Origin of the sequence: Paenarthrobacter sp. NPDC092416 (assembly GCF_044755025.1) — a bacterium.
GTDB lineage: Bacteria > Actinomycetota > Actinomycetes > Actinomycetales > Micrococcaceae > Arthrobacter.
Window position 1 is genome coordinate 1 of record NZ_JBIVQG010000015.1, and the last position, 56189, is coordinate 56189.

The 56189-nt window shown below is 63.0% G+C and carries 54 protein-coding genes and 1 riboswitch (1 of these 55 running past the window's edge); of the genes, 14 read left to right on the forward strand and 40 right to left on the reverse strand.

Translation table 11 applies throughout. The features are described from left to right. From ACIQC5_RS20810 to ACIQC5_RS20830, 5 genes are all read right to left on the reverse strand, one after another. Positions 1-587: serine dehydratase beta chain (locus tag ACIQC5_RS20810; RefSeq protein ID WP_400286846.1), on the reverse strand; the 587-nt coding region annotated here is incomplete at its 3' end. A 383-nt stretch (positions 588-970) separates the two neighbouring features. Continuing rightward, positions 971-1357, reverse strand: a complete 387-nt coding sequence (gene gcvH / locus ACIQC5_RS20815; protein ID WP_400286849.1) for a glycine cleavage system protein GcvH — start codon at positions 1355-1357, stop codon at positions 971-973. Positions 1358-1590: 233 nt separating this feature from the next. Beyond that, on the reverse strand, positions 1591-2724 hold the full coding sequence (gene gcvT / locus ACIQC5_RS20820) for a glycine cleavage system aminomethyltransferase GcvT (RefSeq protein WP_400286851.1): 1134 nt from the start codon (positions 2722-2724) through the stop codon (positions 1591-1593). 13 nt (positions 2725-2737) lie between these two features. Next, entirely contained in the window at positions 2738-5596 is a 2859-nt protein-coding gene (gene gcvP, locus ACIQC5_RS20825; protein WP_400286854.1) for an aminomethyl-transferring glycine dehydrogenase, read from the reverse strand. A gap of 189 nt (positions 5597-5785) precedes the next feature. Beyond that, positions 5786-5883, reverse strand: a riboswitch (glycine riboswitch). Positions 5884-5974: 91 nt separating this feature from the next. Further along, positions 5975-6526, reverse strand: a complete 552-nt coding sequence (locus ACIQC5_RS20830) for a TetR/AcrR family transcriptional regulator (RefSeq protein ID WP_400286857.1) — start codon at positions 6524-6526, stop codon at positions 5975-5977. A gap of 72 nt (positions 6527-6598) precedes the next feature. Between ACIQC5_RS20830 and ACIQC5_RS20835 the strand changes: the two genes are divergently transcribed. Both ACIQC5_RS20835 and ACIQC5_RS20840 read left to right on the forward strand, forming a co-directional pair. Then, positions 6599-8230 carry an MFS transporter gene (locus ACIQC5_RS20835; RefSeq protein ID WP_400286860.1) on the forward strand — a complete coding sequence of 544 codons (1632 nt, stop codon included), beginning with the start codon at positions 6599-6601 and terminating at the stop codon, positions 8228-8230. 103 nt (positions 8231-8333) lie between these two features. Continuing rightward, on the forward strand, positions 8334-9557 hold the full coding sequence (locus ACIQC5_RS20840) for an amidohydrolase (RefSeq protein WP_400286863.1): 1224 nt from the start codon (positions 8334-8336) through the stop codon (positions 9555-9557). Positions 9558-9645: 88 nt separating this feature from the next. On the opposite strand, the gene ACIQC5_RS20845 is transcribed toward ACIQC5_RS20840, so the two are convergent. Beyond that, entirely contained in the window at positions 9646-10653 is a 1008-nt protein-coding gene (locus ACIQC5_RS20845; RefSeq protein ID WP_400286866.1) for a sugar phosphate isomerase/epimerase family protein, read from the reverse strand. Then, positions 10650-11837 (reverse strand): Gfo/Idh/MocA family protein, encoded by a 1188-nt coding sequence (locus ACIQC5_RS20850; protein ID WP_400286869.1) that lies wholly within the window; start codon positions 11835-11837, stop codon positions 10650-10652. The genes ACIQC5_RS20845 and ACIQC5_RS20850 overlap by 4 nt, the downstream gene beginning before the upstream one ends. Before the next feature lie 158 nt (positions 11838-11995). On the opposite strand from ACIQC5_RS20850, the gene ACIQC5_RS20855 reads away from it, so the two are divergent. After that, entirely contained in the window at positions 11996-12997 is a 1002-nt protein-coding gene (locus ACIQC5_RS20855; protein WP_400286871.1) for a LacI family DNA-binding transcriptional regulator, read from the forward strand. A 68-nt stretch (positions 12998-13065) separates the two neighbouring features. Here ACIQC5_RS20855 and ACIQC5_RS20860 read toward each other — a convergent pair whose 3' ends face one another. The 4 genes from ACIQC5_RS20860 to ACIQC5_RS20875 all read right to left on the reverse strand — a co-directional run bounded on the left by ACIQC5_RS20860 (position 13066) and on the right by ACIQC5_RS20875 (position 15003). After that, complete coding sequence (locus ACIQC5_RS20860; protein WP_400286874.1) at positions 13066-13272, reverse strand: hypothetical protein; 207 nt, start codon at positions 13270-13272, stop codon at positions 13066-13068. Positions 13273-13345: 73 nt separating this feature from the next. Beyond that, entirely contained in the window at positions 13346-13666 is a 321-nt protein-coding gene (locus ACIQC5_RS20865; protein WP_400286877.1) for a carboxymuconolactone decarboxylase family protein, read from the reverse strand. 43 nt (positions 13667-13709) lie between these two features. Continuing rightward, positions 13710-14567: an aldo/keto reductase gene (locus ACIQC5_RS20870; protein WP_400286880.1), complete on the reverse strand. Its 858-nt coding sequence runs from the start codon at positions 14565-14567 to the stop codon at positions 13710-13712. 25 nt (positions 14568-14592) lie between these two features. After that, positions 14593-15003 carry a cupin domain-containing protein gene (locus tag ACIQC5_RS20875; RefSeq protein WP_400286883.1) on the reverse strand — a complete coding sequence of 137 codons (411 nt, stop codon included), beginning with the start codon at positions 15001-15003 and terminating at the stop codon, positions 14593-14595. 101 nt (positions 15004-15104) lie between these two features. On the opposite strand from ACIQC5_RS20875, the gene ACIQC5_RS20880 reads away from it, so the two are divergent. Further along, entirely contained in the window at positions 15105-16004 is a 900-nt protein-coding gene (locus ACIQC5_RS20880) for a helix-turn-helix transcriptional regulator (protein ID WP_400286886.1), read from the forward strand. On the opposite strand, the gene ACIQC5_RS20885 is transcribed toward ACIQC5_RS20880, so the two are convergent. Next, positions 16001-16975: an NAD(P)/FAD-dependent oxidoreductase gene (locus ACIQC5_RS20885; RefSeq protein WP_400287039.1), complete on the reverse strand. Its 975-nt coding sequence runs from the start codon at positions 16973-16975 to the stop codon at positions 16001-16003. The two genes, ACIQC5_RS20880 and ACIQC5_RS20885, sit on opposite strands and share 4 nt — an antisense overlap. A 116-nt stretch (positions 16976-17091) precedes the next feature. Between ACIQC5_RS20885 and ACIQC5_RS20890 the strand changes: the two genes are divergently transcribed. Together ACIQC5_RS20890 and ACIQC5_RS20895 are read left to right on the forward strand one after the other, a co-directional pair. After that, positions 17092-17673: a helix-turn-helix domain-containing protein gene (locus tag ACIQC5_RS20890; RefSeq protein WP_400286889.1), complete on the forward strand. Its 582-nt coding sequence runs from the start codon at positions 17092-17094 to the stop codon at positions 17671-17673. Positions 17674-17847: 174 nt separating this feature from the next. Continuing rightward, positions 17848-19386, forward strand: a complete 1539-nt coding sequence (locus tag ACIQC5_RS20895; protein ID WP_400286891.1) for an APC family permease — start codon at positions 17848-17850, stop codon at positions 19384-19386. A 120-nt stretch (positions 19387-19506) separates the two neighbouring features. Here ACIQC5_RS20895 and ACIQC5_RS20900 read toward each other — a convergent pair whose 3' ends face one another. The 11 genes from ACIQC5_RS20900 to ACIQC5_RS20950 form a co-directional block, all read right to left on the reverse strand. Further along, positions 19507-20052, reverse strand: a complete 546-nt coding sequence (locus ACIQC5_RS20900) for a hypothetical protein (protein WP_400286894.1) — start codon at positions 20050-20052, stop codon at positions 19507-19509. A gap of 294 nt (positions 20053-20346) precedes the next feature. Next, positions 20347-20649 (reverse strand): DUF4193 domain-containing protein, encoded by a 303-nt coding sequence (locus ACIQC5_RS20905; RefSeq protein WP_400286897.1) that lies wholly within the window; start codon positions 20647-20649, stop codon positions 20347-20349. A gap of 124 nt (positions 20650-20773) precedes the next feature. Beyond that, a complete protein-coding gene (locus tag ACIQC5_RS20910; RefSeq protein WP_400286900.1) occupies positions 20774-20968 on the reverse strand; it encodes a hypothetical protein in 195 nt (64 codons plus the stop codon). A 92-nt stretch (positions 20969-21060) separates the two neighbouring features. Continuing rightward, complete coding sequence (lhgO, locus tag ACIQC5_RS20915; RefSeq protein ID WP_400286902.1) at positions 21061-22263, reverse strand: L-2-hydroxyglutarate oxidase; 1203 nt, start codon at positions 22261-22263, stop codon at positions 21061-21063. Between the two features lie 124 nt (positions 22264-22387). Next, on the reverse strand, positions 22388-22870 hold the full coding sequence (locus tag ACIQC5_RS20920; protein WP_400286905.1) for a DUF805 domain-containing protein: 483 nt from the start codon (positions 22868-22870) through the stop codon (positions 22388-22390). Between the two features lie 395 nt (positions 22871-23265). Next, positions 23266-24816, reverse strand: coding sequence for an o-succinylbenzoate--CoA ligase (gene menE / locus ACIQC5_RS20925; protein WP_400286908.1), 1551 nt, complete (start codon positions 24814-24816; stop codon positions 23266-23268). 12 nt (positions 24817-24828) lie between these two features. Further along, positions 24829-26154: an MFS transporter gene (locus ACIQC5_RS20930; protein WP_400286910.1), complete on the reverse strand. Its 1326-nt coding sequence runs from the start codon at positions 26152-26154 to the stop codon at positions 24829-24831. A 69-nt stretch (positions 26155-26223) separates the two neighbouring features. Further along, on the reverse strand, positions 26224-26679 hold the full coding sequence (locus ACIQC5_RS20935; protein ID WP_400286913.1) for a MaoC family dehydratase: 456 nt from the start codon (positions 26677-26679) through the stop codon (positions 26224-26226). A 25-nt stretch (positions 26680-26704) separates the two neighbouring features. Then, complete coding sequence (locus tag ACIQC5_RS20940; protein ID WP_400286916.1) at positions 26705-27919, reverse strand: acyl-CoA dehydrogenase family protein; 1215 nt, start codon at positions 27917-27919, stop codon at positions 26705-26707. 1 nt (position 27920) lies between these two features. Beyond that, positions 27921-28811, reverse strand: a complete 891-nt coding sequence (locus ACIQC5_RS20945; RefSeq protein WP_400286919.1) for an amidohydrolase family protein — start codon at positions 28809-28811, stop codon at positions 27921-27923. 2 nt (positions 28812-28813) lie between these two features. Continuing rightward, a complete protein-coding gene (locus ACIQC5_RS20950; RefSeq protein ID WP_400286922.1) occupies positions 28814-29764 on the reverse strand; it encodes an SDR family NAD(P)-dependent oxidoreductase in 951 nt (316 codons plus the stop codon). A gap of 139 nt (positions 29765-29903) precedes the next feature. Between ACIQC5_RS20950 and ACIQC5_RS20955 the strand changes: the two genes are divergently transcribed. Next, entirely contained in the window at positions 29904-30362 is a 459-nt protein-coding gene (locus tag ACIQC5_RS20955; protein ID WP_400286924.1) for a MarR family winged helix-turn-helix transcriptional regulator, read from the forward strand. Positions 30363-30448: 86 nt separating this feature from the next. Here ACIQC5_RS20955 and ACIQC5_RS20960 read toward each other — a convergent pair whose 3' ends face one another. The 4 genes from ACIQC5_RS20960 to ACIQC5_RS20975 form a co-directional block, all read right to left on the reverse strand. After that, complete coding sequence (locus tag ACIQC5_RS20960; RefSeq protein ID WP_400286927.1) at positions 30449-33046, reverse strand: family 78 glycoside hydrolase catalytic domain; 2598 nt, start codon at positions 33044-33046, stop codon at positions 30449-30451. Between the two features lie 62 nt (positions 33047-33108). Beyond that, positions 33109-33939: a carbohydrate ABC transporter permease gene (locus tag ACIQC5_RS20965; RefSeq protein ID WP_400286929.1), complete on the reverse strand. Its 831-nt coding sequence runs from the start codon at positions 33937-33939 to the stop codon at positions 33109-33111. Beyond that, positions 33936-34865: a carbohydrate ABC transporter permease gene (locus ACIQC5_RS20970; protein ID WP_400286932.1), complete on the reverse strand. Its 930-nt coding sequence runs from the start codon at positions 34863-34865 to the stop codon at positions 33936-33938. Before ACIQC5_RS20970 ends, ACIQC5_RS20965 begins: the two co-directional genes overlap by 4 nt. 63 nt (positions 34866-34928) lie before the next feature. Further along, entirely contained in the window at positions 34929-36245 is a 1317-nt protein-coding gene (locus ACIQC5_RS20975) for an ABC transporter substrate-binding protein (RefSeq protein ID WP_400286935.1), read from the reverse strand. 200 nt (positions 36246-36445) lie between these two features. On the opposite strand from ACIQC5_RS20975, the gene ACIQC5_RS20980 reads away from it, so the two are divergent. The 3 genes from ACIQC5_RS20980 (at position 36446) to ACIQC5_RS20990 (ending at position 39332) form a co-directional block, all read left to right on the forward strand. After that, positions 36446-37477 carry a LacI family DNA-binding transcriptional regulator gene (locus ACIQC5_RS20980; RefSeq protein WP_400286938.1) on the forward strand — a complete coding sequence of 344 codons (1032 nt, stop codon included), beginning with the start codon at positions 36446-36448 and terminating at the stop codon, positions 37475-37477. 144 nt (positions 37478-37621) lie between these two features. Continuing rightward, the gene (locus tag ACIQC5_RS20985) at positions 37622-37864 is read left to right on the forward strand and encodes a hypothetical protein (RefSeq protein WP_400286941.1); all 243 of its coding nucleotides are present in this window, start codon (positions 37622-37624) and stop codon (positions 37862-37864) included. Positions 37865-38063: 199 nt separating this feature from the next. After that, on the forward strand, positions 38064-39332 hold the full coding sequence (locus ACIQC5_RS20990) for a MinD/ParA family protein (protein WP_400286944.1): 1269 nt from the start codon (positions 38064-38066) through the stop codon (positions 39330-39332). A gap of 13 nt (positions 39333-39345) precedes the next feature. On the opposite strand, the gene map is transcribed toward ACIQC5_RS20990, so the two are convergent. Then, complete coding sequence (gene map, locus ACIQC5_RS20995; RefSeq protein ID WP_400286947.1) at positions 39346-40119, reverse strand: type I methionyl aminopeptidase; 774 nt, start codon at positions 40117-40119, stop codon at positions 39346-39348. 67 nt (positions 40120-40186) lie between these two features. On the opposite strand from map, the gene ACIQC5_RS21000 reads away from it, so the two are divergent. Next, a complete protein-coding gene (locus tag ACIQC5_RS21000) occupies positions 40187-40489 on the forward strand; it encodes a helix-turn-helix domain-containing protein (protein WP_400286950.1) in 303 nt (100 codons plus the stop codon). A 27-nt stretch (positions 40490-40516) separates the two neighbouring features. On the opposite strand, the gene ACIQC5_RS21005 is transcribed toward ACIQC5_RS21000, so the two are convergent. From ACIQC5_RS21005 to ACIQC5_RS21040, 8 genes are all read right to left on the reverse strand, one after another. Further along, positions 40517-41422, reverse strand: coding sequence for a DUF6177 family protein (locus tag ACIQC5_RS21005; protein ID WP_400286953.1), 906 nt, complete (start codon positions 41420-41422; stop codon positions 40517-40519). Next, the gene (locus tag ACIQC5_RS21010) at positions 41419-41799 is read right to left on the reverse strand and encodes a hypothetical protein (RefSeq protein WP_400286956.1); all 381 of its coding nucleotides are present in this window, start codon (positions 41797-41799) and stop codon (positions 41419-41421) included. The genes ACIQC5_RS21005 and ACIQC5_RS21010 overlap by 4 nt, the downstream gene beginning before the upstream one ends. Then, the gene (eccCa, locus tag ACIQC5_RS21015) at positions 41789-45742 is read right to left on the reverse strand and encodes a type VII secretion protein EccCa (protein WP_400286959.1); all 3954 of its coding nucleotides are present in this window, start codon (positions 45740-45742) and stop codon (positions 41789-41791) included. The genes ACIQC5_RS21010 and eccCa overlap by 11 nt, the downstream gene beginning before the upstream one ends. A gap of 3 nt (positions 45743-45745) precedes the next feature. Beyond that, entirely contained in the window at positions 45746-46909 is a 1164-nt protein-coding gene (locus tag ACIQC5_RS21020; RefSeq protein ID WP_400286962.1) for a MinD/ParA family protein, read from the reverse strand. Further along, on the reverse strand, positions 46902-48260 hold the full coding sequence (locus tag ACIQC5_RS21025; protein WP_400286965.1) for an EsaB/YukD family protein: 1359 nt from the start codon (positions 48258-48260) through the stop codon (positions 46902-46904). The genes ACIQC5_RS21020 and ACIQC5_RS21025 overlap by 8 nt, the downstream gene beginning before the upstream one ends. Then, complete coding sequence (locus ACIQC5_RS21030; RefSeq protein WP_400286967.1) at positions 48257-48523, reverse strand: hypothetical protein; 267 nt, start codon at positions 48521-48523, stop codon at positions 48257-48259. Before ACIQC5_RS21030 ends, ACIQC5_RS21025 begins: the two co-directional genes overlap by 4 nt. 317 nt (positions 48524-48840) lie before the next feature. Next, positions 48841-49302 (reverse strand): GatB/YqeY domain-containing protein, encoded by a 462-nt coding sequence (locus ACIQC5_RS21035; protein WP_400286969.1) that lies wholly within the window; start codon positions 49300-49302, stop codon positions 48841-48843. Positions 49303-49429: 127 nt separating this feature from the next. After that, entirely contained in the window at positions 49430-49762 is a 333-nt protein-coding gene (locus ACIQC5_RS21040) for a metalloregulator ArsR/SmtB family transcription factor (protein WP_400286972.1), read from the reverse strand. A gap of 67 nt (positions 49763-49829) precedes the next feature. Here ACIQC5_RS21040 and ACIQC5_RS21045 point away from each other — a divergent pair, with 67 nt between their 5' ends. Continuing rightward, complete coding sequence (locus tag ACIQC5_RS21045; RefSeq protein WP_400286975.1) at positions 49830-50735, forward strand: NAD(P)H-binding protein; 906 nt, start codon at positions 49830-49832, stop codon at positions 50733-50735. 121 nt (positions 50736-50856) lie between these two features. On the opposite strand, the gene ACIQC5_RS21050 is transcribed toward ACIQC5_RS21045, so the two are convergent. From ACIQC5_RS21050 to ACIQC5_RS21060, 3 genes are all read right to left on the reverse strand, one after another. Next, on the reverse strand, positions 50857-51594 hold the full coding sequence (locus ACIQC5_RS21050; protein ID WP_400286978.1) for a VOC family protein: 738 nt from the start codon (positions 51592-51594) through the stop codon (positions 50857-50859). A 150-nt stretch (positions 51595-51744) separates the two neighbouring features. Continuing rightward, positions 51745-52737, reverse strand: a complete 993-nt coding sequence (locus tag ACIQC5_RS21055; RefSeq protein WP_400286981.1) for an NYN domain-containing protein — start codon at positions 52735-52737, stop codon at positions 51745-51747. 60 nt (positions 52738-52797) lie between these two features. Further along, positions 52798-53421, reverse strand: a complete 624-nt coding sequence (locus tag ACIQC5_RS21060) for a hypothetical protein (RefSeq protein WP_400286984.1) — start codon at positions 53419-53421, stop codon at positions 52798-52800. Positions 53422-53543: 122 nt separating this feature from the next. On the opposite strand from ACIQC5_RS21060, the gene ACIQC5_RS21065 reads away from it, so the two are divergent. Further along, entirely contained in the window at positions 53544-53702 is a 159-nt protein-coding gene (locus tag ACIQC5_RS21065) for a rifampin ADP-ribosyl transferase (protein ID WP_400286987.1), read from the forward strand. Positions 53703-54190: 488 nt separating this feature from the next. On the opposite strand, the gene ACIQC5_RS21070 is transcribed toward ACIQC5_RS21065, so the two are convergent. Then, positions 54191-54502, reverse strand: a complete 312-nt coding sequence (locus ACIQC5_RS21070) for a pyrimidine/purine nucleoside phosphorylase (protein ID WP_014921602.1) — start codon at positions 54500-54502, stop codon at positions 54191-54193. A 167-nt stretch (positions 54503-54669) separates the two neighbouring features. Here ACIQC5_RS21070 and ACIQC5_RS21075 point away from each other — a divergent pair, with 167 nt between their 5' ends. Beyond that, positions 54670-56189, forward strand: partial view of a helix-turn-helix domain-containing protein gene (locus tag ACIQC5_RS21075; protein ID WP_400286990.1) — the 5' portion only. The gene runs 46 nt beyond the window's last position; the window shows 1520 of its 1566 coding nt (coding positions 1-1520); its start codon is at positions 54670-54672; the stop codon falls past the right edge of the window.

Below are 56189 nucleotides of genomic sequence, written 5' to 3' on the forward strand. Positions count from 1 at the left end.
CCCTTCGAGGAACACCGACCCATCAACTCAGCAGCCGTCCGGAACGGCAACGGCAACTCCGCCTTCGTCTCCTCCAACTCCGCCCGCGCCGCGTCCTCCTCACCCTCCCGGACAATGAACCCCCCACCCACAGAGAAAAACGTCGCCTCCCGCAACATGGTGCCCTCAGCATCAGAGACGGCGAACTTCATCCCGTTCGTATGCCGCGGCAACACCGTCAACGGATGCAGGACCATATCCTCCACCGCATACGCCAACTGAACCCCGGCACCAGCACCGCCAGCACCAGCCAAATTCAGCTTCCCGGTCTCCGCGATCGCAGCCAACCGCTCCTCCACCTCATCGGGCAAGATCAACTCCGGGTGGTAACCCTCAAGACCCAACAAAGTCGCAGTCATGGTCCCGTGGCCCCGACCCGTCGCAGCCAACGAACCATACAAATCAACCCGCAACGACGCCACCCGATCCAGCACACCGGACTCACGCAACTCACCAGCGAACACCGCAGCAGCCCGCATCGGCCCCACAGTATGCGAACTCGACGGGCCAATACCCACAGTGAACAGATCGAAAACACCAACAGCCATAGTCGGGATCCCTTAATACAGCTTGAAACGGTCCGGCAGATGGTCCTGCCGGATGGCCTCCCCGCTTGTGGCGGCAGACAGCCGAAGCACAACGCCGGATGGCCCCCAAAGGCGGCAACCCGGCGTCGCAAATTATTCAGTTTGTTTATCCCACGCTACGCCCAAGTGGCCGCGGTGTGGGCCCGATGGGACGGCATCCTCCGCGGGCTCGGTCGCTTGAGCGCCCGCTGAGCGGACGCGAAGCTCCCTTAGACGCCCGCTTCCGGACGCCGGCCCAAGGGGCAGGCGTTTCGGTGCCGGACCGGGGTATCACTGCGCAACATGCCGTGCGGACGGCATATCCAGCAGCGAACCCCCGAAATGGCCAGCCAAGGCACCAGGAGCTACGAGAGGTCTCCGCCGTTCTTGGAGGCGTACTCCTCGGCCGAAAGCAGCGGACCGTCGGACTCAGCCGCAACCTTGAAGAGCCAGCCGGCGCCGTAAGGATCGTTGTTGATCAGGGCAGGATCGCCCACTACGGCATCGTTGATCTCCGTGACCTCACCAGTCACCGGCGAGTACAGGTCCGAAACAGACTTGGTGGACTCAACCTCACCACAGGTCTCGCCTGCGGTCACCGTGGAACCAACCTCGGGCAGATCGACGTACACGATGTCGCCCAGCGCGTCAGTGGCAACCTCGGAAATCCCGACGGATACAAGGTTCCCTTCTTCGCGGGAGACCCACTCGTGCTCGTCGGAGTACTGAAGTTCGGGCGCTACTTTGGGCATTCTGTTTCCTTACTGTGGTTGATCAAAAACTATGGCTGGGTGGGGGTACGGCGCACCGGATCACCCCCGGCAGGTTGCCACTCCTCCAGCATTAAGCGGTTCACGAATCGCCGGTGGGCAATCGGATTCGAGCCTGGCGACCGGCAGCATGCGTCTAAGGGAGCATCGCGTCCGCTCAGCGGGCGCACATGCGACCGAGCATGCAGAGGTCGCCAGGTTCGAAGACTCCCGGCCTACTTTTGGCGCTTATAGAACGGCAATGCAACGACTTCGAATGGCTCGCTCTTACCGCGCAGATCGATGTCCAAAGCAGTGCCAAGCTCGCTGTGCTCGACGTCCACGTAGGCAAGCGCTACCGGGTAGCCGAGCGTCGGGCTGGGCTGGCCGGAGGTGACCTCGCCAACCACGGCACCGTCCTTGAGGACCGGGTAGTGGCTACGACCAGCGCGGCGGCCCAGGCCTTTGAGGCCTACGAGCTTGCGCCCGCTGGTGGAGCCGGCGCCGTCGGCCTTGAGCGCAGCGAGTCCCTCCTTGCCGACGAAGTCGCCTTCCTTGGAAAGTGCGACCACGGGACCGAGTCCTGCAGCGAAGGGGTTGCCTTCGCGGGAGAGTTCGTTGCCGTAGAGCGGCATGCCGGCTTCGAGCCGCAGCGAATCACGGGAAGCCAGACCGGCCGGGGTGAGTTCGCCTTCTTCGGCGGCGTCGGCGACTGCCTGCCACAGCGCTGCTGCGGATTCGTTGGCCACGAAGATCTCGAAGCCGTCTTCGCCGGTGTATCCGGTGCGGGCCAGCAGCAGATCCTGGGTGCCGCCGTCGAACGTGAACGGGACCTCAACAGCGGCGTAGTACTTCAGTTCGGTGACCAGCGCGTGCTGCTCTGCGGGCACAAGGCGCAGGAGGATGGCTTCGGCCCGCGGACCTTGGACAGCAATCAGCGAGGTCTCGGCGGAAGCGTCCTCAACAACCACGTCGAAACCAGCGGCGCGCTCCAGCAGCGCAGCAGCCACTACCTTGGCGTTGCCGGCGTTCGGCACCACGAGGAACTTGTCCTCGCCACGACGGTACGTGATGAGGTCATCGATGATGCCGCCGTCTTCCTGGCAGATCAGCGAGTACTTGGCCTTGCCGATGGCCATGGCAGAGATCTTGCCTACCAGGGCGTAGTCGAGGAATGCAGCGGCTTCCGGTCCGGTGACCCAGACTTCGCCCATGTGGGAGAGGTCGAACAGGCCGGCAGACTTGCGCACTGCGTGGTGTTCGGCCAACTCGGAGGAGTACTTGAGCGGCATCTGCCAGCCACCGAAATCGGTGAAGGACGCGCCCAGCTTCTTGTGCTCTTCGTAGAGAGCTGTGTAATTCTCAGTCATTGCGGGACCGTCCTTAGTTCTCGAAGTCTTCGATCGGCGGGCAAGAGCACACGAGGTTGCGGTCACCGGCCGCGCCGTCAATGCGGCCAACAGGCGGGAAGTACTTGTCCTGCTTGAGGTGGTGGACCGGGAAGGCGGCCTGCTCGCGCGGGTACGCGCGGTCCCAATCAGAACTTACGACGGCGGCCGCTGTGTGGGGTGCCTTGCGCAGCGGCGAGTTCTCTACCGTGAAGTCGCCGTGGGCAACTTGGTCGATTTCCTTGCGGATGGTGATCATGGCTTCGATGAAGCGGTCGATCTCCACGAGGTCTTCGGACTCGGTGGGTTCCACCATGAGCGTTCCCGCAACGGGGAACGCCAGCGTGGGTGCGTGGAAGCCGAAGTCGATGAGGCGCTTGGCAACGTCCTCAGCGGTGACGCCGGTCTTGGCCGTGAGTTCGCGCAGGTCCAGGATGCACTCGTGGGCCACGAGTCCGCCTTCGCCCGTGTAGAGAACCGGGAAGTGGTCGTTGAGGCGGGAAGCGATGTAGTTCGCAGCGAGCAGCGCAGACTTGGTTGCTTCGGTGAGGCCCTGACCTCCCATGAGCTTTACGTAGGCCCAGGAGATCGGCAGCACGCCGGCCGAGCCAAAACGGGATGCGGAAATCGGGACGTCGTTGCCTTCGGTCCAGGATGTTGCGTCGCCCGGCATGAACGGCGCGAGGTGTGCCTTGGCTGCGACCGGGCCAACGCCCGGTCCGCCACCGCCGTGCGGGATGCAGAAGGTCTTGTGCAGGTTCAAGTGTGAAACGTCGCCGCCGAACTTGCCCGGCTGGGCCAAACCAACGAGTGCGTTGAGGTTGGCGCCGTCGATGTACACCTGGCCGCCGGCCTCATGGATGGCGTCGCAGACCTCGCGAACGTCGGCATCGTAGACACCGTGCGTGGACGGGTAGGTGATCATGATGGCCGAGAGGACGTCCCTGTTGGCCTCGATCTTGGCCTTGAGGTCGGCGTGGTCGATGGTGCCGTCAGCGGCGGTAGCCACAACAACAACCTTCATGCCTGCGAGCACCGCAGAGGCCGCGTTGGTGCCGTGCGCGGAAGCCGGAATGAGGCAGACGTTGCGCTGCTCATCGCCACGGGAGTGGTGGTAGCCGCGGATCGCAAGAAGGCCCGCGAGCTCGCCCTGGGAACCGGCATTCGGCTGGATGGAGACTTGGTCGTAGCCAGTGATTTCGGTCAGCTGGGATTCGAGGTCGGCGATGAGTTCACGCCAGCCTTCGGTCTGGGAGTCCGGAGCGAACGGGTGGATGGAGGCGAACTCGGGCCAGGAAATGGCTTCCATCTCGGCCGTGGCGTTGAGCTTCATGGTGCAGGAACCCAACGGGATCATGGTGCGATCCAGTGCGAGGTCGCGGTCCGAGAGCTTGCGGATGTAGCGCAGCAACTGGGTCTCGGAACGGTGGGTGTTGAACACCGGGTGCTGCAGGTAATCGCTCGAGCGCTCAACGGATGCCTCCAGCGCAAAGCCTTCAGCGGTTTCGGTGACCGAAGCGCCAAAGACGGCTGCGACGTCGGCGACAACCGCCGTCGTGGTCGTCTCGTCAACGGAGATGCCGACGGTGTCGGCGTCGATGCCGCGCAGGTTGATTCCCTTTGCCTCGGCGGCGGCGACGATTTCGGCAGCCTTACCGGGAACGCTGACGGTGATCGTGTCGAAGAAGGAACCGTGAAGGACCTCGACGCCGGCAGCCTTCAGGGAAGCGGCGAGGGTCCGGGCGTGGCCGTGGGCGGTCTCAGCAATCGCCTTCAGGCCTTCGGGACCGTGGTAAACGGCGTACATCGACGCCACGATGGCGAGCAGCGCCTGGGCAGTGCAGATGTTGGACGTGGCCTTCTCGCGGCGGATGTGCTGCTCGCGGGTCTGCAGCGCCAAGCGGTAGGCAGGGACACCGGCGTCGTCCTTGGAAACGCCCACCAGACGGCCGGGCATGGAACGCTCGAGCCCCTTCTGGACGGCCATGTACGCAGCGTGCGGGCCGCCGAAGAACAGCGGAACGCCCAAGCGCTGGGCCGAACCGACGGCGATATCGGCGCCCTGCTCGCCCGGAGGCGTGATGAGCGTCAGGGAGAGCAGGTCTGCTGCGACCGTCACCAGGGCACCGCGTTCCTTGGCGTCGGCAATGACGCCGGAGTGGTCGAACACGCGGCCGGAAGCGCCCGGCTGCTGGAGGACGACGCCGTTGATGGCGCCTTCCGGGAGCCCGAGCGAGAGGTCAGCGACCTCAACCTCGAACCCGAGTGCCTCGGCGCGGCCTTTCACGATCGCGATGGTCTGCGGCAGGCAATCGGCGTCAAGGACGGTCTTGCCGTCCCTGGCGGCTGCGTTTTGTCCGGTGGACTTATTGGCCCGGCGCATCATAAGGACTGCCTCGGCCACTGCCGTTGCTTCGTCCAGCAGGGAGGCGTTGGCGATCGGCAGGCCCACAAGGTCCTGGACCATGGTCTGGAAGTTCAGGAGTGCTTCGAGGCGGCCCTGCGAGATTTCAGGCTGGTACGGGGTGTACGCGGTGTACCAGGCCGGCGCTTCGAGGATGTTGCGGCGGATCACCGGAGGCGTCACGGTGTCGTAGTAACCTTGGCCGATCATCTGAACGGCCGTCTTGTTCTTCGAGGCCAGCTTGCGCAGCTCGGCAAGAACCTCGACCTCGCTCAGGGCGTTCTGCAGAGTCAGCGCAACATCCTGGCGGATGTCGTTGGGAACTGCGGTATCTACCAGCGAGTCCACGGTGTCGTAACCGACGGACTTCAGCATGGTGTCAATGTCGGCCTGGCGGCGGGCGCCAATATGCCGATCGACGAAGGTGGTGGAGGCAGAACTAACCGTCACGAAGGAACTCCAATACTTGGGCGGCGTTTGGGTACGCCACAGCGGCTCGGGTTCCTCCCCGCTCTGTATTGGACCTGAGAGTTTCCACGCTGCCACGCTTTCGCATGGCACATCGCTTGCACCGTCGGTGAGCACAGCATCTTTGGCGCCAGTGGCGCGGACTGATTGCCTGCTGCTTTCCAGAGTTGCCTCGCCGCGGCGGTGCATGGGCCTGAGAGATTCCTGGGGAGGGTTTGCTCCTACGGCGCCCGCATCACTTGCTTGCAGGACTCTCCCGCCGCAGATCAAAGGCGTATTCAGTTGTTGCGACCAATTTATGGACAGGCCACAAGGGTTAATTGTCCTACGCGGCGGGCCCCGCCGCAAATGGATGACTGGTTACTTCCGCAGGCGGTCCAGGACCCGGAGCAGGATTTCGACGTCGGCCTCCCGACCGGCGTTGCCGCCCTCCTGTCCGCCTTCTTGGCCGCCTTCGAACATCGCGTTGAAATACAGCCCGTCGCCCATGTAGCTCACGGCTTTGGCAACCTCAGGCCCCACGTCTTCGGCCAGGACATCGAGCCACTGCTGTTGAATGCCCGCGAACCGGCGTCGGGTCTCTTCGTGGGCCACTTCAGCCAGTCGGGTCGCTGCGACGAAGGCCCGGTCCATGGGTGTTCCGGCCCAGAGCGATGACCGAATGAAGTACACGGCAGAGCCGTCGGGCGCAGCCTTCATTTGCTCGATATCCTCCTGAGCCAGCTGATCCAAGCGCTCAAGCAAGGCGCTGATCAGGGATTCCTTGCTCGGGAAGTGATACAGCAACCCGCCTTTGGAGACCCCTGCCCGCTTGGCGACGGCGTCGAGCGTGGCAGCACGCTCCCCCACCTCAATCAGAAGGGCTTCGTAGGCATCCAGGACAGCGTCCCGGGCAACAGGTTTTCGTGGCATGAGTACATCATTCCCTAAAGGTGCATCGTTCGACATTTGTAACTGTACCGTCTGGACGGTACAGTTAGGGGCATGTTCACTTTGTCCTCTACCCCCAGCCCCCGTACCACCGAACAAGAGACCGTCGAGCGCGGGACCGTCGAGCGCGGGACCGCCGTGCGCAGGCCCGTCGCGATTGAGAGCCCCGCCCAGGCGTCCGCCGCGCGCCAGCCGGCACCGTGGCGCGACTGGACCGCCCTGGCACTCTTGATGTTCCCGGTACTGCTGGTAGCAGTGGACAACACCGCCCTCACCTTCGCCCTGCCGGAAATTGCCCGCACCCTGGACGTGGGTGGCGTGCAGCTGCTCTGGATCGTGGACGCATACCCGCTGGTCCTGGCTGCACTGCTGGTCTCCATGGGCAACCTCGGCGACAGGATCGGTCGGCGTCGGCTGCTCCTGATCGGCAGCACCGGCTTCGCTGCAGTCTCGGCGGCCACGGCGTTTGCACCATCGGCGGAATGGCTCATTGCCGGCCGGGCCGCGTTGGGTGTGTTTGGCGCGATGCTGATGCCATCCACGCTGTCGCTGATCAGGAACATCTTTGTGGACCCCAACCGCCGGCGGCTCGCGATCGCAGTTTGGGCGGCCGGCTTTTCCGGCGGCGCCGCACTTGGGCCGATCTTTGGCGGCTGGCTCGTGGAGCATTTCTGGTGGGGCGCCGTGTTCCTGGTGGCTACCTTCCTGCTCCTGCCGCTCCTGGCCTTCGGAACCACCTTCATCCCGGAATCCAAAGATGCCAATCCCGGTCGGGTCGACGTGCCCAGCATTGCCCTGTCCGTCCTGACCATGGCCCCGTTCGTCTACGGCATCAAAGAATTCGCCGTGCATGGATTCGGCGCCTCCGCAGTGGCCTTCATGGGCTTCGGCCTCATCATGGGCATTCTCTTTGTCCGGCGCCAACGGCACCTTGCGGCCCCGATGCTCGATGTCCGCTTGTTCAAGAACAAGGTGTTCAGCACCGCGATCGTGGCGAACGTGCTCTCCTTGTTCTCCATGACGGGCTTCATCTACTTCTTTGCCCAGCACCTGCAGCTCGTTGAGGGCCAGTCCCCCATGGAAGCCGGGATCGCCATGATTCCCGCACTCCTGGCAACAGTGGCCGCCGGCCTGCTGGTGGTGCCCCTGGTCAAGCGTGTGCGGCCAGGTTTCGTTGTGGCAGGCGGCCTGACCCTCAGCGCCGTCGGATACCTCGTAGTAGCTGTAGGTGACCACGGAACCGGGCCTGTATTCCTGCTGTCGGCCTTGACCGTACTGGCTATAGGCGCGGGTGCCGCGGAGACGATCTCCAACGACCTCATCCTTGGTGCCGTGCCGGCAGCCAAGGCCGGCGCTGCATCAGCGATCTCTGAGACAGGGTACGAGCTCGGTTCGCTGCTGGGAACTGCGGTCCTCGGCTCGATCCTCACGGCTTCCTACCAGCACAACCTCATCCTGCCTGATGGTCTCTCCGCCAATTCTGCAGGGAATTCCGGGGAGACACTGGCCGGCGCCGTGGACGCCGCCGCTGCACTACCCGCTCCCCTGTCGGACGCACTGACAGCCGCCGCCCGGACAGCTTTCGAATCCGGGGTCCACATCACTGCGGCGATTGGGCTGGTACTGATGGCCGGCGCGGCGGTGCTTGCCGCCGTCGTACTCCGCAGCGTTCCGAAGGCGAAGTAGGTTCTTTCGAACCGGGAATGCCGGGCCACCGATGCGGCCCGGCATTCCTGTATCTCGATACACTGGCCAAACCTGCGGAGTCGAACGGTAAGGGTAATCCCTCATGACAATCGATCTTGAAGAACTCTACAAAGACCTCCACGCGAATCCGGAGCTCTCGTTCCAGGAAGTACGAACGGCCGAAATCGTCGGCAGGCACCTGGATGAGCTGGGGTTCGTGGTGCACCGCTATGTAGGCAAAACCGGCGTAGTGGGCGTCCTCGAAAACGGTCCCGGCCCGGTTGTCATGCTCCGCGCCGATATGGATGGGCTGCCCGTCAAGGAAGCCACCGGGCTGGACTACGCAAGCTCGGCAGTCGGCGTCGACCATGACGGAAAAGACGTGCCGGTGATGCATGCGTGCGGGCACGACGTCCACGTGAGCTGCCTTATCGGAGCGGTGGAAATGCTCGCCGGCCAGAAGCACGAATGGCAAGGAACCCTGATCGCGGTGTTCCAGCCGGCCGAGGAATGGGGCGGCGGAGCGCAGGCGATGGTCGCGGACGGTCTCTATGACTTGGTGCCCAAGCCCGATGTTGTACTGGGCCAGCATGTGGCGCCGTTCCCGGCCGGGTGGTTCGGTGTCCGGCCCGGCGTCACCATGGCCTCGGCCGATTCCCTCAATGTGACACTTCACGGACGTGGTGGTCACGGCTCGCGGCCCGAAACAACCATCGATCCCGTGCTCATGGCCGCCGCTGCAACCATGCGTTTGCAAGGGATCGTCGCCAGGGAACTCGCCGCCAGTGATTCCGCCGTGGTGACAGTGGGACAGATCCACTCGGGAACCAAGAACAACATCATTCCCGAGACAGCCACCTTGGGCCTGAGCATCCGAACCTTCAGCGACCCCACCAGGGAAAGGATCCTGGGTTCGATCGAGCGCATCGTCCGCAGCGAATCGACGGCATCAGGCTCTCCCAAGGAGCCTGAATTCCACTACGAAGAGCGCTTCCCGTTGACAGTCAATGACCAATCGGCCGCCGGCCGGGTGACGGCAGCATTCCGGGCAAAGTTTGGCGACACCAAGGTCATTGATCCGGGACCCGTGTCAGGCAGTGAAGACGTTGGCGAGCTCTCAACAGCTGCGGGGGCTCCCCTGGTTTTCTGGTTCCTGGGTGGCATGGATGCATCATTTTTCAAGGACTGGGCCACAACGGGCCGCCTGCCGGAGGACGTTCCCTCCAACCACTCGCCGTACTTTGCGCCCATCATCCAGCCGACCTTGACGGCCGGCACCGAGGCACTCGTCACGGCCGCGCGCGAATTCTTGAGCGCTCCCAAGTAGCAGCTTGTGGGCCAAAGGAACCCCGCCCAACGGACAATTCACCACCGGGTGACAGGGTGAAATGTCCGTTGAACGGGGTCGACTTTCTTTAGGCAGGTACGTTCAGCGCAGCGTCGGCATCCCGCAGCACCTTGGCCGCAACCTGAAGGCCCTCGATCCGGCCCAGGGAAACGTCTTCGTGCTCGATGTTGACCAGCATGTTCGGGTCAACCTCATGGAGCGCGCGGAGGAACTCGGTCCAGTAGGCCGTGTCATGTCCGCGACCCAGTGCCACGAAGTCCCAGGCGGAGTTCTTGGGCCACTCGTTGGCCCACTCGTCGCCGCCCAGGTTGGTGCGGTTCTCGTCCGGGGAGAGCCGGCGGAAGCTGTTGTCCAGCACGCCGTAGAGCGCAGCGTTTTCCTTGTTGACGCGGACGTCCTTGGCAGCGGCCTGGAACACGAGAGGCCCGAGTTCGCGGACCACGGCCACCGGGTCCATCTGCTGCCAGAACAGGTGTGAAGCGTCCAGTTCCACGCCCACGTGCGTGGCGCCGGTGAGCTCGATCAGCTTGTAGACGTCGGCCGTGTTGAAGACGATGTTCTGCGGGTGCAGTTCCAAGGCCACCTTGACGTCGTGGTCGGCGGCAAGGCGGTCGGTTTCCTTCCAGAACTCCGCAGCAACACCCCACTGGTAGTCGAGCACGTCGAGAGCGGCGGAGTTCCAGGCGTTGACCACCCAGTTAACGGTGGTAGCTCCGGGTTCTCCGCCTGGCAGGCCGGACATGGTGACCACGCGGTTTTGGCCGAGGCGGTGGGCCAACCGAATGGAGCGGCGGATGTCTTCCGCGTGCTTTTCGCCGATCTCGCGCTTGGGGTGCAGCGGGTTGCCGTTGCAGTTCAGGCCGGCGATGGAAACGCCGGTGCCTTCGAAGATCGCGAGGTAGTCGTCGCGGGCCGCGTCGCTTTCCAGGATCTGGTCAAAGGTTGGCACGTGCACGGCGGGCAGGAACCCACCGGTGTTGATCTCGATGCCCGTGAGGCCAAGATCGGCAATGACCTTCAGGGCCTCGGGAAGCGGGCGGTCGTGCAGGATCGCGTTGTAGACGCCGAGCTTCATAGCGTGATCTTCTTTCCGTTGTTGAGTGCGGACTCGGTGACTGCCCCGAGCAGTTCCATGTTGCGGACACCTTCGTCGAAGGTGGCGCAGCGGGGCAGGGATGCTTCTTCGCTGAGACCTGCAACTTCTTCGAGGAACGCGCGGGCTTGGTAGCCGAAGGCGTCGTTCTGGCCGAAGCCAACCTCGGGGGCATCCATGGCAAGGCCGCCGGCGATGTAGGGGTGGTCCGGGCCGAGGATGACCTGGCGGTAGCCGTTCTCTTTGCCGGAACCGTCGTTGAGGAACAGCTGGATTTCGGACGGGCGGCGCTGGTCGAACTTGGCGGCGCCGTTCTCGCAGAAGACCTCGAACTGGAGGCTGTTGGCGTGTCCGGCCGCGACGCGGGAAACTTCGAAGCTGCCGGCACCGTTGGCGAACTCTGCATTGAAGGCCGCGTAGTCGTCGTTCTCGACGGCCTCGAACGTGTCGCTGACGGCAACGTGGTCGTGGCCCATGACGGCCGCGAGAGGCAAGGGCCGCTTGTCGATCGCCGTCGTGAGGCGACCGCCGCTGATGGACTTAATGTCGCCACAAAGGAACTCGGAAACGTACGTCAGGTGACTTCCGACGTCGGCAAGCGCACCGGAGCCGGGGCCGCCCTTGTAGCGCCAGCTCATGGGAGCGGATGGGCTGAAACCGTAGTCGGTCCAGTAGCGGCCGCTGAAGTGCAGGACATTGCCCAGGACGCCGTTCCGGATGAGGTCGCGGATATAGGCGATGCCCGGCGTGCGGCGGAACGTAAAGCCAATGCGGGCCAGGTTCCCACGGGCTTCAGCAGCGCGGGCAGCGTCAGCCATGGCGCGGGCGTCCTCCAAGGTGTCACTGAGGGGCTTTTCGCAGAGAACGTGCTTGCCGGCAGCGAGCAGGCCTTCCACCACTTCGCGGTGCAGCGAGTTGGCGATCACGACGCTGACCACGTCAATGTCGTCAGCTTCTGCGATGGCCTGCCAGGACGTGTCGTTGCGCTCGTAGCCAAAACGACGGGCAGCCAAGGAACCGAATTCCGCATTGACATCCCCGATCGAGACCAGTCGCACCTGGGGAAGTACGGGGCTGTAGAGGGCAGATGCCGTGCGGTATGCAGCAGCGTGGGCCTTGCCGGCCATGCCTGCACCGATGACGGCGACGCCGAGGCTTTCAGCCATTGATTTCTCCTTCGAAATTTCGCCGCCGCGTGGGGCGCTGTACGGCATTTTGTAGCGCTACAATTTTTACGCTGGATATGATCGTAACTATGTCTATATGTCCTGTCAATCATTAACCGACTATCCTCAAGGACAGACACGAAAGGCACCCGATTCCGTTGAACAGCGCCCAGTCCCGACGCCCCACCCTTTACGACGTCGCCACCCACGCCGGCGTCTCGCCGTCGTTGGTTTCCCTCTTCCTGAAGGACCCCGAGCGGGTCAGTGCGAAGCGGCGTGACGCTGTCCACAACGCCATCTCCGAACTCGGCTACCGGCCCAGCCGCGCGGCCACCACCCTCGCGAGCAGCCGCACCAAGAGCATCGGGCTGGTCATCGACGACTACCGGAACCTCTGGTTCGTTGACCTCCTCCGCGGCATGGAGTCAGTCCTCTCAGACCTCGGTTACCAGGTCATGCTGGCCGACTCCCGGCCCGGCGAGAACCGCATCAAGGAAGCCACGGACGGCCTGCTGGCCATGCACGTGGACGCCCTGGTCATTGCCGCCGAACCGAGCGAGTCCATGCTCGCCCGGACCTGGGTCCCCACCGTGGTAGCCGGCTGGCGGAAGGGCGTCCCAGCAGGAGCGGACCTGATAACGAACGACGACGACGGCGGAGGCAGCATGGCAGCCAACCACCTGCTTGGTCTGGGCCATACGCGAATCGGCCACCTGTCAGGGTCCGACGGCGCGTCAGCACATCGGCGCGCCGGTTTCCGACGCGCCGTGGCGAGTGCCGGCGTCGAACTTCTCATCGGCGAGTCGGAGGGGACGTCGGAGGAAGACGGCTACGGCGCCGCCTGCTGGCTCTTGGACCACCACCCGGGCACCACGGCGATTTTCGCCGCCAACGACACTATGGCGCTGGGCGCCTTCGCCGCGATCAAGGCCCGGGGACTCTCTGTGCCGTCGGACATCTCGGTGATTGGCTACGACAACTCCCCTTTGGCCAAGTCGCGGTACCTTGACCTCACATCGGTCGACAACCGAAGCGACATTGTGGGCGTCGACGCAGCGCACAGGCTCCTGGCACGGATCGAGGACCCGACACTTGAACCGGAGCGGAAGCTGATCGAACCCACACTGGTGCTGCGAAGTACAACGGCTGCCGTCAGGTAGGCCCACAGGAACACGAAAGGCGCCGCGAGAGCAGCGCCTTTCTTCGGACGATGGGGCAAGCCCAATGGCTAGACCTTCTCGCGGATGCGGTCGATTGTCGGTTCGGAAACCTCGAATTCCCTGCGACGGCGTGCCAGGAAGGTCCACCGCGTTCCTTCCGTCCGTGGACGGTTCTCGGCAGGGGCCTCAGGCGCCGGATCCTTGTGCATTTCAGGCTTACGCACGGAGTCCTTCTTCGTGCGCCGCTCGAAGTCCTCATAGTACGAGTAGCACATCTCCAACCTCCTAACGTGGTTGTCCCTTAATCGTCCTCGCACCCGCGCCACAAGTCGACTGTTTTCTGGGGGCTCAGTCGGTGAAGACTTCCTTGGCCACGGCCAGCGCGGACAATGCCTTGGGCCAGCCGGCATAGAAGGCCAGATGGATAATGACTTCCTTCAGTTCGGTCTCGGTGAGCCCGTTGGTCTTGGCCAAGGCGAAATGGCCGCGGAGTTGCTCCGTGTTCCCGCCCGAAATGAGGCTGGCGACTGTCACGAGACTCCGGTCCCGCGGGGAAAGCTCCTCCCGCTTCCAGATGTCGCCGAAGAGCAACCCGTCCGTGAGGTCGACGAGCTTCGGGGCGAAATCGCCGATGAGCTGCTGGGCACGGGTCTGAGTGGATTCTGTCACTGCTGGTGTCCTTTCGTCAGGTTTCTTTCGGTTTCAGGCAGGATCAGTTGTAACGGCGTCCACCCAGCCAGCTGACCATGGCGTGATCGCGGTGATCGAAGAAGAGGCTGTCGCCGGCGTCCAGTGTTGCGATCCGGCTCATTTGCTCATCCGTCAAGGTGAAGTCAAAGACATCGAGGTTCTGGGCCATCCGTTCAGGCCGGACCGACTTGGGGATCACCACGACGTCACGCTGGATGAGCCAGCGGAGCACCACCTGGGCCACGGATTTGCCGTGCGCCTCGCCGATGTTGCTGAGGACCGGATCAGTGAACAAGTTGTTGCGCCCCTCGGCGAACGGCCCCCAGGACTCGATCTGCACGCCACGTTCCCGCATCAGGGCCTGGTCGGCTTCGCGCTGGTGGAAGGGGTGGGTCTCAATCTGGTTAACCGCAGGGACAATCTCGTTGTGGTCAATGAGGTCCACCAACCGGTCCGGGTGGAAGTTGGACACGCCAATCGCGCGGGCAACGCCTTTCTTGTTGAGCTCCTGCATGGCCCGCCACTCGCTGTAGTAGTCACCGAGGGGCTGGTGGATCAGGTAGAGGTCGAGATAATCCAGCCCGAGCCTCTGGAGCGAGTTCTCAAAAGCCCGCTTCGTGTCCTGTTCAACGCTCCCGGTGGGCGCGTGTTGGATCCAGAGCTTGGTGGTGACAAAGAGTTCGTCACGCGCGATTCCGCTCGCCTTGATCGCCGCGCCGACGGCGGCCTCGTTGCCGTAGGACGCAGCCGTATCCAAGTGACGGTAGCCCGCGGCGAGCGCAGCTTCGACGGCAACCTGGGTTTCCTCGTCGGGGATCTGAAAGACGCCAAAGCCCAGGATCGGCATTTCGACGCCGTTGTTAAGGGTCACAGTTTTCATGGTTTTCCTTTGCGGGGGTGCTTGGTTATCGGGTGGTTGAGGTGTGGGCGGTCCGGTAGTCGAGTTCGCTGACCGGCTCGTGCCATGTGGCACTCTCGCCGTCCAGATGCTCCACCAGCGCCAGGTGGCAGAAGATACTGTCCGACGCTGCGCCGTGCCAGTGCTCCTCACCTGGCGGGGTGTGGACCGTGTCTCCCGGCCGCATGACGATGACTGCTCCATCGCGGGTTCCCACGAGTCCGTTTCCCTCCGTGCAGTGGAGGGTCTGGCCCAGAACGTGGGAGTGCCAGTTGGTGCGGGCCCCGGGGGTGAAGTGGACCAACGCAGCCACCAGCCTCGAGGGCGGCGGCCCGGAATGGAGCGGCGTCAGGTAGACATCTCCAACGAACCTCTCGGCCGGAGCCTTCGACGTGGTGGCGGCGGGTACATGTTCCATATGTTCAAGAGAACCAGTCCCTCCCCGCGTGGAGGAGTGCCTGTTGTGAGGTGTACTGGCAGTTCCTGTTAGACCTCTGCCGATCGTCGTAGCGTTGAGCCATGGACAACAACAAAGATGTCCGCGATTTCCTCATGACCCGGCGAGCGCGCATCACGCCCGCTCAAGCCGGTTTGACCGCGTTCAGCGGAACCCGGAGGGTCGCGGGGCTCAAGCGCGAGGAAGTGGCCTTGCTGACAGGAGTCAGCACGGAGTACTACGCCCGCCTTGAACGTGGCAACCTGCGGGGCGCGTCCGACTCCGTCCTGGACTCTCTGGCCCGCGCCCTGCAATTGGATGAGGCCGAACGCGCCCATTTGTTCGACCTCGCCAAGGCGGCGGCCCCCTCCGGTCCTTCGGGCGTCCGCCGGACAGGCGCCGAGGTTCGTCCGAGCATCGAACGGATCCTTGAAGGAATGACCGGCACGCCCGCGTATATCCGCAACACCCGGATGGACATTGTGGCCGCGAACAGCCTCTGTTTCGCGCTCTATACCGGCATTCTCAGCCCCACCGCACTACCCCTGAATCTCGCCCGCTTCATGTTCCTCGACCCCCGTTCGAAGGAATTCTTTCTCGACTGGGAGACCCTGGCCAACGATTTCGCGGCCGCACTCCGTGCCGAGTCCGGCCGCAACCCCCGTGACCGCTACCTGAACAGCCTCATCGGCGACCTAGCGGCCGGCAGCACAGAATTCTCCACACGGTGGGCCCGCCACAATGTCAGGTTCCACCGCACGGCCCGCAAATCGATGCGGAACCCCCTGGTTGGCGAAATCGAACTCACAGGCGACGCACTTGAGCTTCCCGGCGAAGGACTGACTTTGATCGCCTACTCCGCCGAACCTGGCAGCCAAGCACAGGAACAGCTCGCGTTCCTGGCCAGCTGGACGGCAGCCCAGGCCTCGCCCGCCGGATCAGAAACTGCGATGAAGACGAGCAAACCCAACCTCCGGGACTAGTGGGACGGCTGCATCCGGGCCGCCTCCACGGCCAGCCTCGTTTCCTCAGCAATCAGGTCCGCGTTGATGACCGCTCCTGCCATCACGCCGGCGGCAGCGGAGGCCATCACTTGTCCGGTGGGATCGGTGACGTTCCCAGCAGCCCACACGCCCGGTACCGACGTTGCGCCTTGGGGACCAACTTCAACATGGCGGCCAACACCCATGGGGTGTTCTACGGTCTGGACTCCCAAAGACTCCAGTACGGCCGAGCGCGCTTCCATCCGAGGGCCGACGACAACGGCTTCCACAGGAATCACGGTGCCGGATGCCAGGACAATGCCGCTCAGTGCGTCGTCGGTGACTTCCAAGGATCGTACTTTGCCTTCAACGACGCTGATGGAGCGGGCCGCCAACTGCTCCCATTCATCCTCAGTCGGCACAACGATGTCGTTGAGGAACAGGGTAATTTTGGGGCTCCATTGCCGGAACAGCAACGTCTGATGCAACGCCATCGGCACTGACCCCAGAATTCCAATCGCCTTGTTCCGCACCTCCCAACCGTGGCAATACGGGCAGTGCAGGACGTCCCTGCCCCAACGTTCCCGGAGCCCTCCGACCTCGGGCAGCACGTCGGTCAAGCCCGTTGCAACGAGCAAGCGGCGCGCTGCTACTCTCCGGCCGTCAGCCAAGTCCACATCAAAGCCGAGTTCCGAACCTGACCCGGCAACCGCCGTCGAACGGGCTGCCGCCGCGGCGCCGGAAACAAGGTGACCGCCGTACTGGAGCACTTCCTTTCGCCCGGCTTCCAACAATTCCCCAGGGCTGATTCCATCCCGGGACAGGAAACCGTGCACCCCTACGGCAGGAGCATTCCGGGGTTCTCCGGCGTCGACCACCAGGACGGACCGCAAGGCCCTGCCCAGCGTCACCGCGGCACTTAGCCCGGCCGCGCCACCTCCAATGATCACGGCGTCGTACTGGCTGTTCATTGATTCCTGGCTCACTGCGCCTCCATGTCTTCAAGCGGCCTTCGTGCCGCTTCTTCCATGGTTGGCAGGTGCGGCTGATTCAGCAAGAAAGTTTGCCAGTATGGCAAACTGAAGCCATGGCCACTGATTTCAGCAAGATGCTCGACGCCGTTGGTCCGCGCCTCCGCGCCCTGCGGACCCAACGCAACGTGACACTCGCGGAGGCCTCGGCAGCAACCGGAATCTCCGTCAGTACGCTCTCCCGGCTGGAATCCGGGCAGCGGAAGCCCACGCTGGAGCTTCTCCTGCCGATCGCCAGGCTTCACCGGATCCCCCTGGAAGAACTCATTGATGCCCCGGAGACCGGTGATCCGCGCATCCACCTCAAGCCCCACGTGCACGAGTGGGGCACGGCCTTGCCCCTGACTCGCAGGCCGGGAGGAATCCAGGCGTTCAAAATGGTCCTTCCAGGCGCCACCGGCAAAGAGATTCCCCATCCCCAGTCGCACGAAGGCTTCGACTGGATGTACATCCTCAACGGCAAGCTTCGGCTGGTGCTGGGCGAGAACGACTTTGTCCTGAAACCCGGCGAAGCGGCGGAGTTCGACACCCGCACGCCGCACTGGTTCGCCAGCGCCACCAAGGACCCCGTGGAGCTCCTCACGCTCTTCGGGCAGCAAGGTGAGCGCATGCACGTGCGGGCGCGGCCCAAGCGCTAGCCACCCCCGCGAACCATAAATGACGGCAATTTATTTTTTGCCGCTTGCGTCGGAGCGTGACTGCACTCATACTAAATGAATGCTATTCATATAGTGACAGCCGTCTCACCCGACTCCCACGACGCGTCACTTGCACCACAGCAACAGCCTTTGCCCATCTAGAAAGGGCCACTCATGAGCCAGACCATCAGCCACGGCGGCAGCGCAGCCGCAACGTCGCACGACATCAGCGGCAAGGGACTGAAGACGGGGCAGCTGGGGCTCCTCGCCGTCGTCGTTCTTGGCATTTCGACCATCGCCCCGGCGTATACGCTCACCAGCGCGCTCGGCCCAACCGTCAACGAAGCCGGACTGCAACTGCCGGTCATCTTCCTGATCGGGTTCATCCCGATGATCCTGGTGTCCCTCGCCTACCGCGAACTCAACGCCGATTCGCCGGACAGCGGCACCACATTCACCTGGGTCACCAAAGCGTTCGGCCCGTGGGTGGGCTGGATGGGCGGTTGGGGCCTGCTCGCAGCCAACATCATTGTCCTGTCCAATCTGGCGGGCGTCGCCGTGGACTTCTTCTACCTGTTCCTGGCACAGGCCACAGGCTCACCCGAGCTCGCCGACCTCGCCTCGAACAAGCTGCTCAACGTTGCCACGTGCTTCGTGTTCGTGGCACTTGCCGTCTGGGTCAGCTACCGGGGCCTGCACACCACCAAGATTGTGCAGTACGGCCTGGTGGGCTTCCAGTTGCTGGTCCTCGGCCTTTTCGTCGCCATGGCCTTCGCCAACTGGTCCACGTCCGAGACCGCTGTTCCGTTCAGCTGGGACTGGTTCGACGTCACCAAAATCGAAACGTTCGGCCAGATCGCTGCCGGCATCTCCCTGTCGATCTTCGTGTACTGGGGCTGGGACGTCTGCCTCACAGTCAACGAGGAAACCGCCAACGGCAAAAAGACCGCAGGCCTCGCAGGCACACTGACGGCAGTCATTGTCCTGGGCATCTACCTGCTGGTCACCATCGCCACCATGATGTTCGCCGGCGTCGGAGACACAGGCATCGGCCTGAACAACGCCGAGAACCACTCCAACGTCTTCACCGCACTCGCCTCACCGGTCATGGGTCCGTTCGCGATCCTGATGTCGCTCGCCGTGCTGTCCAGCTCGGCGGCGTCGCTGCAGTCCACGTTCACCTCGCCGTCGCGCAGCCTGCTCGCCATGGCGCACTACGGCGCCCTGCCTGAGCGTTTCAGCAGCATGAGTAGGAAGTTCTCGACGCCGGGCTTCGCCACGGTGGCGGCCGGCGTCCTGTCCGCGGGCTTCTACGCCGTGATGCACGTGATCAGCGAGAACGTCCTCAACGACACCATCCTGGCTTTGGGGCTGATGATCTGCTTCTACTACGGACTCACAGCCATCGCCTGCGTTTGGTACTTCCGCAACAGCGTCTTCTCCAGCCTCCGGAACTTCGTCCTGCGGCTCCTGTGCCCGCTGCTTGGTGGCGTCGGCCTGTTCGTGGTGTTCCTGCAGACCGCCGTTGACAGCTGGGCTCCGGAGTTCGGAAGCGGCTCGGAAATCTTCGGCGTGGGGCTCGTGTTCGTGCTCGGCGTGGGGATCCTGGCGATGGGTGCCGTGGTCATGGTGATCATGTCCCGCATCCGGCCCGGCTTCTTCCGGGGCGAGACCATCCGCAAGGACACCCCCGCGCTGGTGGTGCCCGAGTAGGCCTTTCGAGATCGCGGGAAAGCTGCGACAACACTCAAGAGCGGCCTGTTCGCCGGATAGCTCCGGCGAACGGGCCGCTCTCCCGCGTTCCCGACGCACTCCCGGGTTCGGGCGGGCCCCCTACCAGCGATGGGCGACGTCGACGACGAGCCGCGAACCGCCGTCGGGTCCGTCCAAGGTGAACACCCGGAACGGAAGGCGGGCACGGACGCCCAAGCCGATGCTCGTGTAGCCTTCAAAACTGCCCGCGAAGACCACCTGACGGAACGTCTGGTAGCCAGCTACGTTGGACAGTTCGGCTTTGGCCGCAGGAGTGTAGGTGGGCTGGCCGTTGTGGTTGTAGGACGGCGCCGTCACTACAACCTGCAGATCAGCATCACCCAGCATCGGGATTTCGAAGCCGGACCCATCCTGGACAACAACGGGAACATACCGCACCGAATAGCCAGCCACCTTGCCGGCCAGGTCGATCACCAGGCGGTCGTAGCACGGCTGCTGCCCCGTACGAACGTTGGTGACCTGGGCGGCACTCATGTCAGCGTCGGCCTTCGCCAACGAACCCCACATAATGCCGCAATAAGGTGAAGCCGAGGCTGGCCCCGGTGCCACCAAACCGAGTCCGGCTGCTACTAAAACCGCTGCCAAACCCGCACGAAACTTCCTCATTTTTGGGCCCCCTTCAGGAGTGATGGATACCTCAAGACTAGGAGCGTCGCGGGGGCTTTGGACGGTATGTGGCCGCTTCGGCGCACAACCGTTAAAGGGGCCTGCGAGTGGTCACAGGAGGGTGATCGACGCCTGGTTTTTCACCGGTTTAACGGCGAATTTGGGGGCGTTCGCGCACTCGTTCGTGATCGAAGATAACGACACCTCAGCGTGATCTTTGACGACGACGTACAAAAGCCCCGTCCGACCGATCCTGGTCTGACGGGGCTCCGTGCGTTTTGCGGTGCTTCGTGTCTAGCCTTCGCAATCCTTGCAGTACTTGAGGCCGTTCTTTTCCAGTGCAACCTGCGACCGGTGGCGGACCAGGAAGCAGGAAGAACACGTGAATTCGTCAGACTGTTCCGGGACCACAATAACGGTCAGTTCTTCACCGGAAAGATCGGCGCCGGGAAGGTCGATTCCTTCGGCAGTGTCGTTTTCGTCGACGTCGATGACTGCAGTCTGTGCACCGGATCCACGTGACGCCTGAAGGGCCTCAAGCGATTCAGCGGGAGACTCTTCTTCTGTCTTGCGGGGGGCATCGTAATCGGTAGCCATGGGGTTCGCTTTCGTTGCTGCATAATGCCATTTCAGGCACCTCAGTGAAGCAGTTTAGGGCATAGTACACGTGATGGACGAATACTGTGCTCAACGCAACATTCTGCAGCTTTCGAGTGACCCCTTAGGCGTCTATGCGGGCCTTTCCGGAATGGGACTGAATGGCCTGTGCACTGGCAACTGTTACCCCACTGAGCGCCGGCAACCAGGTCCAGTCCTGGCCCGCTTCGATCTCCGGATCGGCGCAGTCCAGCACATACGCGGCTTCAATCCACGAGGCGATTTTCGTGCCCAGTCCGGCCAATATCGATGCGATCATGCCGCAACGGTATCCAGCCCGGATGTGGAGTCCGTTTCCCGTGCGTCACGGGCTTGTTAACTCTCGCCGCCAGTGCCCACGGCCAGTTTCGATCAGTCCTGGAGCGCCTGCTGGACGATGTACTCGGCGATCGCCAGGGACGAAGTAGCCCCGGGAGACGGTGCGTTGCGTACCAAAACCGTGTCCCGCCGTCGTGCAATCACAAAGTCGTCCACCAGCGAGCCGTCGCCGTTCATTGCCTGGGCACGAACACCGCGCGTGCCAGGAAGAACCGTTGCCCCTTCCAGCGACGGCACAAAGCGCATCGCTTCCTTGATGAATTTCTTCTTGCTGACCACGGTTTGGAATTCGCGGACCGCCGATGGGACGTTCTGGCGGGCGAAGTTCCAAAAGCCGGGAAACAGCGTGTAATTCAGAACATCACGGACGTTGACGTTTCTCCAGGAATAGGATTCGCGGCCGAAGGAAATGAACGCGTTGGGGCCGAGCATCATTTCGCCGTCGATGCGCTTGGTCAGGTGCACGCCGAGGAAAGGATGTTTCGGGTCCGGAACGGGATAAATGAGCCCTTTGACTTTGGTTTTGGCGTCGCCGCCCAGAAGGAAATACTGTCCGAAAAACGGAACGATGCGCGGAGTGGCCGGCTCGCCGGTCGCTGCCGCCAAGCGGTCCGACTGCAGCCCGGCGCAGGCGACCACCAGGTCGTAATGCTCGCCGCCGTCCCTCGTGTGGACCACCACACCGCTCCCCTGCTGCGCCAGCGAGGTGACCTCCTGCCCCAGCCGGATGTGCCCGCCCGCGGCCCTGACGTCGTCGGCGAGTGCGTTGGTGATGGCCGCGTAATTGACGATCGCCGTTTCGGGCGAGTGCAAAGCAGAAAGTCCGACGGCGTTCGGCTCCACCTCGCCTATTTGGTCGCCACGCAACATCCGTACGCCGGGCACGCCGTTGGCCGTGGCGCGGGCGAAGATGCTCTCCAGCCGCTTTTTCTCTTGCCCGGTCTGGGCGATGACCACCTTGCCGCACGTTTCATACGGGAGGCCCTTGGTGGCGCAGAATTCCTTGAGCAGCTCCACGCCCCGGCGGCATAGTGTGGCTTTGAGACCGCCGGGTTCGTAGTAGAGGCCCGCGTGGACCACTCCGGAGTTGTGGCCGGTCTGGTGCGCGGCGAGCCGGTCCTCTTTCTCGTACACGGTGACTTGGACGCCGTCGAGCCTGTTGGCCAGCTCCCGCGCGACGGCGACGCCGATAATACCGCCGCCCACCACTGCGCAGTGTTTGAGTTTCCTGGGCATCCGACTCCTCAACGTTGGGGCTGGTCCGTGTCACTGACAGCATTTCACGGTGCGGTTCGCCGGGCACGCAAGAGGGGCGGCACGTAACGTGCCGCCCCTCGTGGATCTTGGTTACCGCGTGTGACTAGACGCTGCCCGGAACGTCGAAACGCTGGCCGGCTGGGTTGGACGGCAGAAGCGTGAGAACCAGCACAGCCAAGGCTCCAATGAACGGCACGAGTACCAGCAGCAGAAGCCAGCCGCTGAAATTCCCATCGTGGAGGCGCCGCACGGTCAGGGCAATCGAGGGAACAATCGTTGCAAGGCCCCAGATGCCGAGGAGGATGAATCCGATGACGGCGCCTGGGCCGTAAACAGGTAACCCGTCCCGGCTGACCGAAGTACCGACGGTGGCGATGAGGTTAAAGACCGTGCTAACGACGACTGAAACCAAAGTCCACCACCAGTATTCGCTGCGGCTCGCACGGCCCGTGAAGACGGTGTACTTCTTGAAGAAGCGCTTTACAGCGGCACCGATCGGCGCGCCGTAGTACGGAGCCCAAAGCGGCGGTTCGCCGGCCTGTGCGCCGTAGGGCTGAGTCTGTTGCGGTTGTTGCTGATAGCTCATTGGTATTTCCCCCGGTTAGGTTAGTCATTGTTATGACAGTGCGCTCAGTAATGAGAGTCGTGCCTTATCGTAATGCTCTTGGCGCGAATAAGGCAGGTCGATGGACAAAATTAACCGGGATTTAGTCCGTTGACGCAATGTGTCCTCGCCCAGTTCCTCTCTCACATCCCGACCAATTTCCGCAATCCCTCTCTCACATCCCGACCAAAAAGGTCGACGTCGGTCGCTCACCCAAGTGCCGACGTCGGGCGGGACGCTCACGCACGCGATTCAGTCGGAATACAGGACCTGAGACAGGGTCACGGAAAACACCGCGGGACGTGAGAGTGCGTCAGGGAAAACACCGCGGGATGTGAAAGAGCGTCAGGGAAAACACCGCGGGACGTGAAAGAGCGTCAGGAGGCGAACTGCTTCCGGAGCTCCACCTTGCGGATCTTTCCGCTGGCCGTGCGCGGCATCTCCTCGACAAACACCACGGACTTGGGGATCTTGTACCTGGCGAGTCGGCCGTCCAAATGCGAGCGCAGCTCCTCCTCCGACAATGACGCCCCTTCCCGCAGGGTCACGATCGCCCGCGGAACCTCACCCCATTTGTCATCGGGAACACCAATCACAGCAACGCTGGCCACTGACGGCAGTTCGGCGATTGCGGCCTCGACCTCCGCCGGATAGATGTTCTCCCCGCCGGAGATGATCATGTCTTTGATGCGATCCGAGACGAACAAGAAGCCCTCCTCGTCCCGGAATCCCATGTCACCGGACCGGAACCAGGAGGAATCCGCGTAGCTTTCGGACGTCGCCTCGGGCCGGTTCCAGTACTCCTTGACGACGTTGGGCCCGGAGATCTGGATCTCCCCCACTTCACCCGGAGCAACAACGCCACCTAGCGGATCCGCGATCCGGACATCAGTGAAAAAGTGTGGCAAACCTGCGGAACCGGCTTTCTCCTTGGACCTCGACGCCGGCAGCATAGTGGCCCCGGGAGCCGTCTCGGTCATGCCGTAGCAACTCGTGAAACCGATGCCCCGTTCCTCGTACGCATCCAGCACCCGGCGCGGAACCGCAGAGCCGCCACAGGTGAGTTTGTCCAAGGAGCGGAGGTCCGCCGTCGGCCAATCCGGATGGTCACACAGCATCTGGAAGGTGGTGGGGACGCCGTTGAGTGTGGTGACGCGGTGCTGCTCCACGAGTTGCAGAACGCGACCGGCGTCGAACTTGGCTTCAAGCACCACCGTGGCGCCCTTGAGCAGCATCGGCAGCAGGCCCATATCCAAAGACGCCACGTGGAACAGGGGCGAGATCATCAGCGCGACGTCGTTCCGGTTCAGGTCCATGTCCACCACGGTGTTGAAGCAGTTCCACGTGATGTTGCCGTGCGTCAGCAGCGCCCCTTTGGGCTTGCCCGTGGTGCCGGAGGTGTAGAGGATCATGGCCCCGTCGTCCAGTGTCACTGCTTGGTCCAGCGGAGTCGCGGCTGCGACCGCAAGCACCTCGTCATAGCCTTCGACGCCGGATGGCAGCTCAACTGCGGAACCGTCGGTGTCGTCGTCGGGTGCCACCACAAGACGGTGGGTTACAACCGTGCCTGTCACTGACTCGGATGCTACAACGTCCAACGCGTCGGCGTTGATCAGGAGCCGGGCCCCGGAGTCCTGCAGCTGGAACTGCAGTTCCGGGGCGGTGAGGCGTGTGTTCAGCGGGACGAAGATCGCGCCGAGCAGGCCGCAGGCAAAGAAGGTCTCCACGAAAGAGGGGTGATTCTCGCCGAGGTAGGCAACGCGGTCCCCCTTCGCTACTCCCCTGTCCTTCAGGGCATTCGCAAGCCGGTCGGTCCGGTTGGCGATCTCGGCGTAGCTGAAAGTCTGTTCGCCGGAAATGAGGGCCGCTGCAGTTCCGGACTTGGCACGCCGACGGTGCAGCCAGGATCCAACTCCGTTGTTGTCCATGGTGCGTAACTCCTAACTGACCTTGGAGAGGTCGTTGTACTTAGACTCCCGCGTCAGCAGGATGAACACAATCGACACGAGCGACATGATGGACAGGAACACGACCACGGGGACAAGGCTCTGACCGGCATCTTTGTACAGCCCGGCGACGATGCCGGGCGTGAAGCCTGCCCCGATCAAGGTGGCGAGTTGGTAGCCCACCGCTGCACCCGTATACCGGTTGGTAGTACCGAACTGTTCCGAGACGAACGCTGCGAGGGGCCCGTAGAGGGACGAGTGCAGGACGAGTGCCACCGTGAACGCCAGGAAGATCAGGCCAATATTGCCGGAGCTCAGCATCCCGAACATCGGGAACAAGTAGAGGATGAACAGGGCCAAGCCGGTGACCATGACCGGCCGGCGGCCGAAGCGATCGGACAGCCTGCCGCCCAGGAGGACGAACAGGATGGAGATGGCCGACGCCCCGGCGAATGCGTACAACACGCCCTGCTGCGGTGCGCCCTTGGAGACCGCGTAGGTCACGGAGAACGTAGGCAGCACTACTTGGAGACCGAAACCGGCAGCGCCGGCAAACATGATCATGATCAGTGCTTTCGGACGGCGCAGCACCTCCAGCAGCGGGATCTTGCGCTTGGTGCCCAGGGCGCGTTCCTTGGCCACGGCTTCGGCGAAGATCGGGCTTTCGGAGACCCGAAGCCGGACGAACATCCCCACGATCAAGAGCACGAAGGAGAGCAGGAACGGCACGCGCCAGCCCCAGGCAAGGAAGGCGTCCTGCGGCAGGGCTGAAAAAATGCCCATCACGAGGGTGCCCAGGACCGCGCCCGTAGGGGCGCCGGCGTTGACAAACGACGCCGCGAAGCCGCGCCGCTTGGGATCGGAATGTTCCAGGGCCATCAGTGCAGCGCCGCCCCATTCACCGCCGACGGCTATACCCTGGCAGACGCGCAGGACCACCAAGAGAACTGCACCCCATGGACCGATCACATTGGCTCCCGGGATGAGTCCAATGAGTGTGGATGCGATTCCCATCATGGCCATGGAGACAATGAGCATTCCCTTACGGCCGATCCTGTCGCCAAAGTGGCCGAAGATGATGCCACCCAAAGGCCTGGCAACGTATCCGGCGGCGAACGTGGCATAGGCAGCAACGACGCCAACCCACTGGTCGGTACCGGCAAAGAAGACTTTGGGGAAAGCTACCGCCGCGGCTGTTGCGTACAGCAGGAAGTCGTAGAACTCGATGGTGCTGCCCAGATAGCTGGACATGATGACCGTGCGCGCTTCTTTGCGCTTCGCGGCCGTACTCGCAGGTGCGAGAGCAGTGTGTCCTGACATGGCTGTTCCTTGGGATGAGGAGGGGTGTTTTGGGACTACTTGTAGAAGCGGCTTATTTGTGGAAGCGGCTCATTTGTAGAAGCGCGCCAGGAATTCTGCCACGACGGCGGGGCGTTCCTGGCCTTCGATTTCGATGGTGGCGTTGACTTTGATCTGGGCGCCGCCCTTGACCTCGGTGACCTCGGCAATGCTGCCTTGCATGCGGACTTTGGATCCCACCTTGACCGGGGAGGTGAAGCGGACTTTGTCCAGGCCGTAGTTGACCTTGGTAGTGACGCCGTCAACGTCGAACAGCTCGCCCCAGAACGGGATGATCAGGGACAAGGTGAGGAAGCCGTGGGCGATGGGGGCGCCGAACGGGCCGTCCTTGGCGCGCTCGGGATCAACGTGGATCCACTGCTGATCGTCAGTGGCGTCAGCGAACAGATTGATTTGGTCCTGCGTGATCTGGCGGTAGTCGGTGGTGCCGAGGTCCTTGCCGGTCATGGTGAGCAGGGTGTCGAAATCGACGACGAGATTGGGCATCGTTGCCTCCTTGGCAGATATGCGGTTAGCGGGTAAAGGCACTGTCGCCCGTGAGGGCGCGGCCGATGATGAGGGCGTTGATGTCGTGAGTGCCCTCGTACGAATAGACGGCTTCGGCGTCAGCGTGGAAACGCGCGACGTCGGAGGCCAGGGTGATCCCGTTGCCGCCCACCACTTCGCGGGCCAGGGCGACGGTTTCGCGCATGAACAGACTCGTCTGCATCTTGGCCAGGGCCGAGTCCTGATCGCGGTAGATACCACGGCCCTGCTGTTCGGTGAGCCGGACGACGAGTGAGAGTGACGCCGTGATGTTGCCGAGCATACGGGCGAGCTTTTCCTGCACCAACTGGAACGAACCAAGGGACCTGCCAAACTGCCGGCGTTCTTTGGCGTAAGAAAGTGCGGCCTCGAAAGAGCCGGCTTGGATGCCCGTCGCGATCCACGCAACGTCCGAACGCATGGCCCGGAGCATGGCAGCCACGTCCTTGAACGAGTTCACGTTGTGCAGGCGCATGGCCTCGGGAACCCGGACATTTTGAAGGGTGATATGGGCATTCTGCATCATCCGCAAGGACGTTTTGCCGTTGATTTTCTCGAGGCTGACGCCCGGCGCCAATCGGTCCACGAGGAAAGCTTTGACCTGCCCGTCAGCTACGTCCCGTGCGAACACGCACAGCACGTCGGCCGTTGAAGCACCCCCAATCCACCGCTTGGCACCGTCCAAAACCCAGCTGCCGCCGTCCGGGCCTGCGCCGCCGTCGACGCCTGTTTCGAAGCGCGCTGTAGTGGAGAGACCGCCGGCGATGTCCGAACCGTGCTCCGGCTCGGTCAGCGAGAAGACGCCTTTGAGGGAGAAGTCGATGACCTTGGGCATCCACTCCTTTTGTTGGGCCTCGGAAGCGCCGATGCGGATGGCTGTACGGAACAGGCCGGCTTGGGCTGTGTACCAGGTGGCCAAGGACGCATCAGTTCGGGCCAGCTCGAAGATCCGGAAGCCTTGGTAGATTCCCCGGGCGGGCGCCGCAAACGGCTCCATGATGCCAAGATCGATCAGCGGCCGCACCAGTTGCTCCGGGAAGTCTCCACGCTCCCAGTACTCGGCCAGGAGCGGCTTGGCCTCGGTATCAAGGAAATTCCGCAACCGTCCCAGTACCGCGCGCTCCTCGGTGGTAAGCAGCGCTTCGGCGTCATACCAGTCCGCGACGGAGTACAGCCGTTGTTCCAGCACCGTGGTGGACATCTCAACCACCCAAACCGAGCAGTCGGACCGCGTTCTCCTTGAGAATCTTCGGCCGGACCTCGTCCTTCAGGGGCAAGTCCGCGAACGCACCCAACCATTTCTGCGGTGTGATCAGCGGGAAGTCCGTGCCGAACAACACCTTGTCCTGAAGCACCGAATTGGACAGGCGGACCAGGGACTCAGGGAAGTACTTGGGCGACCACCCGGAGAGGTCGATGAACACGTTGGACTTGTGGGTGGCGATCGAGTTGGCTTCGTCCTGCCACGGCACCGAGGGGTGGGCCATGATGATCTGCAGGCCCGGGAAGTCAGCCGCGACGGCGTCCAGCAGCAGCGGGTTTGAGTACGCCAGCTTGATTCCGTACCCGCCGGGAAGCCCGGCGCCCATGCCGTTCTGGCCCGTGTGGAAAATACACGGCAGCCCCAGTTCCTGCAGCGTTTCCCAGAGCGGGTAGAACTGCTCGTTGGACGGGTCAAAACCCTGCAGTGAGGGGTGGAATTTGAAACCGCGGGCGCCGAGTTCAATAGCTTGGTGCTTGGCTCCGGCGATTGCGTCCTCCCCCGTACGGGGGTCCACGCTGCCGAAAGGAATGAGCACATCGTTGTTCCGGGCGGCTCCCTCGATCAGTTCGGGGATGCTGTTGGGTTCGTGCTTGAGCTGCGTCCGTGCGTCGACAGTAAAGACGACGGCGGCCATGTTCAGTTCGCGGTACACCTCGGCGATCCTGTCCAATGACGGCGTACGGTCCTCGGCCTTGAAGTACTTGGCGGAGGCCTCAGTGAGGGCGTCCGGAAGGGAGCCATGGCCGCAGCTGTCTACTTCGAGGTGGACGTGCATATCGATCGCATCGAGCTTGGCGGCGTCGATGCCGAGTTCGTAACGGGTGGCCATGATCAGCGGGCCTGGGAAGATACAGCCGCCGGTTCAGGCTGCAGCCCCTCGGGCAGCGGCAGGAATTCCTCGCCGTAGCTCTGCAACGCGTCCGCACCGAAGAGCGAGCCGGCGTTTTCGCGCAGGGCTTCGTAGGTCCAGCCGCCATCGCGGTACTCGGTGCTCGCAGCCTCAGGGTGGGTCCAGACCTGAAGCCGGTCACCGCCGGCGCCGATGGCCTGGCCGGTGATGTTGGCAGCCGAGTCGGAGGCCAGGAAAGCAATGAGCCCGGCGACGTCGTCGGCCGTTCCAAAACCGAGGTCATGCCGGAAAAACGAGGGCATGGCCTGGCCACGCTCATCGGCTTCCACCGCCTTCTGGAAGTACGGCACGGTCTTGGTCATGGCCGTCGCGGCGACCGGGATCACGGAGTTGACGGTGACACCGGCCCTCTTCATTTCCAGCGCCCAGGTGCGGACCATACCCACGATTCCGGCCTTCGCGGCAGCATAGTTGGTCTGCCCGAAGTTGCCGCGCTGGCCTGTTGGGGAACCGATGGTGATGATCCGGCCTTGGATGGTGTTTTCCTTGAAGTACGCGAACGCCTCGCGGACGCACGTGAACGTACCGCGGAGGTGAACGTTGATGACCAGGTCGAAGTCCTCGTCGGTCATTTTCAGCAGGCTCCTGTCCCGCAGGATGCCGGCATTGGTGACCAGGATGTCCAACCGGCCGAATGCTTCAACGGCACCGGCAACCAGGGCCTTGGCGGCGTCAGTGGAACCGACCGGAACCACCACCGCCGTGGCCCGGCCGCCGTCGGCCTCAATCTGCGCAACGGCGCCTGCAGCGGTCTCAGCGTTCACGTCATTAATCACGACGGCGGCACCCTGTCGGGCGAGTTCCCTCGCGTAAGCGAGTCCAAGACCCTGCCCGCTCCCAGTAACAATTGCAACCTTGCCGTTCAAGCTCATGGCGTGCTCCTTCGCATGCAGTCACCGGCCGGAACCGGTGGGGCCGATCCCACTGCGTCGTGAGATCCTTGTCATGATCAATGAGAATACGGATCATTGAAAAAGTCAACGATTGTTTTTCATTACTATTGGAGTTGTCATGGGCCCGCAAAGCACCGAAGTGGAAATCCCGCGCCTGGCCACGGCCAAAATCGGCAACGACGTGGGCCTTCTACTGGCCAAACTGCACGCCACTGGTTCGCTCTTGAACAACAAGGCGCTGGCGGATTACGGCCTCCGGGAGCGGTCGTTCTCCGTGCTCACACTCGCGTGCAGCGGCCTGGAACCCACACAACGCGAGCTCGCCGATTTCCTCAGCCTGGATCCCAGCCAGGTGGTCAGCCTGGTGGACGACCTCGAACACCGCGGCCTTGTCAAACGGGCCCAAGGCAAGCAGGACCGCAGGGCCAAGATCATCGTCTCCACAGCTGAGGGCCGGCGGATCCACAACAAAGCGCGGGCTGCACTGGAAGTGTGCGAACAGACCCAGCTCACAGCACTCAGCGAGGAAGAAAACACGCAGCTGAGGACCCTCCTCAAGAAGGCGTTGTGGGGCTAACCGGCGGGCCTCAACGGACGCACGTCGCGGCACAGCAAAACAGCCGGGCAGGGGAACTCCCCCTGCCCGGCTGTTGACGTTGTCGACTACAGAGCGTGCTGAACCGCGAATTCGTGGCGGCCCGAGCCAACCTCAAGCGGCTCCTGCCCGGGCAGCTCAACCCGTGCCGTGGTCCCGGTGGGAATTTCGGCGACGACGCTCAGGTCGCCGTCGTCGATCCGCCACTGTACCGAGGCGGTACCGTACGGCGTCTCGTGCCGGGCTGACGCCCAACCGAGCCCGCCGCCTGGCTGCGGCTTGACGAGGATCTTGCGGTAGCCGGGCTCGAGCGGAGCCAAGCCGGCAACCACGCGGTGCATCCAGTCGGCCACGGCGCCCAGGGCGTAGTGGTTGAAGGAGGTCATCTCGCCCGGGTTGATGGAGCCGTCCGGGAGCATCGAATCCCAGCGCTCCCAGATGGTGGTTCCGCCCTTCCCTACGGCATAGAGCCAGGAGGGACATTCCTTCTCCAGGAGAAGGTCGTAGGCGGCGTCGATCTCACCCGAAAGCGTGAGCGCGTCGGAGACCACTGGCGTGCCCGCAAAGCCAGTACCGATCCGGTTTCCGTTCGCCCGGACAAGCTCGGCAAGCCTGCTGCCTGCCCGCGCTTTGGATTCAGCATCGGGAAAGAGATCGAAGACAAGCGCGAGAGCATACGCCGTCTGGGCGTCGCTGGTCATGATGCCGTCGGGGTGGATGTACTCGCTGGCAAAAGCCGCTGCAATGTCGCGTGACAACGTGAGGTAGCGCAGTTCGTCGTCGGACTTGCCCAACACAGCAGCCGACTTCGCCAGATGCCGTGCAGACCACGCGAAGTAGGCCGTTGCCACAAGATGCTTGTCAGTCATGGCCTTGGTGGGATCCTCCGGTGGGGCCGTTGGGTCAAGCCAGTCGCCCAGCTGGAAGCTGCCGTTCCAGAGGTGGCTCCCGCCGGAAAGCCGGTCCACCAGATCCACCCAACCCTTGGCGCTCTCATACTGCGCAGCCAAAATTCCGGGGTCGTTGAATCGCTCATGGAGGGTCCACGGAGTCAGCACGGCGACGTCGCCCCAGACCGCGCCCGGACGGATCGGCGTCCAGTAATTGCCGCCGGGAATGACAGGCACATACCACGGCACGGTGCCGTCCGGGAGCTGCTCGGCGGCCACATCCTTGAGCCAGGAGGACAGCATGCCGGAGCAGTCGTAGAGGAAGCTCGCTGTAGGGGCGAACACCTGGATGTCCCCGGTCCAGCCGAGGCGCTCGTCGCGTTGGGGGCAGTCCGTGGGGATGTCGACGAAGTTGCCTTTCATGCTCCACAAAACGTTGTCATGCAGGCGATTCAGGTCCGGGTTGGAGCATTCGAACCAGCCCGTGCGCCCCATGTCTGTGTGGTACACCCGTGCTACAACGTTTTCCGCAAGATCCCCTCCGGTCCAGCCAGTGATCTCGGCGTAGCGGAAGCCATGGATCGTAAACCGCGGTTCCCAGCTTTCCTCGCCGGTTCCGGCCAGGGTGAAGCGGTCCGTGGCGTCGGCTCCGCGCAGCGGGCGGGTGTACAGTTCCCCGTCCTGCAGGACCTCTGCGTGGCGGAGTGTCACCGTGGAACCGGCGGCACCGCGGACAGTAATGCGGAGGCGACCCACCAGGTTCTGGCCGAAGTCGATCAGCGTCTTTCCGGCCGGAGACGTCCACACACGCACCGGGCGCAGCTCGTCGGTGCAGCGGACCGGCGGACCTTCCGGTGCCACCAGTGTCCGGGGATCGCGTTCGACGCCGGTCACCGGCTCCCAGCCGGCGTCGTCGAACGCCGGGGTACTCCAGCCACTGGGCAGCTGCCGGGCATCGTAGGTTTCGCCCTTGTACAGACTCGAGAGGAGGATCGGGCCGAACGACGCTTTCCAGGACTCGTCCGTGCCAACCACGGTGACAGAGCCGTCGTCGTGCGTGATATGCAGCTGCGCCAACAGCGCGATCTTGTCACCGTAGAGGTTCGCGTAACCGCCCTTGAAACCGATCCTGCCGCGGTACCAACCGTCCGCAAGCAGCGCGCCGATCGCGTTGTCGCCGTCGGAAACGTGCTCCGTGACGTCGTAGGTGTAGTAGCGCAGACGCTCACCATAGACGGTCCAGCCGGGCGCTAGCGCGTCGTCGCCCACGCGGACGCCGTTGATTTCCACCTCGTAGAGACCGTGCGCCGTCACGTACAGCCGGGCTGAGGCAACCGGGCGGTCCAGCGTGAAGCCGCGCCGCATCAGAGGTGGTCGGCGGTCAGCTTCCGGATCCTCGTCCCAGGCGGGGGCGATCGCGGTTGCTGTCCAGTCATCTGGGTCAAGAAGACCGCTTTCGACGGCGGATGGCTGGCTCCATTCGCTCGGCGCCTCGTCTCCCACTCCCCACACACGGACCCTGACCTCTGCACGTTGCGCGGACGTTAGCGGAGTCCTCTGCCACGGGACCAGCACGGACTCTGCGGAGTCGGTTCGCTCGCCCGTCCACTGTCCGTCAGCGGTGGTCACTGAAATCTGGTAACCCTCCTGGACCCACCCCGGTTCGGCCGTGGTCTTCCAGGAAATACGCGGCGCGGCGAGGCCGATACCCAGGGCGCCGGTCCCTGGTATCGAGGGCAAGTGTTCGAAAGTCGCCGGATGGACGGTGGCAGGCATAGGGGAAGTCTCCTTGGAGTGGGTGGCGCTTCTTCAGCGGGCGGTGCGGCTTTTGGGTGGGTTCAGCCTTTGACGGCTCCGGCGGTCATGCCTGCCACGATTTGGCGGTTGAAGAAGAGGTACATGATGAAGGGCGGGATGGTGATGAGCAGGATGTTCATGAAGAGCAGGTTGTAGTTGGTGGTGAACTGGCTCTGGAAGTTGAACAGTGTCAGCTGCACGGTGGCGTTCGCGTCCCCGGGGAGGAAGTAGAGCGGGTGCTGGAAGTCGTTGAAGATGGCCACTGACTGGACCACGATCACGGTGACGATGACCGAGCGCAGCAGCGGGAAGATGACCCGGAAGAAGAGCCGGATGGGTCCGCAGCCGTCGATCACGGCCGCTTCATCGAGTTCCTTGGGAATGGAGGCGATGAACGCCCGGAACAACATCACGCAGAAGGACAGGCCGAACGCGACTTCGATGAGGATCAGGCCCGGGAGCGTCTTGAACAATCCCATGCTTTGCAGCACCCAGATGGTGGGCACGATCGCGGGCGGGATGATCAAGCCGGAGAGGATCAGGAAGTTCGCCACACCGTTCCAGCGTGACTTGCGGCGCTGCAGGACCCAGGCCACCATCGCGGCGAGGACCACCAGGATGGCGACGCTGGCCACGGTGAGGATGGTGCTGTTGACGAAGGCGGTGACCAGCATGAACTTCCGGGCCGAGAGCACCTGCGTGAAGTTCTCCACGAATTGGAAGTTGGTGGGCCAGGCGAAATCAAGTTTTGCCGCTTCCTTGCGGTCCTTCACGGCGGTCAGGACCATGAAGAGCAGGGGAACGATGAAGACCAGGACGGTCACTGCGATGGCCAGGACGCCGACGCCATACTTTTTGAGCGCGGTAATCACTGTTCCACCTCCTTGCGGTTCAGGAACATGGACAGGGGCAGGATGATGGCCGTCACGATCAGGAACAAGACAACGTTCCCAGCGGTGGACAGTCCGTAGAAACCTGCCTGGTACTGCTTGTAGATGACCGAAGCGATCACGTCCGAGGTGAATCCGGGGCCGCCCTTGGTCATAGCCCAGATCAGGTCGAAGGAACGCAGTCCGCCGATCAGGGAAAGGATGATTACCGTTGCGGTGGCCGGGCGGGCCAGGGGCAGGGTGATGTTGAAGAAGCTCTTGATGGAGCTGGCGCCATCCATTTTTGCCGCTTCGAAGTACTCCTGCGGGATGGAGACAATGCCGGCGATGTAGATCACCGTGGCGAGGCCAACGCCCTTCCACACGTCCACCAGGGCGACTGAGACCAGCGCCCAGGCCGGGTCCGTCAGCCAGGCCGGTCCCTGGATGCCAATGGCGGCCAGTCCTTCGTTGATCATGCCGTTGCGGGGATCCATCAGGACCGTAAAGACGATGCCGACGCCGATGCTGCTCAGCAGCACGGGGAAGAAGATCACGGAGCGAAGGTATCCGCGGGCAATGATCTGGGAAGTCAGCAGCACTGCCAGGAGCATGCCCAGGACCACTTTGAGCGTGGAGGTCACCACGCCATAGATGAATGTGTTGGTCAGGCCCTTAAGAAGGGCCGGTTCCTGGAAGAACTGGACGAAGTTGTCCAGGCCGATGAAGGTAAATTCCGTGAGGTTCCAGCGCGTAAAGCTGAAGAAGAACGACGCGAAAGTGGGAACCAGGAACAAAGCGGTGTAAATGACCGCCGCGGGAAGGTAGAACCAGTAAGGGTAGGCCGAGCGGCCCTTGCGGCGCTTTGGCCGGGCGGCCTGCGGTACCGGGCGTACCGCCGTCGGCGTTGGTGCGGTGTTCAGTGTCATGAGAATCTCTCCACATGCCGTCCAGGCCGGGACCGGCCCGGACGGCTTCCAAGGTTTGGGAGGCTAGTTCCAGCCAGGCAAGTTCAGCTGCTTGGCCTGCTTCTTGACGTCCTCGTCATAGAGGGCGGCACCGTCCTTGGCCGAGCGGATGCCCGAACCGACCTCGACGGTGATCTGCTCAAGGGCAGGACCCTTTACCGGGGACAGGAATTCCAGGGCAGGGCTGTTCTTGGACTCGTCCTCGAAGAACGGGAGCATGTCCTTCACAGCATCCGCAACATCTGCGGGCAACTCGCAATCCTTCACCAGGTACGGCCCGGCAGCGCCCACTGCAGCGGTCTGGGCATCACAGCCGGCCTTACTGGCGATGAAGGCCTGGAGTTTCTTGGCCTCCTCCAGGTTCTTGGTGGACTTGGGAATGTAGGTGCCACCGGGCATCCAGACCGTCAGCTTGTTCTTGGCAGCATCATCGCCAGGAAGCGGGAACAGGCCAAGATCGTTCAGCTGGTCCGGGTATGTCACCTTGATGTTGTTGATCGCGAAGCTCAGGATCGGGTACTGCGCACCCTCGCCGTTAACCAACATCTCCTGCGCCTGCTGATAGGTGGTGGACGCGAAGTCCTCGTTGAACAGGCCTTCCTTTCCAGCCTCTTCAAGATGCTCGAAGCCCTTGATCGCTGCGGCGTTCGTGGCGTACTTAGCCTTGTTGGCCGTGTAGTCCGCCGGGAAGTTCGGATCCGTGGTGACCACGTTGGCGAAATCACCCAACACGAACAATTGCGACGTCCAGGTGGTCTGGTAGGACTGGATGATCGGCGCGATTCCCGCGTCCTTGATCTTCCGGCTGTTCGCCATGAACTCATCCCAGGTCTTGGGAACCGAGAGTCCGAGCTTCTCGTAGACCTTCTTGTTGTAAAGCACCGCCCCGGCCATACCGGTGCTGAACGGCACACCATACACCTCGCCGCCGGAGGTCACCACGGGCTTGAACGAGTCGGTGACGTTGGAGAGGTAGGACTCGTTGGTGATGGGCTGCAGGTTCTGTTCGGGGTTGATCTGCTGCAACAGCGAACCCGTGTTGTAGTTGAACACATCAGCCATGTCCGCCGTCGAAAGCCGGGTCTTAACAATGTTGTCGCCATCCCCGCCCTGCGGACGGGTCTCAACCTCAACCTTGATCCCCGGATTCGCGGCCGTGAACTCCTCCGCGACCTTCTCGGCAGCGGCCACGGTGTTCTCAGCGTTGTCCACCAACCACGTGATGGTCTTCTCGCTCCCGCCAGCACTGCTGCTCCCCCCACTGCAACCGGTCAGAGCCAGCGCCAAGACTGTCACTCCCCCAGCCAGAGCGGCCCAGCGCTGCTTGCTCGTTACGGCCATCTTTACCTCCTCGTAAAGCCACAAACCTCGTAGTTCGTGGAACGTTTCAAAAGGACTCTCGCAGTTCGCGACTTGCCCTGTTTATTGTGGTGTAGATCGGTCTACGTTTTTCTACTGTAAGTCATGTCACAGTCCTTGCCAAGAGTTTTACGTAGATCAATCTACAATTGCTGTTGACGCAGTGTCGAGGAGGGATTTTCATGATGGAGCCAGTGAAGCGCGCCACCATCAGTGACGTGGCAGAGCACGCCGGCGTATCCCGGGCGGCCGTCTCCAAAGTTCTCCGCGACGCTTACGGGGTCAGCCCGGCCATGCGGACCAAGGTCGAAGAATCCATAGCCCTCCTGAACTACCGCCCGTTGGCCTTGGCCCGTGGGATGCGCGGCAGCAGTTACACACTGGGCGTCTTTCTGGTTGACCTTTCCAATTCGTTCTTTTCGGTGCTGGTTGAGGGCATCCGGGATGTGGCAGAGGAACTTGGCTACCAAGTCCTTATCGGCCAGGCACGGCAAGGTCTGGATGCTCAGAAGAAACTGATTGAGGCCATGGTGGACCGCCGCATGGATGGCCTGCTGCTCATTGCACCTTTCGGACCAAACGAAGAGCTGGAAAAGCTCGGCCGGACCATCCCCGTGGTGGTTCTCGGCCGGCACGGGCCGGCAGACTATTTCGATACTGTGGCCAGCGATGACATCGCCGGCAGCGCACTCATTGTGGACCATCTGGTGGCCCTGGGGCATCGACGGATCTCCATGCTTGCCAACACAGTGCCCGAGAGCGAGCCGGGCATGCCCCAAACAGTCCGCCGTTATGGCTATGACCTGGCGATGGAAAAGCACGGGCTTGCCGAATGGATTGACCACATTCCCGGCCGATGGGGTTACGAAAGTGGTCTGGCGGCGGGACGCTCCATCGCTGAACGCCCGCCATCCAAGCGACCCACCGCGCTCCACGGAGGCGCAGACGTCGCCGCCCTTGGCGCCTTCACCAGCCTGTTCGAGGCCGGAATCAACGTTCCCAGCGACATGTCACTCGTGGGCTATGACAATGTGCCATCGGCAGGGCTCCCACCCATTGGATTGACCACCGTCGACCAATCCGGCGTGCAGATGGGCCGGCAAGCGGCGGAACTACTGCTGTCCCGGATCGAGGGTCGCCGGGAGTCCGAGCACCTTCTGGTGCAACCACGCTTGATCGTGCGGAAGACTACAGCGGAGCCGGCAGCGCGCTAGTGGCATGGACATCTGCATAGTCATTGGGGCGTTCCGTATGCAGCTGTCCATATCGGAGGCTTTGAGGTTATGTCAGGATCAGAGATCATACCCTGTCGCATCCCTCAAGCCGCTGCCAGCGGCCTGCACTTTCCGGAATGGACCATGAACCTCCCACTTTTCCACGACCCCCTGCAAGGCACCGTCACCGTCGTCGTGCCCGTGCGTGATCCCAAGATTGGCGGCGAAGCAACGTTCCGTCGCCCATCGCAGACCCGCACGGCGCCAAGGCCTGCGCGGCAAGCCACCCACGAATCAAAGCCCACCCGAAGTGCACGGCAGCGCGAGGTAGCCAAGGTCGCCGAAGATCTGCAAGCCCTCATGGCCAGGACCAGCGGCAGGCACTAGTACGGCTCTTCCGGCAGCTACTGAGGGGCACCGGAGCTGATGAGTCCACCCAGGCTCCGGCGGACGATCTCGCCGACCATTGTGGCGTCGTCGATGCCTCAGGCAAGTGCCGCGTGACATGACCACCGCAGCCGGCCCCAGCTAGTATCACTGGTTGGAGCGTCGCCAGACGCCTTGCGGAATATTGAAGGGTGCAGCGATGGAACTGGGGGCCACTCGAGTCGAAGTGTTTGCCGACGGCAAAGTAACAGTCGGTGGTGAAGCCATCTCGCCGCCGGATGGAATTGATCCGTACTCGGCAGCAATTGCAGTGCTCGCCGAGTACGCCAAGGCGTCCGGGGCGCCCGTGCTGGCAGATGCAATCGACCATGCCAAAGGCCAGGAAGGCCGATTCCACGTTCATCCGGACGGCCGTGCGGAAGCAGTGGTGGGTTTCCCAGGGGCGGAGGCTTCCCCGAACGCTGCCCAACGGGTCTACAGCGAGCCGCCGACGCGCCAGCTTGAGCAGCCCACCCCTCCGAGTGCCCAGGCAAGCCCAAGTTACGGCTCCACGCAGCTCGAAACGCAGTTCGTCCGGCCGGACAGGCCGCGCCCCAGCACCGGAATTCGTGGCGTGCTGTACTCAGCAACGGGTGGATTCGTGAACTTGGGCCCCAGCGCCAAGGACCAGGATGAGGCCGAGCTGGAGCGCAGGATCGCCCGCCCGCTCTCAGGCAGTTTCAACACAGCGATCTTGAGCCTCAAGGGCGGCATCGGGAAAACGTCCACAACCGTTGGCGTCGGCATGATCCTGGCCGAGTACCGGGGCGACCACCCTTGCGCCATTGACGCCAACCCGGACAGCGGCGACCTGGCAGAGCGTGCGCTGGGCGAAATGCTCTACCAAAAGGTCAAGCCGAGGACCATCACGGATATCGTCCGGGACATCGGCCACATCACCTCGCTCACTATGCTCACCGACTACATGCACCACGCGAACCGGCTGCACTTGGTGGCTGGCGAGCAGGACCCGGCACTCTCTGATGCCCTGACCTCTGACGAATACCTGAAGATCAAGAAGCTCGTGTCCCAGTACTACGCCGTCACACTGACGGACTGCGGCACAGGCGTATCCCACCCGGCCATGGCCGGCGTGCTCCCGGAAGCAACCAACCTGGTCATCGCCTCCGGTTATGCGGTGAGCGGCGCCAAGCGTGCCCGCAACACCCTCCAATGGCTGGCCGATCATGGCTATGAGAATCTCGCGCGGAACGCGATCGTCGTGGTCACGGACAAGGACCAGGTATCCAGCCGGGTCAACAAGCGAGCCATTGAAGAGCACCTGGCCGGATTCTGCCGGCAACTCATCACCGTCCCGCACGACCGCGGCGTGGCGGATGGCGACCGCATTTCGCTGGACAAGATTTCGGCGGGAACACGTCGGGCCTACAAGGAGATCGCAGCCGCGATTGTGGACGGTTACGTCTAGCTGGTTCCTGCCCTCATTGCTCCGGCAGGGTGAGGATTTCGGCGCCGTCGTTGGTGATGGCGATCGTGTGCTCGCTATGGGCCGTCCGGCATCCAGTCGCACTCCGCAGCGTCCATCCGTCGGCATCCATGATGAGCTCGGCAGTGTTTTCCATGACCCATGGCTCCAGGGCGAGCAGCAGGCCAGGGCGCAGTTTGTACCCGCGGCCCGGCCTGCCGGCGTTTGGAACGCTTGGTTCCTGGTGCATCGTTGATCCGATGCCATGACCTCCGAACTCGACGTTGACTGGGTATCCGGCCTCCGTGAGGACCGAACCGATGGCATGGGAAAGGTCACCGATGCGAGCTCCGGGTCTGGCAACGGCTATCCCTGCGCGGAGCGCTCGTTCAGTTGCACTGATCAATGCGATGCTCTCCGGGGACTTCGATTCGCCCACGATAAAGCTGATGGCAGAGTCCGCGGCGATTCCTCGTTGGGAGACCGCGAGATCGAGCGTCAGCAGATCGCCATCGGCCAACGAGTAGTCGTGAGGCAGTCCGTGGAGAACAGCATCGTTGACAGCCGTGCAGATGTAGTGGCCGAACGGTCCTCGCCCGAACGAAGGCGCGTAGTCGACGTAGCAGGACAGGGCTCCGGCCTCGGCAATCATGGTTTTGGCCCAGTGGTCGATGTCCAGGAGGTTCGTGCCCACCGTTGTCCGTGTCTTCAACGTCTGCAGAATGGTGGCGACAAGCGCCCCTGCTTCTCTCGCTCGGCTTAGCTCTGCCGGGTTCAGGATCTCGATCATGCGACGCCCATCTTTCAATTTCCAATAACTATCCCGGCCATATTATCCCGGTATTAGAATTGGAGCCATGGTCAGATTGCCGCTTACACCCGCCGAGGCCGAGCGCGGACAGCGCCTCGGCGCTCTTTTGCGGCGCGCCCGTGGAGAACGGTCGATGCTCGAGACTGCGCTCGACGCACGCGTGTCACCGGAGACCCTCCGGAAAATTGAGTCGGGCCGCGTTGCGACGCCGGCTTTCCCCACCGTCGCTGCCATCGCCGAGGTTCTGGGCCTGTCCCTGGATGCGGTCTGGGCCGAGATCAACCAGCCCGAACCTGGTTCTCTGTCAGCCAGGTCCGCTCGGAATGCGCGCGAGTGGCTGGCCTCATAAGAGTCAATCTGTTCGGTTCGAGGGGGTCTACACGCGGGGATCCGTACTTCCTGCCAGGACCCGCTGCTGCAACGCTTGGGTGTCCCCGCCGTCCCAGCGGGAAACTGCGGGATAGCGGATTGCCAGGTGCTGGAACGGGGCTGGCCCAAGGACTTCAGCATCCACCGTTTCCGTCACAGATCCGACCGGTATGCCTCGGTTTAGGGACGGACCCAACATCAACAATTGCGGGACCCTGAACGCATCCTTTCCCGCAGGCACATGCGGTCCCGAGGCACCAAAGTGCAGGTCCACGCCACATTCCTGCACGTTGGCTTCTACCGCGGCGGCTTCCACAGCTCGACGCTCAATTCCCACATGAGATGCCGACACCAGCACATCAAAGGCTTCAACGATGCCGGCGGCGGTGCGGTACGCGCTCAACGCTCCGGCAAAACCTTGCCCTGACACCAGCGCGATCGCCAACGGCATCTGCTGCCGAAGCCAGGCCGTCAGCACTCCGACGTCCCACGGCTGCCGCAAAGGCTCCGTTGGCCCCATGTATTCCGGCCGGCAACCGGCGGCCGCCAACATTCGGGACGTGAACTCGCCCAGGCGCAGGTCTGCCGCTGCTGCGTGGAGCACGCTTCCGTACAGCCCGACGGCGGGACTCGCCTCCGTCGCGTAGCCCTCGTTGGGCGACGTGCCGGGGCCGGGTGCTGCAAACCCGTCGCGTGGCTCCCCGTTCGGCCCCTCTATGACCCAAGGAATCCCAGCAGCTTTGAGGAACGCCAGCAACGGATAGCTGGGCGCCGCATCGCCCCGGGTGTGCAGCGCTGCGACACCTTTCCCGGCCACGGCCGCGGCCGAACGCTGCAACTCACCGCGCAGGGTGACACTGAGCCACGGGCGAAGGGCAGTCGCGGGGACCGGAACCAGCGGTAGCGACGTCATGAGCCCCAGTCCGCATTGATGACCTCGTTGGACTGGGGATCTATCAAGATCCCCTTGGTCCCAATCACTGTGATCATCAGGAACGCGCGCACAGCTTCAGCGGCGTCCTTGTCCTCCCGGCAATTGACCTCTGATACCCACGCGTCTCCGGCAAGTTGCTTGGCCACATCCTCACCGAAGATTCTGCGTACTTCCGGGCCCGGGATCGGCATGGGAACACTGACCAGGCCAAGGTCTTCCCCGGCCAAACTCACAATGAGATTCTCGGAGTCTTCAGGGGGCATGACCGTGAACTTGTTCTCGAATTGCTCCGAGGCATAGGCAAACCGGCCTTCCCGGGGGTCCTGTTCGCAGATCAGGTGGAAGTCATAGCTCATGATCGGCATCCTGGTAGTGGTGGTGGAAGGTCTGGACCGTCACGGGTGGTCGGCTGGTTCGCAGGACTCTTGCGCGCCCGGTGGGCAGCGACACAGGGCGCTCACCGTTGGCAATCACACCTTCGGAGCGATCACCCGAAAACATGATCACGGGTGCCCCGGCGGCCCGAAGGCTCGCTATGAAGGGATCATGCATCATTATGCCGCTTCCGGTGGTCCGGCTGGTGACCATGGCAAAGAGCCCAATGTCGGCACCCGATGGCAGGTAGCTTGCCAGGGAGCGCAACGGCTGGTTGCCCGTGGCGGCCAGGATGTCGTAATCGTCCACCAGCAGAACGATCCGTGGGGTTCGGAGCGGCGCACCATTTCCATCGCCAAGACGGTCCCGCGCCTGACCGGCAACAAATTCCGCCAATTGGGCCGCCCGTTGACCGTTGGCGGCGTATTCACCCAAGTACTCGTCGGGAATGAAATCCTGCAGCTGTTGGCGTGGGTCGAACACCGCGAAGGCCAGCTCGCCCGGTTCATACGAAGCCATCAGCTGGGACGCAGCGGTCCTGAGCAGGTTGGTCCGTCCGGTTTCAGGGTCCCCAACAACCACCAGTCCCCTGTCCGTCCCGAAGAGATCCAGGTTCTCCGTCCCGGCGTCGTGCTCCCGAACGCCCAGGGCAATGCTGCCGGGAACGGGGCTGTGATCCTGCGGAAGCCGCGTCAAGCCTGGCAGGACGCGAACGGGGGGTGCGGTGTTTGAGGCGTACTTGTGCAAAACGGCAGCAAGGTCCGCCAGTTCGTGCCCGGTGTTGTCGCGGTCCGGGCTGCTGGCCAACGACGGAAGGGAGAACTGACCGATCATCCTGTCCATGGTCAGCGCACGCCCAGGCCGGTTGGCCCCCAAGGTGCTGGACAGTCGGCGATCGATCGAATCCGCGGGGTCGGCAAGATGCAGCTCAACCCTTGTACCCAGCAGCGACTGCCGCGACATCCGGACCTCGGACCAACTTCGAAGGCTCACCATCACGTGCACGCCCAGGGTGCTGCCGCGCGTCATGATGTCATGAACGGCTTCCTCCAGCTCAGGGAATTCAGAGGTCAGGCTCCCGAAACCGTCAATGAACAGGAACGCGTCCGTGCAACCCAGTTCGGTGAGCGCACCCCTGCTTCGCAAGGCCCGCATGGCCTGGAGGGAGTCCAACTTGTGGTGGTCGAACACTGCCTGCCGGACGTTCAACAGGCTCTGCACCTCTTCGATGGTGCGGCGGAGCAGTTCACGATTGCCACGGCCCGCCACACCACTGCAATGCGGCAGTTCGGCGACTCCGGCCAAGGCGTTTCCGAGCAGGTCAACGGCGTAAATGTTGATCTCCTCAACACTGTGGCTCAAGCTGAGCGACGCAGCCACGGTCCGCAATGCTGTGGACTTCCCACTTTGCGGAGCCCCGATGATGGCAAAGTTGCCACCACGGGCGGACAGGTCCAGATGCCACGGCCCTTGCCACTGCCGGGCGGGGTCGTCCAGGATTCCGACCGCGGGGTTCAAATACCGCGGTTGAGACAGACGGGGTCCGGTGGAGGTGAGGTCGAGTGAGGCGCCGGTTCCGGCCAGGGAGACAGCAACCGGCAATGGCGGTAGCCACACGGGTTGCGTCAGGCGCGGCTGTCCTGCGGCGAAACCCACGACGGCGGAGAGGATGGTTGCGGTGTCGGCTGTGGCCGCGGAGCGCTTGCCTTCGATCGCACCGCTCCGGGTGTCGGCGGGAAGGCCGGTTTCGAAGTCCTTCGTCAAGCTGAAGGAGCGAACGGGAACAGCCTCAGGAACTGTACTTACGGCGTCGTCCTCCTGCGAAGGCAAAGCGCCGGAAACGTAAGCTGCCCGGAACCTTTTGAAGACGGTCGTGTCCACTTTCAGGATGCCGTGCCCGGGGGTGCTGGGCAGGTGGTAGGCGTCCGGTACGTCGATGATCGTCCGGCTTTCGCTCTCCGAGTTGGTGTGCAGTGCGATGCGGTACGCGAGATAGGTGTCCAGTCCTCGGAGCATGCCCTGCTCTACTTTCTGGGACGCCAGAAGCAGGTGAATGCCGATGGAACGGCCAATTCTGCCGATGGACAACAGCAGGTCGATGAAGTCCGCACGGGCGGTCAGCAGCTCGCCGAACTCGTCGATGCACACAAACAGGTAGGGCAGCGGGGCCGCCAGCGCTGGATTTTCCGGGCTCCGTCTCCGGGCCTCCCGATAGTCGTTGATATGGGCAAAGTCGCCGCCGTTCTGCAAAAGTTCTTGGCGTCTTTTCACTTCGCCGGCGAGGCTGGAGTAAATCCTGTCCACCAGGCTGGCGTCGCTGACCAGGTTGGTGACCAGACCTGCAACATGCGGCGCCTTCTCAAAGGGAGCGAACGTAGCGCCTCCCTTGTAGTCCACCAGAACCATGGTGAGGTCCTCCGGCGAATGCGTGGCGATCAGCGAAAGGACGATGGTGCGCAGCAATTCGGACTTTCCCGAACCAGTAGCACCCACGCAGAGTCCGTGCGGTCCCATGCCCTGTTGGGCTGGCTCCTTTAGGTCCAGGTGGACGGGTGTGCCGTCCTCGTCCTCACCAATGGCCACCCGCAGGAAATCCGAGCCCCGCTGGGTTTCCCACAACCGCAGCATGGCCTCGGCGGTGTATTCGGAGAGGCCCAAGGCTTCGGCATAGCTTCGCGAGGACTTGTGCTCTCCGAATTCGTGAGACAGCTCGGAGAGGCGAAGTGGCGCCAAGGCCCGGGCCACGGACTCGGCAATAACCAACGGCACTGCATCAGCGATGCCCCGGATGGTTTGCCCTGTTGCTGTCGCCACAACGCTCAGGGAATCGGGGGCGACGCTGAGGCGGACGTCCACCCGTTCGGGCTCCTGGTGCTGTTCAGCCAGAACATGGATTCGGGTCACCGCGAGCCGGGAGAGAGGTAGCTCAGCAGGCACTCCAGGAAGCGACACCGCATTCTGCCCTGGCAAGTCGGTAATGATGATCAACCGGGGAAGGGCATCTGAGGGGACCTGTTGGAAGTTTCGTGCTGCACCGTTGACGGCCGCGATCCGGGAATCAATGGAGCCTTCGATCAGTCCGGCAAGTTCACCGAGCGATCCGGCCCGACGCAGCGTCCCCCGATCCTGCAGGTGGGGCAGCCACTTGCTCCACTCCCAATCCTCCACTGTGGCGTCGGCGGCAACGATGGCCAGCTCAACGTCCTCGGGCGACTGAGCCGATGCGAGCTGGCAGATCAGGCTTCGACACACCATGAGCGCCGTCTCGCGGTCACCCACGATCGATACGTCGGACACCGCGCCCAAGGGCAGGGTCAGGGGCATGTCCGGGTTGGTGCCAAAACGTTGGCGGAGTTGTTCTGCTTCGGAGAGCATGAAGGCGTCCGGGCGTTCAACAGCATCACCACTGTCCTGGACCGTGATCGGGCGGCGGGAAACATTTCCTGTGCCGTAGCGGGTGACCAGGAAGTCGGGACTGGTCCGGCGGCGTTCCCAGAGCCGGTGGGGATCATTGACCACGCATTGCACCAGGCGATCCACTGGCGGGTGAGCGAGGTTTGCTCCAATGCGGGCCTGCTGTTCTTCGGCTTCGTAGTCCGCGCGCCGGCGTCGGAGGTAATCCATGTAGAGCCGGCGCTTTGCAGCCCTTTGCCTGGTCGCTTTGCCGCGCTGGGAAAACATGAGCACCACTGACGCCAAGACGGTTGCCACCATCATGATGGCTCCGATGCCAGCGAGCGAGGATCCGCGGAACAGCATCATGACGGTCACAGACGTTGCTGCGCCCAGCATCGGAACCAGCGCAAGGAGGTTCATGCCGCCCGCTCCCCCGGCCAACTGCGGTGGGGCATCCAGGAGGCTGGGCTCCGGCGCGCGCTCAGGAAGGGTGGTGCGGGCAGGGCGGTGGACAATCCGTGTAGTCATGGCCTATCCCCTGTTGGCGGCCATGAGGGCCTTGCCGGCGAGTTCCGTGGCGGCGATCCGTGTGCGGGAACCCAGCTTGCTGAGTTGGACGCTGCCGCCACTGGCCAGATGGCGGTCGTAGGGCAGGATGCAACCGGCCAATGCGGCGTCGTGATTCTGCCGGGAACGCACCACGACGGCTACCTGATGGACGTCGGGAAACGCTTCGGTCAAGGCTTCCTGGATCGAAGCGAGCTTGCCTGCCTCCGCGGCACCCGACGGTGCGACGAGCACCACCGCGTGGGCGGTTCCCAGCAGCGCAGCCGCGTGCCGGGACAGAGGCGACGCGCCGCCGTCGACCACTGTTACTGCCATGAACCGCGACAAGGTGGACGAAACGTCTGTCCACTCCTGCAGCCCCAAGGGCGCGTCAGCCAGGGCCGCGACGTCGGCCCGACCGGCAGCGAAGACTTGGTTGCCGCACGACGCGGCGTTCTTAACGGCATCGGGAAAGGTGCGGACGGGCTGGCTACGGAATTGCTGAATGAGCTCCGTCAACGGCGCACTTTGGGAGGCGCCGAGGTAGTGCAGGAGATTCCCACCCTGGTCCGTGGCGTCAACTGTCATGACCGGCTCTTGCCTGATGCTGCCCAGCAGTTTGGCCAGCAGGGCCGCCACCGTGGTGGTCGTCGCTCCCCCGGCCGTTCCGAGGACAACGATGCGTCGCCCTGTGGTGATCGGGGCTTCAACGGCAGAACTTGCGCGGATCAAGCGCTCGGACAGCGCCCCGGAAGTGACGGCGTCCGTCACCTCGAAACGGACACGTTCCCACCAGCTGTCCCCGCTCTTCTTGCGGGATTTGGCGGCCCGAAGCGCCCTTGGGGGCGCGGTTCCCGTGGAGGTCGACGGCGCCACTGAACTTGGCGCTTGAATCTGCACCTTGTTGGAGACCTCCTTGTTGGAGACCGCCTTGGTTAAGACCCCCATGGTAGGGACCGCTTTGCTGGGGGACGCTGGTACAGCGGCACCTGAGCCGCCTACGACCGGCTCAGGTTTCGGCTGACTGGCCATTCCCGGGAAACCGTTGGCCGGCGTCGTGCGTGGCCTGTCCCGAAGTGCGTCGTGGAGGAAAGGCGAGTCGCTCCCTGGCTGGCCGAGCGGGAAGCCTGTGCGGGGTTGTTCAGCCAAAAGTCTGTCCTAGTTGTGTGTAGGCGCCGGAAAGGCCCAGAACCAGCGGAATCGTGGCGAGGACGCAGATCAGCTCAAGCCGGGAGGCCGTGACCCGAAGCCGCGCAGCGGTCTGCTCCCGCACCTTGAGCACAGAAGCAAGGAGAACGAGGGCTGCCAGAGCTGCCGCGGCCGCGAGCAACAGCGGCTGCTTGGAAGCCAGCGCGAAGACCTGCGTGGCACCCCAGCAAGCCCCCGCCGCAGCGACGTAAATGCCCGCGCGTTGCGCCACCAGCGGCAGAGCCAGCCCACGGAACGTCAACGCTCCCAGCAGAGCAACGGACAGAAGGACGGCCCAGATAGGCCGGTTCTTCGCTGTCGCAACAACCACCACGGCGACGCCCGCCACCACTGCGGCCGTCAGGGTCCAACCGGTCAGCGTTGCATGGGCAGCGTGCACGGCATCGAGCGTCGTGCTGCGCGTGATCCGTTTACCCTGACGCTGGTCGTCGTCCAATCCGCTCAACCCTGCCAATACGGTGGCGAGGCGGGGGGCTACCCCCAAGGCGAAGATCGCTGCAATCCCCGCCAGACCAGCCGAGAGCGGTTGGTCCCGCGTGCCCAACCCGAGCAGCGCCCAAGCTCCGCCCAGCACAAGAAGCAAACCTGCGCTGGACAGGAACGGGACGTACTTTCCTGTGGCCACACCTGACGCCGCCAAGGCGACCACAAGCGCCGCTGAAAACACGAGCGAGCTCGTTGCGAAGGGCGTGGTGAAAAAGCTCGCGGGCGCTGCCGTTGCCAGGCCCGCGAACACCAGGGCGAGCCCCACCGGTGTGGAACGCACACGGCCCGCAAGGGCGCCCGCGATCATCAGCGCAGCAGCGATCGCAAGGCCGATCAGGGCGGCATTCTTGTTCCCGGATCCACGCAGCAGCACGATGAAGGACGATCCGGAGGCAGCAAGAAGCAAGCCGGCCGCAGTGGAGAGGCCTATTGCCCTTAGCTTGCCAGCCCAAAGCGCGGGCAGGCGCTCGATTGAGTCTGCTGCGAAGGCTGGGACGTCGAAGACCTCGGGTGCGGTTGGAACACCACGTTCGTCGCGCAGATACAGGAGTGAGCCATCGGAGACGCCAGCCTCGCGAAGTGTCAGTGCGCCCTCAAGCGTGGCACCCACACTGGTGGTCAGCACGAACGATGTGAGCAGGGCGGTTCGGCCGCCTGCGGCCTTTTGGGTCTCCCCATCCCCGGCGTCGTTCATTAGGCCCAGAATCTGCGGCAGCAGAGACGCTATTGGTTCATCGGACGGGAGTCGCAGGTCAAGGTGCCGATGGGCCGCAATGACAGTGACCCGGCTCAACGCCGCACTCATGGTTGTCCTTCGAATAGGGTTACGGCCGAGGCCGATGGCACGGCCTGTTTGGCGGCCTGTTCGCTGAGCAGGTGTTGGACAAAGCTGTAGCCGACACAGATCGCCGCGATAAGTGCGGCAATGAGCAGCGACTGCATCAACCGAGCTGTCACCGACTTGTAAGTGCGTTCCTGCGGGTTCTGCCCAAACAACAAGGAGTCGTCAAGCCTGTGCTTCCGCACCCGCGCTGACTCAAGCAGCCGGGAATCGTAATCTTCAGCCATGCGTGTCATTCCCCTAGTTCAGGTGCCGTCATACTTTTCGGACCATTGGCCCGCTCTCGAGAGGCAGGCTGATTACTCTGCCGCGCCCAGCCCGCTGGATGTCTCGGTAGCGGCACTTTGTGGCGCAGCCGTGTCGGCGTGGTGATCCATGGTTCCCCCATCAACTGGATTTTGCCCTTTGAGTCTAGGCACTCTGAAGTGCTTCACCCAAGCCTGCTGCCGCCGTATGTGCATAACTTCGTTTCTTACGCATCACAAGGCACAGCCTGGTCGACAGGCCTGGGGTTCAACTGCTCGGCAGACGCAGCCGTCTCGACTCACGCCAGGCGCGACCGCACGATTTCGCTGACGGTCTTGCCGTCGAATCGACCAGCGACCTTGGCCGTGACCGGCTTCATGACGGCGCCAATTGAACGCATGGAGAGTTCCTGACCGTCAGCTTTGAGAGCTGCAATTGCTTCGTCAACAATTGCCTCAACTTCGTCGCGCGTGAGCGCCTTGGGGAGATACGCCTCAATGATTTCCGCCTCCGAGATTTCCGCAGCTGCACGGTCCGCTTCGCCGGCCTCGGTATAAATGCGTGCAGTGTCGCGACGCTTGGCGGCTTCCTTCTGGAGCAGCGCAGTCACCTGTGCATCATCGAGCTCCACCGGAGTCTTCCCGGACTTTTCGCGGGTGGTGATCTCTCCCAGCACGTTGCGCACTGTGGTCAACGCAACCTTGTTGCCGGCCTTCATATGGTCGACGACATCTGATTTGAGGCGGTCTTTCAGTGACATGATGCTCCTTTTGAAGTGATTACCTGCCATCGTATCGATGTCCGGTAACACTCACCTGAGCGCCGGCTTGGACCGCTTTCCGCGCTGCGGCTGACTTCCTGCTGAAATCCGCGGGATGCGCAACAAGTTAGGCCGGGGCCTCCGCCGTGGGGTCTGTGCTCCGCTTCCGGATCTCGCGTAGCACGATCTGCTCCGGACACACGGTCGAGAGGAAGTCGCCAACCGAAAGAGCGAGGCGTTCGCCAACAAGCGAGTACAGGATCCGATTGGCATCGCGCCGCTCGGTGACCAGGCCTGCTTGGCGCAGCACACTCAGGTGCCGGGAGATGGTGGGCCCAGTGGCGTTGAATCGCGCGGCGATCTCACCGGCCGCCAGCTCGCCATCCTTGAGGTCCTGCAGGATCTGCCGCCTCGTCGGGTGCGCGAGGGCGGCGAAGATGTCCGACGCTGTATCTGCCATGTTTGCAATATAGCACAATTGCTATATACAGTTTAGCTTAATTGCTAATAAGCGAAGGAGCTAGACCATGCGTGTAGCCATCACTGGTGGGACCGGGTTCGTCGGACGTCACCTCGCGGAGCGGTTGGATCCAGAAGACACCGTCATCGTGTCTCGACGGACGGGGGCGCCGATCGACGACGTGGATGCCTTGACGGCTGCGTTTACTGGCTGTGACGCTGTGGTCCATTGCGCGGGGATCAACCGTGAAATCGGCGACCAGACCTTTTCACGCGTGCACGTCGACGGCACCCGCGCCGTCATCGAGGCCGCGCGACGAGCTGGCGTACAGCGGATCGTTATGCTGAGCTTCCTCCGGGCACGACCCAACTGTGGATCCGCCTACCACGAGACGAAGTGGGCGGCAGAGGAACTCGTGCGGCACTCCGGGATCGACCACACGATCCTCAAGGCGGGCATGATTTACGGCCCGGGCGACCATATGGTGGACCACGTGGCCCGCGCCGTTCGCACCTTTCCGGTTTTCGCGACTGTTGGGTATCGCGACCGGACGGTCCGCCCCATACCAGTCGAGGAAGCCGTCAACGTGCTGCTGGCGGCCGTTGAGGACCGGGTTCCCAACCCAACCGTCGCCGTCGTTGGCGCCGAGGAACTTGAGCTTGGAGCGGCAGTTCGCCGGATCGCCGGCGTCGTAGGCCGGCGGCCTCTGTACGTGCGCGCCCCGGTGTGGGCCATTCGCGGACTAGCTCAGTTAACGGAGTGGACCATGGTGGTGCCGCTCGTCGCGAAAGCTCAAGCGCAGATGCTCGCCGAGGGAGTTAGCGAGCCTTCGCCGTTCGCACCCGAACTTCCCCACGGGCTCCGCCCGGTTCTCCCGTTCGACGACGATCGCATCCGTGCCGCGCTGCCCGACGGTGGATTCGGCCTCAACGACCTCCGCATCACGAAATGGTGGGCCGGGAAGCGTCGTTAGAAGGGCTGCCAGGTGAGTCTCCCAGCCTGGTGCCAACAACAGCTCGAGGAACAACCCCGCCGCAGCTGCGATGGCTGCGGCAACTTTCCACTACATCGGTTGATGTGGATGTCTGTCCGGATCAGCGCGGGCCGAGGACGCAGAACTCGTTGCCTTCCGTGTCAGTAAGGCACTTCCATGGCACGTCGCCTTGGCCGACATCGGCGTCAGTGGCGCCCAGCGCCCGAAGCCGAGCGACCTCTGCCGCTTGGTCATCACCTGGATAGGGCATCACGTCCAGATGGACACGACCCCTCTCGGTCTTCACGTCAGGCGTGCGATGGAATTCCAAGTATGGGCCGACGTCCTCGGACGAACGCAGCCTCGCAAGGTCGTCGCTCACCTCGTGCAAGGTCCAGTCCATTGCCTCGCTCCAAAACCGGGCCATAACCCTCGGATCAGCGGAGCTGACTACGACCGCTGCGATGGGACCGGTGTCCAGGTAAAGGGGTCGGGGCTCCAGCACGCAGAACAGGTTGCCCTCCGGGTCGGCCATCACCGTCCATGGCACATCGCCCTGGCCGACGTCGGCGAGCGTCGCCCCTAGATCCTGCAGGCGAGCGACCAACTCTGTCTGATGCGCCACAGACCTGGTGGCGAGATCGAGGTGCGCACGGTACCTCACCGTTTCGGGGTCGGGGACTGTGACGACGTCAACGCAGACGGCGACCGGGTCCGGCCATACGAAGCCAAGCGGTTCAACGTTGGTCACGCCAGGTCCCTCGCTGGAAACGCCCCAATCGAGTGCATCCGCCCAAAACCGGCCGAGCGCCGAGTCATCCCGAGCCTTGAAATTCACCTGAACCAATCGCAGCGCCATAACGCCTGACCCTATACGTAAGGCAATAGTGGATCTTGGAGGCGTGCCCTCGACCGAGCCCGCCCTCGACGCAAGTCGGGCGAAAATGGCTGCCTAAGGTTTGCGGCCGCAGCATCCCACGCGCTGGTTTTTCGACGGGCAGGTCCTTCCTCAGATGAGCGTGTCGAGCTTCTGCCAGAACGCCAGACGAAGGGCTTTGCGGACACCCTGAAGGTCGGTTTTGTATTCGCCGATCCGCTGGGCGCAGTCTTTCAGCAATACACGGTCGATCTCCACTGGAAGGATGGGCCGGTCCGCCAACAGGTCCACCAACTCCCCCTGGGTGACGGAGCCGTACCAGCTGGCCGCGACACTTTCACCGACCTCCTGGGCAACGTCCATGGGGCTTTCTTCGGGAACGATTGCGCTTCCACTGCCGCCAGAGCTGTACACCAAGGACACCTCCGCGGGGTGCGACCGCGGCGGCACGTGGTGCAGTGGACGGGACGGAACAGCTGGCTTGCTCATCGGGACACCCGGTTTCGGCACGGGTCGCGGCACCGGGTGGCCCGCTGGGGCTGTGGGCGCAGTGGCGGGCCGTGGTGCTTCCTGGACGATCCGAGTGAAGCAGGAATCGATCAATTGCGGCGGCAAGGTGATGATGCTGTCCACCCGCAATGCCAGATGCTCGGCAACCGACATGACGCCGAGGCGGTGGCCCGAGTCAGCAACGCCGACCAGGACGACCTTCATGCCCAGATCCTGGGCTTCCTCCACCGCTTCGGCCAAATCATCGTCACCGGAGACGAGATAAGCGACGGATGCCGCCCGGTTCCGAGCCACTCCTACCAGGTCGAGACCCAGCTTCAGGTCGACGCCCTTCTGCTCCCCGTTGAAGGAGATCCGTCCCAGCCGGACCTTCACCCCAGGCAAGAGTCCGATCTGCTTGTGCTGGTCGGTAAACAACGCGTCTTTGGAGGCGTCATACCAATATGTCCGCAACACGTCGATCCCCGAATGCTGCTCGGTGCAACGAAGGATGCCCTCGATCAGCTTCTCGTAGTCGACCCGGAAAGCCGACCTCAGCGAGGTTCCCACCACCTTGGTGCCTCCCACTGCGAGAAGGAAACCTGCATCGACGAAGATTGCGCGCTGGGACACCATGGCCCCGATCCTACCGGCAGACAAAGCGTTCGATCGTAGGTGGACTAGTGGCCGCCGTCGTCAGCTTGCTGTGGGGCCTTGACTCGGCTGGTCGTACTGACGTTCCTCGGGCTGTGACGCGACCTCCGGGTCAGCGACTGGAGACTCCCCCGAAGCCTGCCTTCCGTCCGACAGGACCTTGTCGTTCTCGGATGTAACTTCTGTCCATGCTGCAGGCGCCGCCGGAGGCTGTTTGAACCGGAGCAGGCGGATCGCATGCGCAAGGATGGCAACGTGGAAAATCACCGCGACGATGTTCCGCATTTCAGCGCCCGCGGTCGCGACTTCGATGAAGTTGATGATGTCGGGAATGATGAAGAGACTGGACAAGGCAACCGCTGCAACCAGAGGCGGCTTGGCTGTGCCCATGCGGGACTTGATGTTCCAGATCCCACCTGAGATCAGGGCGATGGCAACCACTGCTTCATAGGCGTCGTGAACGAATATCTGGTTTCGTTCGCTCTCGCTGAGAGTGGCGAGAACCGATCCGTATTTCCCGTACCCCCAAACAAGCAGCAGCACTTTGAGCACTCCAAAGATGACCAGAACGGTTCCCATGGTCATCCGGCCCTTGCGATGCTTTACGGCTTTGGGATCCTCTGCGAGAAGACGTTGATCATTCGGATGGGGAGGCTGAAGGCTCATGTGGGTTCCCTCCAAGACTGCAGGGAGTACCCAGTGCGCCCCCATCGAGAACAATGTAACAGTCGGGATGCCGGCAAGTTGCGTTACCTCACGGCAAGCACCAACACCGGAACAAACAACGCATGAACACCGCTACAAGGCGGTCATATCGCAGCAGTTCCCCGCTCAGAGTCATTGGCGAAGTCACCGACTGGGCACGACCCGCGCCCGAGGCGTCGCACGCGTGGAAAGAACGCCTGGCAGTACTCCTGGCTGACGAGCGCGGCGAAATCATCAACTGAATAGGCCGCCCTCCCGACGTTCGTCGCGCTCGGTTCAAGCCCATAGCCGAAGCTCATCGTCTAGTCTCCGCCCGCAAGGATTGGGCGAGCCGGCAATATGGGAACGCTGATAACCGAATCCTGTTGATGTTCGGCTCCAGCGGGCATAGCGTTGAACTGGAAGCCCGCCGGTCCCCCATCGGCGGGCTTTCTTGCGCCAGGGGTCATTGGAGTTCGTAGCCTCGCTCCTGCCACTGGTGTCCTCGGTGGTGCCATTCTGGTAGCGCAGTGGCGATGGCCCTGGGGGTGATATCAGTCCCATAAGGATCTCGGAAAAGACGACAAAAGGCACAGAAGAGTCCGCGGAATGAAGACGAAAACTGAGCACACTGCCCTCATTTCACGTGCGGTTTTCAGCCATAAACGACGGCTGGGCCCGATCCGAGTACTACGCGAATCAGGCCCAGCTTCCGACGCTCATCGGATGAGTCAAGCACCATCCTTGGAAGTTACATGTCCAGGTGGCCCAGGAACTCTCCGGTGTACGGGCAGAGGTAGGCGACGGTGTCTTTCACACGGACTGTGAAGTCGGTACCGCCTGGGACCTCGAACCGTTCGCCTTCCTTGTAGGTTGTCCACTCCCCCTGACCGGCGGGTTGCTGAACGTCCCAGGTCCCGCGGACCAGGTGCATCCATTCCTTGACAGGAGCTTCGAATTTCCATTCACCGGGCTCCATAACGCCGACGGTGAAGTTTCCCTGCTCGTTCTTGAATTCAAGGCTTCGTACTTGTCCCTCGAAGTACTCGTTCTGGCCGATCATGGCATGCTCCCATTCGCAGTTGTGTCTTCGGCTCGCTGGTTGCGGCCTGCTGGGGATCACACTATTGAAGCCACCGCGCCCAAACCATCGCCGGAGCGTACTCTTTGTTGAGTAAAGAGTGGCCCGAGCGTACATAAATGCGATCCGATCGTTGTTAATATGAGGCCATGGCACACGAATCAAAGGCGTTCACACTGGCCAAACTGGCTGCCACCTCAGGGCTGGGGCTGACGATTGCGCACGGAGGCAGCGACGCCGAACGAGCCGCTGGCATCCCGATCTACATCGAGCGGGAGGGGCCATTTCCGGAGCTGTACGGCAGGGAGATAGTGCTCACGAGCGGACTGCATATCGGGGACGACTGGAAAGCCTGGAAGGTTCTCCTGTCGGAAGCCACGGGTGCTGGCGTTTCCGGGCTCATCATCGGCCTCGGCACCGAGGCAGCATTCGAGAGCCTCCCCGCACAGGTATTGGCTCTGGCCAAAGAGCATGACCTGCCACTGCTGACCGGCAACATCGCCGACTTCGGGCGAATCGCGCACACCATCGCTGCCCTGCACTCGGAGGGCCAACGGGAAGCACTCAGACGACCGCTTGATCTACAGATGGAGATCACCGCAATCGTGGCCCGCGGAGGCTCCTTCGGTGACCTGCTTTCAGGGTGGCAACAGCGGACCGAGGAACCTTTGGCTGTATTCGACCGGCTAGGGCGGGTCATGGCCCGAAGCTCGGCCTTTCCATCGAACCTGCTTGCTCCACTGGGCGAACGACTTGCCGGCCACGAAGCACCCCGCCTCGGAGAGCAATTCCGTCTTTCCGCCACCGAGTTGGACGCCGATGCGGGCGGCAAGCCGACGGGAGCCGAAAAGACGGTCGAGATCTCCCCCTTCGCTGGCAACGACACCGTCCGCGGGTACTGCGTCCGTATCCCGACCGGCCAAGATACGGCCGAGCTCGCCGCACCGGCACTTCGTTCCCTCTTGGCACTCGAATTCGAACGCCTGTGGTTCCTCGACGAGTCGGCGCGCCGTAGACGCGCCGAACGGTTTGCCCGCCTCCTGACACTTACGGAGACAGGCAGCGCCCGAACATTCCTCCGGAGCATCGGCATCGATTCAGGGCCCCTGCGGGGCGTGAGCATCGAAGCGCGCAATGAGACCCACGCCGAAGTGCTCATCGACGACCTCGCTGTCGTGCTAGCCACACCATTCATTCGGCACCGCCACCGCATCGTCGAATGCCTGGCAACCGTGGAGCCCCGACAGGCTCTGGCTGACTACGGTCTCGACGCCCCCACGGGGATCGGCACCGGCGGCGCACCCGAGCACTCGGCCCGCAGTATCAGGCAGGCAACCTTGGCCTTGGAGACCAGTCGACGGGCCGGCACCCCCATCGAGTACGTCGACGGAGCCTCACATGAGTTCCTCATCAACGCCGCCCCATCCGAATACTTGGAGGCCTTCTCAAGCGCTGTTCTTGCCCCCATCGAGACCTCGCGCGGAGGCGAAGCCCTCCTAAACACACTGCACACATGGCTTCTTGAGCGCCGATCAGTCGAGGCGACAGCCGAACGTATGGGAGTCCACCGGCACACAGTGCGGAACCGAATGCAGCGGATTGTCCAGATCACCGGCCACGATCTGGACGGCATCGATGCACAGACCGAACTCTGGCTTGCGCTTAAAGT

What these genes read in the sequence shown, in the direction of transcription:
- gcvH (WP_400286849.1), bottom strand. Translation starts at nt 1,357, where the DNA reads ATGCCCAAAGTAGCGCCCGAACTTCAGTACTCCGACGAGCACGAGTGG.
- gcvT (WP_400286851.1), bottom strand. Translation starts at nt 2,724, where the DNA reads ATGACTGAGAATTACACAGCTCTCTACGAAGAGCACAAGAAGCTGGGC.
- ACIQC5_RS20830 (WP_400286857.1), bottom strand. Translation starts at nt 6,526, where the DNA reads ATGCCACGAAAACCTGTTGCCCGGGACGCTGTCCTGGATGCCTACGAA.
- ACIQC5_RS20835 (WP_400286860.1), top strand. Translation starts at nt 6,599, where the DNA reads ATGTTCACTTTGTCCTCTACCCCCAGCCCCCGTACCACCGAACAAGAG.
- ACIQC5_RS20840 (WP_400286863.1), top strand. Translation starts at nt 8,334, where the DNA reads ATGACAATCGATCTTGAAGAACTCTACAAAGACCTCCACGCGAATCCG.
- ACIQC5_RS20845 (WP_400286866.1), bottom strand. Translation starts at nt 10,653, where the DNA reads ATGAAGCTCGGCGTCTACAACGCGATCCTGCACGACCGCCCGCTTCCC.
- ACIQC5_RS20850 (WP_400286869.1), bottom strand. Translation starts at nt 11,837, where the DNA reads ATGGCTGAAAGCCTCGGCGTCGCCGTCATCGGTGCAGGCATGGCCGGC.
- ACIQC5_RS20860 (WP_400286874.1), bottom strand. Translation starts at nt 13,272, where the DNA reads ATGTGCTACTCGTACTATGAGGACTTCGAGCGGCGCACGAAGAAGGAC.
- ACIQC5_RS20870 (WP_400286880.1), bottom strand. Translation starts at nt 14,567, where the DNA reads ATGAAAACTGTGACCCTTAACAACGGCGTCGAAATGCCGATCCTGGGC.
- ACIQC5_RS20875 (WP_400286883.1), bottom strand. Translation starts at nt 15,003, where the DNA reads ATGGAACATGTACCCGCCGCCACCACGTCGAAGGCTCCGGCCGAGAGG.
- ACIQC5_RS20880 (WP_400286886.1), top strand. Translation starts at nt 15,105, where the DNA reads ATGGACAACAACAAAGATGTCCGCGATTTCCTCATGACCCGGCGAGCG.
- ACIQC5_RS20885 (WP_400287039.1), bottom strand. Translation starts at nt 16,975, where the DNA reads ATGAACAGCCAGTACGACGCCGTGATCATTGGAGGTGGCGCGGCCGGG.
- ACIQC5_RS20890 (WP_400286889.1), top strand. Translation starts at nt 17,092, where the DNA reads ATGGCCACTGATTTCAGCAAGATGCTCGACGCCGTTGGTCCGCGCCTC.
- ACIQC5_RS20895 (WP_400286891.1), top strand. Translation starts at nt 17,848, where the DNA reads ATGAGCCAGACCATCAGCCACGGCGGCAGCGCAGCCGCAACGTCGCAC.
- ACIQC5_RS20900 (WP_400286894.1), bottom strand. Translation starts at nt 20,052, where the DNA reads ATGAGGAAGTTTCGTGCGGGTTTGGCAGCGGTTTTAGTAGCAGCCGGA.
- ACIQC5_RS20905 (WP_400286897.1), bottom strand. Translation starts at nt 20,649, where the DNA reads ATGGCTACCGATTACGATGCCCCCCGCAAGACAGAAGAAGAGTCTCCC.
- ACIQC5_RS20910 (WP_400286900.1), bottom strand. Translation starts at nt 20,968, where the DNA reads ATGATCGCATCGATATTGGCCGGACTGGGCACGAAAATCGCCTCGTGG.
- lhgO (WP_400286902.1), bottom strand. Translation starts at nt 22,263, where the DNA reads ATGCCCAGGAAACTCAAACACTGCGCAGTGGTGGGCGGCGGTATTATC.
- ACIQC5_RS20920 (WP_400286905.1), bottom strand. Translation starts at nt 22,870, where the DNA reads ATGAGCTATCAGCAACAACCGCAACAGACTCAGCCCTACGGCGCACAG.
- menE (WP_400286908.1), bottom strand. Translation starts at nt 24,816, where the DNA reads ATGGACAACAACGGAGTTGGATCCTGGCTGCACCGTCGGCGTGCCAAG.
- ACIQC5_RS20930 (WP_400286910.1), bottom strand. Translation starts at nt 26,154, where the DNA reads ATGTCAGGACACACTGCTCTCGCACCTGCGAGTACGGCCGCGAAGCGC.
- ACIQC5_RS20935 (WP_400286913.1), bottom strand. Translation starts at nt 26,679, where the DNA reads ATGCCCAATCTCGTCGTCGATTTCGACACCCTGCTCACCATGACCGGC.
- ACIQC5_RS20940 (WP_400286916.1), bottom strand. Translation starts at nt 27,919, where the DNA reads ATGTCCACCACGGTGCTGGAACAACGGCTGTACTCCGTCGCGGACTGG.
- ACIQC5_RS20945 (WP_400286919.1), bottom strand. Translation starts at nt 28,811, where the DNA reads ATGGCCACCCGTTACGAACTCGGCATCGACGCCGCCAAGCTCGATGCG.
- ACIQC5_RS20950 (WP_400286922.1), bottom strand. Translation starts at nt 29,764, where the DNA reads ATGAGCTTGAACGGCAAGGTTGCAATTGTTACTGGGAGCGGGCAGGGT.
- ACIQC5_RS20955 (WP_400286924.1), top strand. Translation starts at nt 29,904, where the DNA reads ATGGGCCCGCAAAGCACCGAAGTGGAAATCCCGCGCCTGGCCACGGCC.
- ACIQC5_RS20960 (WP_400286927.1), bottom strand. Translation starts at nt 33,046, where the DNA reads ATGCCTGCCACCGTCCATCCGGCGACTTTCGAACACTTGCCCTCGATA.
- ACIQC5_RS20970 (WP_400286932.1), bottom strand. Translation starts at nt 34,865, where the DNA reads ATGACACTGAACACCGCACCAACGCCGACGGCGGTACGCCCGGTACCG.
- ACIQC5_RS20975 (WP_400286935.1), bottom strand. Translation starts at nt 36,245, where the DNA reads ATGGCCGTAACGAGCAAGCAGCGCTGGGCCGCTCTGGCTGGGGGAGTG.
- ACIQC5_RS20980 (WP_400286938.1), top strand. Translation starts at nt 36,446, where the DNA reads ATGATGGAGCCAGTGAAGCGCGCCACCATCAGTGACGTGGCAGAGCAC.
- ACIQC5_RS20985 (WP_400286941.1), top strand. Translation starts at nt 37,622, where the DNA reads ATGAACCTCCCACTTTTCCACGACCCCCTGCAAGGCACCGTCACCGTC.
- ACIQC5_RS20990 (WP_400286944.1), top strand. Translation starts at nt 38,064, where the DNA reads ATGGAACTGGGGGCCACTCGAGTCGAAGTGTTTGCCGACGGCAAAGTA.
- map (WP_400286947.1), bottom strand. Translation starts at nt 40,119, where the DNA reads ATGATCGAGATCCTGAACCCGGCAGAGCTAAGCCGAGCGAGAGAAGCA.
- ACIQC5_RS21000 (WP_400286950.1), top strand. Translation starts at nt 40,187, where the DNA reads ATGGTCAGATTGCCGCTTACACCCGCCGAGGCCGAGCGCGGACAGCGC.
- ACIQC5_RS21005 (WP_400286953.1), bottom strand. Translation starts at nt 41,422, where the DNA reads ATGACGTCGCTACCGCTGGTTCCGGTCCCCGCGACTGCCCTTCGCCCG.
- ACIQC5_RS21010 (WP_400286956.1), bottom strand. Translation starts at nt 41,799, where the DNA reads ATGAGCTATGACTTCCACCTGATCTGCGAACAGGACCCCCGGGAAGGC.
- eccCa (WP_400286959.1), bottom strand. Translation starts at nt 45,742, where the DNA reads ATGACTACACGGATTGTCCACCGCCCTGCCCGCACCACCCTTCCTGAG.
- ACIQC5_RS21025 (WP_400286965.1), bottom strand. Translation starts at nt 48,260, where the DNA reads ATGAGTGCGGCGTTGAGCCGGGTCACTGTCATTGCGGCCCATCGGCAC.
- ACIQC5_RS21030 (WP_400286967.1), bottom strand. Translation starts at nt 48,523, where the DNA reads ATGGCTGAAGATTACGATTCCCGGCTGCTTGAGTCAGCGCGGGTGCGG.
- ACIQC5_RS21035 (WP_400286969.1), bottom strand. Translation starts at nt 49,302, where the DNA reads ATGTCACTGAAAGACCGCCTCAAATCAGATGTCGTCGACCATATGAAG.
- ACIQC5_RS21040 (WP_400286972.1), bottom strand. Translation starts at nt 49,762, where the DNA reads ATGGCAGATACAGCGTCGGACATCTTCGCCGCCCTCGCGCACCCGACG.
- ACIQC5_RS21045 (WP_400286975.1), top strand. Translation starts at nt 49,830, where the DNA reads ATGCGTGTAGCCATCACTGGTGGGACCGGGTTCGTCGGACGTCACCTC.
- ACIQC5_RS21050 (WP_400286978.1), bottom strand. Translation starts at nt 51,594, where the DNA reads ATGGCGCTGCGATTGGTTCAGGTGAATTTCAAGGCTCGGGATGACTCG.
- ACIQC5_RS21055 (WP_400286981.1), bottom strand. Translation starts at nt 52,737, where the DNA reads ATGGTGTCCCAGCGCGCAATCTTCGTCGATGCAGGTTTCCTTCTCGCA.
- ACIQC5_RS21060 (WP_400286984.1), bottom strand. Translation starts at nt 53,421, where the DNA reads ATGAGCCTTCAGCCTCCCCATCCGAATGATCAACGTCTTCTCGCAGAG.
- ACIQC5_RS21065 (WP_400286987.1), top strand. Translation starts at nt 53,544, where the DNA reads ATGAACACCGCTACAAGGCGGTCATATCGCAGCAGTTCCCCGCTCAGA.
- ACIQC5_RS21070 (WP_014921602.1), bottom strand. Translation starts at nt 54,502, where the DNA reads ATGATCGGCCAGAACGAGTACTTCGAGGGACAAGTACGAAGCCTTGAA.